The 57,671-nt window shown below is 27.2% G+C and carries 51 protein-coding genes, 1 tRNA gene and 1 riboswitch (2 of these 53 cut by a window edge); of the genes, 8 read left to right on the forward strand and 44 right to left on the reverse strand.

Annotated features, from left to right (window positions below):
* The 4 genes in view from B5D11_RS05405 to B5D11_RS05420 are tightly spaced (at most 13 nt apart) and all read right to left on the reverse strand, a layout consistent with a single transcriptional unit that may run on beyond the window.
* On the reverse strand, positions 1-1,049 hold the 5' portion of the coding sequence (locus B5D11_RS05405) for a site-specific DNA-methyltransferase (protein WP_078682027.1). 910 nt of this gene lie to the left of the window's left edge; the window shows 1,049 of its 1,959 coding nt (coding positions 1-1,049); its start codon is at positions 1,047-1,049; its stop codon lies beyond the left edge, outside the window.
* Positions 1,050-1,062: 13 nt separating this feature from the next.
* Complete coding sequence (locus B5D11_RS05410; protein ID WP_078682028.1) at positions 1,063-1,785, reverse strand: DUF4391 domain-containing protein; 723 nt, start codon at positions 1,783-1,785, stop codon at positions 1,063-1,065.
* Positions 1,786-1,796: 11 nt separating this feature from the next.
* Positions 1,797-4,964, reverse strand: a complete 3,168-nt coding sequence (locus tag B5D11_RS05415; protein WP_078682029.1) for a helicase-related protein — start codon at positions 4,962-4,964, stop codon at positions 1,797-1,799.
* Positions 4,948-5,181, reverse strand: a complete 234-nt coding sequence (locus B5D11_RS05420) for a hypothetical protein (RefSeq protein ID WP_078682030.1) — start codon at positions 5,179-5,181, stop codon at positions 4,948-4,950. The genes B5D11_RS05415 and B5D11_RS05420 overlap by 17 nt, the downstream gene beginning before the upstream one ends.
* A 213-nt stretch (positions 5,182-5,394) precedes the next feature.
* Between B5D11_RS05420 and B5D11_RS13030 the strand changes: the two genes are divergently transcribed.
* Together B5D11_RS13030 and B5D11_RS05425 are read left to right on the forward strand one after the other, a co-directional pair.
* Complete coding sequence (locus B5D11_RS13030) at positions 5,395-5,472, forward strand: hypothetical protein (RefSeq protein WP_347476777.1); 78 nt, start codon at positions 5,395-5,397, stop codon at positions 5,470-5,472.
* A 12-nt stretch (positions 5,473-5,484) separates the two neighbouring features.
* On the forward strand, positions 5,485-6,204 hold the full coding sequence (locus B5D11_RS05425; protein WP_347476750.1) for a site-specific integrase: 720 nt from the start codon (positions 5,485-5,487) through the stop codon (positions 6,202-6,204).
* A gap of 74 nt (positions 6,205-6,278) precedes the next feature.
* On the opposite strand, the gene guaA is transcribed toward B5D11_RS05425, so the two are convergent.
* The 15 genes from guaA to groES all read right to left on the reverse strand — a co-directional run bounded on the left by guaA (position 6,279) and on the right by groES (position 26,240).
* A complete protein-coding gene (gene guaA, locus B5D11_RS05430; RefSeq protein WP_078682031.1) occupies positions 6,279-7,811 on the reverse strand; it encodes a glutamine-hydrolyzing GMP synthase in 1,533 nt (510 codons plus the stop codon).
* A gap of 87 nt (positions 7,812-7,898) precedes the next feature.
* A complete protein-coding gene (guaB, locus tag B5D11_RS05435; RefSeq protein ID WP_078682032.1) occupies positions 7,899-9,347 on the reverse strand; it encodes an IMP dehydrogenase in 1,449 nt (482 codons plus the stop codon).
* Positions 9,348-9,501: 154 nt separating this feature from the next.
* Positions 9,502-9,599: riboswitch (purine riboswitch) on the reverse strand.
* A 33-nt stretch (positions 9,600-9,632) separates the two neighbouring features.
* Positions 9,633-10,394 (reverse strand): prepilin peptidase, encoded by a 762-nt coding sequence (locus tag B5D11_RS05440; protein ID WP_078682033.1) that lies wholly within the window; start codon positions 10,392-10,394, stop codon positions 9,633-9,635.
* 136 nt (positions 10,395-10,530) lie between these two features.
* The gene (locus tag B5D11_RS05445) at positions 10,531-13,497 is read right to left on the reverse strand and encodes a vWA domain-containing protein (protein WP_078682034.1); all 2,967 of its coding nucleotides are present in this window, start codon (positions 13,495-13,497) and stop codon (positions 10,531-10,533) included.
* Between the two features lie 29 nt (positions 13,498-13,526).
* Positions 13,527-14,072 carry a PilW family protein gene (locus B5D11_RS05450; RefSeq protein ID WP_164850181.1) on the reverse strand — a complete coding sequence of 182 codons (546 nt, stop codon included), beginning with the start codon at positions 14,070-14,072 and terminating at the stop codon, positions 13,527-13,529.
* Positions 14,073-14,089: 17 nt separating this feature from the next.
* Complete coding sequence (locus B5D11_RS05455; RefSeq protein WP_078682036.1) at positions 14,090-16,468, reverse strand: hypothetical protein; 2,379 nt, start codon at positions 16,466-16,468, stop codon at positions 14,090-14,092.
* Between the two features lie 23 nt (positions 16,469-16,491).
* Positions 16,492-17,316 carry a prepilin-type N-terminal cleavage/methylation domain-containing protein gene (locus B5D11_RS05460; RefSeq protein ID WP_078682037.1) on the reverse strand — a complete coding sequence of 275 codons (825 nt, stop codon included), beginning with the start codon at positions 17,314-17,316 and terminating at the stop codon, positions 16,492-16,494.
* A 27-nt stretch (positions 17,317-17,343) separates the two neighbouring features.
* Positions 17,344-18,594 (reverse strand): hypothetical protein, encoded by a 1,251-nt coding sequence (locus tag B5D11_RS05465; protein WP_078682038.1) that lies wholly within the window; start codon positions 18,592-18,594, stop codon positions 17,344-17,346.
* On the reverse strand, positions 18,581-19,147 hold the full coding sequence (locus tag B5D11_RS05470; protein WP_078682039.1) for a PilN domain-containing protein: 567 nt from the start codon (positions 19,145-19,147) through the stop codon (positions 18,581-18,583). Before B5D11_RS05470 ends, B5D11_RS05465 begins: the two co-directional genes overlap by 14 nt.
* 15 nt (positions 19,148-19,162) lie before the next feature.
* Positions 19,163-20,356 carry a type IV pilus assembly protein PilM gene (gene pilM, locus B5D11_RS05475; protein ID WP_180376960.1) on the reverse strand — a complete coding sequence of 398 codons (1,194 nt, stop codon included), beginning with the start codon at positions 20,354-20,356 and terminating at the stop codon, positions 19,163-19,165.
* Between the two features lie 244 nt (positions 20,357-20,600).
* Entirely contained in the window at positions 20,601-21,032 is a 432-nt protein-coding gene (locus B5D11_RS05480) for a type II secretion system protein (protein ID WP_078682041.1), read from the reverse strand.
* 30 nt (positions 21,033-21,062) lie between these two features.
* Entirely contained in the window at positions 21,063-22,268 is a 1,206-nt protein-coding gene (locus B5D11_RS05485; protein ID WP_078682042.1) for a type II secretion system F family protein, read from the reverse strand.
* Between the two features lie 20 nt (positions 22,269-22,288).
* On the reverse strand, positions 22,289-23,983 hold the full coding sequence (locus B5D11_RS05490) for a GspE/PulE family protein (RefSeq protein ID WP_078682043.1): 1,695 nt from the start codon (positions 23,981-23,983) through the stop codon (positions 22,289-22,291).
* A 318-nt stretch (positions 23,984-24,301) separates the two neighbouring features.
* Positions 24,302-25,930: a chaperonin GroEL gene (gene groL / locus B5D11_RS05495; RefSeq protein ID WP_078682044.1), complete on the reverse strand. Its 1,629-nt coding sequence runs from the start codon at positions 25,928-25,930 to the stop codon at positions 24,302-24,304.
* Positions 25,931-25,955: 25 nt separating this feature from the next.
* Complete coding sequence (groES, locus tag B5D11_RS05500) at positions 25,956-26,240, reverse strand: co-chaperone GroES (RefSeq protein ID WP_078682045.1); 285 nt, start codon at positions 26,238-26,240, stop codon at positions 25,956-25,958.
* Positions 26,241-26,677: 437 nt separating this feature from the next.
* Here groES and B5D11_RS05505 point away from each other — a divergent pair, with 437 nt between their 5' ends.
* Positions 26,678-27,337 carry a TIGR01906 family membrane protein gene (locus B5D11_RS05505; RefSeq protein WP_078682046.1) on the forward strand — a complete coding sequence of 220 codons (660 nt, stop codon included), beginning with the start codon at positions 26,678-26,680 and terminating at the stop codon, positions 27,335-27,337.
* A 20-nt stretch (positions 27,338-27,357) separates the two neighbouring features.
* Here B5D11_RS05505 and B5D11_RS05510 read toward each other — a convergent pair whose 3' ends face one another.
* From B5D11_RS05510 to B5D11_RS05535, 6 genes are all read right to left on the reverse strand, one after another.
* Positions 27,358-28,074 carry a TVP38/TMEM64 family protein gene (locus tag B5D11_RS05510; RefSeq protein ID WP_078682183.1) on the reverse strand — a complete coding sequence of 239 codons (717 nt, stop codon included), beginning with the start codon at positions 28,072-28,074 and terminating at the stop codon, positions 27,358-27,360.
* Between the two features lie 22 nt (positions 28,075-28,096).
* The gene (locus B5D11_RS05515; protein ID WP_078682047.1) at positions 28,097-28,999 is read right to left on the reverse strand and encodes a DNA-3-methyladenine glycosylase family protein; all 903 of its coding nucleotides are present in this window, start codon (positions 28,997-28,999) and stop codon (positions 28,097-28,099) included.
* A 354-nt stretch (positions 29,000-29,353) separates the two neighbouring features.
* On the reverse strand, positions 29,354-30,742 hold the full coding sequence (gene gltA / locus B5D11_RS05520) for an NADPH-dependent glutamate synthase (protein WP_078682048.1): 1,389 nt from the start codon (positions 30,740-30,742) through the stop codon (positions 29,354-29,356).
* 23 nt (positions 30,743-30,765) lie between these two features.
* Positions 30,766-31,647 carry a sulfide/dihydroorotate dehydrogenase-like FAD/NAD-binding protein gene (locus B5D11_RS05525; RefSeq protein ID WP_078682049.1) on the reverse strand — a complete coding sequence of 294 codons (882 nt, stop codon included), beginning with the start codon at positions 31,645-31,647 and terminating at the stop codon, positions 30,766-30,768.
* Between the two features lie 311 nt (positions 31,648-31,958).
* The gene (locus B5D11_RS05530; protein WP_078682050.1) at positions 31,959-33,125 is read right to left on the reverse strand and encodes an iron-containing alcohol dehydrogenase; all 1,167 of its coding nucleotides are present in this window, start codon (positions 33,123-33,125) and stop codon (positions 31,959-31,961) included.
* A 233-nt stretch (positions 33,126-33,358) separates the two neighbouring features.
* Positions 33,359-34,000 (reverse strand): redox-sensing transcriptional repressor Rex, encoded by a 642-nt coding sequence (locus tag B5D11_RS05535; protein ID WP_078682051.1) that lies wholly within the window; start codon positions 33,998-34,000, stop codon positions 33,359-33,361.
* Between the two features lie 429 nt (positions 34,001-34,429).
* On the opposite strand from B5D11_RS05535, the gene abc-f reads away from it, so the two are divergent.
* The gene (gene abc-f / locus B5D11_RS05540; RefSeq protein WP_078682052.1) at positions 34,430-36,343 is read left to right on the forward strand and encodes a ribosomal protection-like ABC-F family protein; all 1,914 of its coding nucleotides are present in this window, start codon (positions 34,430-34,432) and stop codon (positions 36,341-36,343) included.
* 52 nt (positions 36,344-36,395) lie between these two features.
* On the opposite strand, the gene B5D11_RS05545 is transcribed toward abc-f, so the two are convergent.
* The 3 genes from B5D11_RS05545 to B5D11_RS05555 form a co-directional block, all read right to left on the reverse strand.
* Positions 36,396-37,070, reverse strand: coding sequence for a DUF554 domain-containing protein (locus B5D11_RS05545; RefSeq protein ID WP_078682053.1), 675 nt, complete (start codon positions 37,068-37,070; stop codon positions 36,396-36,398).
* A 73-nt stretch (positions 37,071-37,143) separates the two neighbouring features.
* Positions 37,144-38,253: a Ger(x)C family spore germination protein gene (locus B5D11_RS05550; RefSeq protein WP_180376961.1), complete on the reverse strand. Its 1,110-nt coding sequence runs from the start codon at positions 38,251-38,253 to the stop codon at positions 37,144-37,146.
* The gene (locus B5D11_RS05555) at positions 38,237-39,652 is read right to left on the reverse strand and encodes a spore germination protein (protein WP_078682055.1); all 1,416 of its coding nucleotides are present in this window, start codon (positions 39,650-39,652) and stop codon (positions 38,237-38,239) included. Before B5D11_RS05555 ends, B5D11_RS05550 begins: the two co-directional genes overlap by 17 nt.
* Positions 39,653-39,750: 98 nt before the next feature.
* On the opposite strand from B5D11_RS05555, the gene B5D11_RS05560 reads away from it, so the two are divergent.
* Complete coding sequence (locus B5D11_RS05560; RefSeq protein WP_078682056.1) at positions 39,751-40,827, forward strand: GerAB/ArcD/ProY family transporter; 1,077 nt, start codon at positions 39,751-39,753, stop codon at positions 40,825-40,827.
* A gap of 187 nt (positions 40,828-41,014) precedes the next feature.
* Positions 41,015-41,185, forward strand: coding sequence for a zinc-ribbon domain-containing protein (locus B5D11_RS05565; protein WP_078682057.1), 171 nt, complete (start codon positions 41,015-41,017; stop codon positions 41,183-41,185).
* Positions 41,186-41,219: 34 nt separating this feature from the next.
* Here the strand turns inward: B5D11_RS05565 and B5D11_RS05570 are convergent, their stop codons facing one another.
* Positions 41,220-41,780, reverse strand: a complete 561-nt coding sequence (locus tag B5D11_RS05570; protein ID WP_078682058.1) for an ECF transporter S component — start codon at positions 41,778-41,780, stop codon at positions 41,220-41,222.
* Between the two features lie 336 nt (positions 41,781-42,116).
* On the opposite strand from B5D11_RS05570, the gene B5D11_RS12630 reads away from it, so the two are divergent.
* The gene (locus tag B5D11_RS12630; protein ID WP_180376962.1) at positions 42,117-42,272 is read left to right on the forward strand and encodes a hypothetical protein; all 156 of its coding nucleotides are present in this window, start codon (positions 42,117-42,119) and stop codon (positions 42,270-42,272) included.
* Between the two features lie 402 nt (positions 42,273-42,674).
* Here B5D11_RS12630 and B5D11_RS05575 read toward each other — a convergent pair whose 3' ends face one another.
* Positions 42,675-44,270 (reverse strand): peptide chain release factor 3, encoded by a 1,596-nt coding sequence (locus tag B5D11_RS05575; RefSeq protein WP_078682059.1) that lies wholly within the window; start codon positions 44,268-44,270, stop codon positions 42,675-42,677.
* Positions 44,271-44,546: 276 nt separating this feature from the next.
* Here B5D11_RS05575 and yidA point away from each other — a divergent pair, with 276 nt between their 5' ends.
* Positions 44,547-45,365 carry a sugar-phosphatase gene (yidA, locus tag B5D11_RS05580; protein ID WP_078682060.1) on the forward strand — a complete coding sequence of 273 codons (819 nt, stop codon included), beginning with the start codon at positions 44,547-44,549 and terminating at the stop codon, positions 45,363-45,365.
* 97 nt (positions 45,366-45,462) lie between these two features.
* Here the strand turns inward: yidA and B5D11_RS05585 are convergent.
* From B5D11_RS05585 to trpS, 14 genes are all read right to left on the reverse strand, one after another.
* Positions 45,463-45,537 (reverse strand) — tRNA-Glu (locus B5D11_RS05585).
* Positions 45,538-45,704: 167 nt separating this feature from the next.
* Positions 45,705-45,896 carry an alpha/beta-type small acid-soluble spore protein gene (locus B5D11_RS05590; RefSeq protein WP_078682061.1) on the reverse strand — a complete coding sequence of 64 codons (192 nt, stop codon included), beginning with the start codon at positions 45,894-45,896 and terminating at the stop codon, positions 45,705-45,707.
* A gap of 304 nt (positions 45,897-46,200) precedes the next feature.
* A complete protein-coding gene (gene deoC / locus B5D11_RS05595; RefSeq protein WP_078682062.1) occupies positions 46,201-46,851 on the reverse strand; it encodes a deoxyribose-phosphate aldolase in 651 nt (216 codons plus the stop codon).
* A 98-nt stretch (positions 46,852-46,949) separates the two neighbouring features.
* Positions 46,950-47,870, reverse strand: coding sequence for an ABC transporter permease (locus B5D11_RS05600; protein WP_078682063.1), 921 nt, complete (start codon positions 47,868-47,870; stop codon positions 46,950-46,952).
* Entirely contained in the window at positions 47,860-48,987 is a 1,128-nt protein-coding gene (locus tag B5D11_RS05605; RefSeq protein ID WP_078682064.1) for an ABC transporter permease, read from the reverse strand. Before B5D11_RS05605 ends, B5D11_RS05600 begins: the two co-directional genes overlap by 11 nt.
* Positions 48,971-50,512, reverse strand: a complete 1,542-nt coding sequence (locus B5D11_RS05610; protein ID WP_078682065.1) for an ABC transporter ATP-binding protein — start codon at positions 50,510-50,512, stop codon at positions 48,971-48,973. The genes B5D11_RS05605 and B5D11_RS05610 overlap by 17 nt, the downstream gene beginning before the upstream one ends.
* 116 nt (positions 50,513-50,628) lie before the next feature.
* Positions 50,629-51,678: a BMP family ABC transporter substrate-binding protein gene (locus tag B5D11_RS05615; protein ID WP_078682066.1), complete on the reverse strand. Its 1,050-nt coding sequence runs from the start codon at positions 51,676-51,678 to the stop codon at positions 50,629-50,631.
* Between the two features lie 27 nt (positions 51,679-51,705).
* Positions 51,706-52,416, reverse strand: coding sequence for a purine-nucleoside phosphorylase (gene deoD / locus B5D11_RS05620; protein WP_078682067.1), 711 nt, complete (start codon positions 52,414-52,416; stop codon positions 51,706-51,708).
* A 12-nt stretch (positions 52,417-52,428) separates the two neighbouring features.
* Positions 52,429-53,103: a YczE/YyaS/YitT family protein gene (locus B5D11_RS05625; protein WP_078682068.1), complete on the reverse strand. Its 675-nt coding sequence runs from the start codon at positions 53,101-53,103 to the stop codon at positions 52,429-52,431.
* A gap of 20 nt (positions 53,104-53,123) precedes the next feature.
* Positions 53,124-54,314, reverse strand: a complete 1,191-nt coding sequence (locus B5D11_RS05630; protein WP_078682069.1) for a phosphopentomutase — start codon at positions 54,312-54,314, stop codon at positions 53,124-53,126.
* A gap of 214 nt (positions 54,315-54,528) precedes the next feature.
* Positions 54,529-54,933 (reverse strand): cytidine deaminase, encoded by a 405-nt coding sequence (gene cdd / locus B5D11_RS05635; protein ID WP_078682070.1) that lies wholly within the window; start codon positions 54,931-54,933, stop codon positions 54,529-54,531.
* An 11-nt stretch (positions 54,934-54,944) separates the two neighbouring features.
* Positions 54,945-55,739, reverse strand: a complete 795-nt coding sequence (gene udp / locus B5D11_RS05640) for a uridine phosphorylase (RefSeq protein ID WP_078682071.1) — start codon at positions 55,737-55,739, stop codon at positions 54,945-54,947.
* A gap of 466 nt (positions 55,740-56,205) precedes the next feature.
* Positions 56,206-56,940, reverse strand: a complete 735-nt coding sequence (locus B5D11_RS05645) for a GntR family transcriptional regulator (protein WP_078682072.1) — start codon at positions 56,938-56,940, stop codon at positions 56,206-56,208.
* A 279-nt stretch (positions 56,941-57,219) separates the two neighbouring features.
* A protein-coding gene (trpS, locus tag B5D11_RS05650; RefSeq protein WP_078682073.1) for a tryptophan--tRNA ligase crosses the window boundary here: on the reverse strand, positions 57,220-57,671 show its end. Its footprint extends 553 nt past the window's final position; the window shows 452 of its 1,005 coding nt (coding positions 554-1,005); the start codon falls outside the window, past its right edge; its stop codon occupies positions 57,220-57,222.

A 57,671-nucleotide genomic window follows, 5' to 3' on the forward strand; every position in this document is an offset into this window, starting at 1 on the left:
GGATTCATTGCCTCATTTTTGTATCTCTTAAATATAAAGCCTCTCTCGTTTTCTTTATGATCTTCTTTAAATTTAATTTTCCCTCTTTCAATATAATTTTTTAAAGTACTTTGAGAGAACGCCCAATATCTTCCTTTTGGAGGGTAATCTACTTTATTAGTATAAGGATTTACTATAGGGAAGTAAGTCGTATCCCCGCCACTTTTTGCACTTGGATCACCAGAACACCAGTCCCCATTTGGGTCATTATCAGGGTTTGAATAATTTTCAAATTCTTTTTCTTTTCCTAAGAGGTATACATTCATTTTATTTTTAGCGTATATCATCAAATTCTCATGTTGTAGATTAAAACCATTTCCATTGTCCGCTGTCATAGATTTTGTTTTTCTAATTATTTCACCTACAAAATTTTTTTCATCGAAAATCTCACTACATATTTTTCTTAAATTGTCAACTTCATTATCGTCAATACTTATAAATATTACTCCATCGTCTTTTAATAAATCCTTAGCTATTTTCAAACGTGGATACATCATATTTAGCCAGTTTGAATGAAATCTTCCACTTCCTTCTTGATTCTTAATTAATCTATTACCTTCTTCATCTATGTTACCTTCTATTTTCTCATTTTCAGTAACTCCCATTGCAAAATTATCTTTATAGACGAAGTCGTTACCTGTATTATAAGGCGGATCTATATAAATCATCTTAATTTTTCCATAATAGCTATTTCTAAGTAGCTTTAATACTTCAAGATTATCACCCTCAATGTATAAATTCTCAGTTGTTTCTGGATTTTTGCTGTCCTCTGGTACATATTTTAATGTTTTACCTACTATATCTGTATTTGCAAGCTGTTTTGCCTGTGTTTTTCCTGGCCATGTAAGTTCATACTTTTCTTTTCCTACCTCTTCAAACTGACCAAGTTCCTGCTTTAAAGCTTCAAAATCAACTTGTCCATCCTTTACTACTCCTGGAAAGAGACTTTCAAGCTTTTTTATATTTTCATTTATAGGATTGAATATCTCCCTACTTACTTTATTCTCCATGTTTATCCTCCTGTCATTCTGTAAGTTTATTGATTTTATCAATAGTATTCTTGATCTTCATATTAATCTGAGCCTTCTCAGCTGTAGTATTTGCAATACTTTTTTCTCTCTCAAAACCTTCAATTTCCCTAAAAAGTCTGGTCAATAATTTCATAGTATCAAGGTCATAGAATATGTTTGATGATAAAACGCCTCTGTATCCGAAAAAATATGCCCTGTTACTGATTACTGCAGCTTTGCTAAACATTTCATAATAAAAGAAAAGCTTATTAACCTTGTTTTTAACTTCATCAAAATCTAAATATTTTGATATTAATTCTTTAGTTTCATTCTGCAGAAAAATTGATGATATAGGTGTAAATATAATTTCATCTATAACTATCTGGGTATTATCAAGTTTATTAAGTCTTTTATAGGCAAAACAATATCTTTCCATACCCTTAAAGTCAAAGAATCTTATTACAACTAATGGTTTTACAACTCTTTGAATAATTTCTCCTATAGTTTTTGCACTTTTTAAATCCTTAACTTCAACCTCAAAAAACATTATAGCTTGACAATTATGTTCCTCATCAATAAATGATGCAATATCTTCTCCTGTAATTTGATATTTTAATTCTATTTGAACCACATTATCTTTAAAATACTTCTTCTCCTTTGGAGTAAGCTGGGAGGTTGTAAACATCTTTATATCAAACTTTTTATTAACCTCATAGTCTGGTGGAAGATTAAACATTAATCCACCTCCTACTCTACAACCAGGAAGGATACTAACTCAAAATCGTCACTGCTTACATTTTCAAAGCTATTTTCATATCCTCCAAAATCAAAAATACTCTGCTGTGCCTTTTTATCCTCTTCTCCCAATATTTGTGATATTGCTTTATTAAGTAGTTTTGAATAAAAGCTCATATCTGCTGCATTTTTTGTTCTCTTATTAAATCTTTCAAAAAGTAATCTATTAGGCTCTATCTTACCATAGGCAAGCTTTCTAAACTCTTTTAGTGTTTCCCTGGCACTGCTATTTCCAAAATAAATTTCTCCATTCTCTGATACATACATAAGATAGTATGGATACAATGAACTTTCACTCTTAGGTTTTGATTCATCTTTTAAATGTTTAAAACAGAAGATGCATCCCTTTTTATCTCCCTGTACTACAGAATAAACGCCCCTTGGCACCCTTTTTATGTCAGGGTTTTGCCTTACAAATCCAGCAAGTTCATAAAGATAATCGTTCATATTTAAGTCAGTAAGGGATATATTGTCATTTAAATCTTCTATATCTACAACCTCATTTTTAAGTCTTTCAAGCTGTTTCTTTCTAAAGATAAAATCATTCATTTCAGGTGAAAGTATATCCTCATCCCCTGTTGATGAAAGATTTGCTGCCATCATTTTACCTTTAACTCGTCTCTCAAGCTGCAAATATTCATTAAGCTCCATATTAGGGAAGAAATTTATCATAGCTATCTTGTCATTTTTGCTTCCTATTCTGTCAATTCTTCCAAATCTTTGAATTAATACAACGGGATTCCATTGTATATCATAGTTAATTACGCAGTCTGCATCCTGAAGGTTTTGTCCTTCAGAAATACAGTCTGTTGCCACAACAACATCAATTTGCATTTCCTTTGGAAGTTCTTCACCAATCTTAGACTTAGGTGAAAAGTGTTTGAGCACTGCATTAAATTCCTTTTTTATTCCGCTTAATGTTGTTTTAGGCTCTCCTGAACCTGTAATACATGCAGTATTAATTCCATGTCTTTTAAGCTCATCTGCTATTGATTCATAAATATAGTTTGCTGTGTCTGCAAAGGCTGTAAATATCAATATCTTTCGGTTTCCAGGATTATAAGGAGTAGCTATTATTTTATTAACTATAACATCTTGAAGAGTTCTTAATTTCTCATCCCTATCATTTTCAAGTATTTCCTTAACCTCTTTCATAATATTTTTTAGTATCTCTTTATCATAGAGCAAATCTTCAAGGAAATTTTGGCTCATCAAATGCTTAACATTTATCTCATATTTATAATCAAGTGTAACTTCATCTTCATCATCTATTTCATCTACTTCAAGATTTAATTTCTGTTCTGAATCTTTAGTTATCACATTAATATAATTATCTATTCTCTCCATAAGCCTTCTTATGGTTTCTCCAAAAGAATAAACAGAACTTTCAAGACGCTTGAATAAATTAAAGCGATGTAATGTAGCTGTTATAAGTTCTCTCTGCTCGTGATAAAATATTACCCTATCTCCATAAACCGTTTGGTATTTTTCTCTATAATACTCCTTATATTGGGGTTTAATATATGACATAGGTGAATACACTGCAAGCTTTAACTTTTCAAGAACTTCATTGGTTTCTTTAAATTTTAAAAGCTTTCCTTTGCTATCAATTTCTGGATTATAAGTCTTAGGAAGAAGCTTGTCTGGAAACTTTCCTACATTATCGTTACCATAGTATTGTGTTATATGCTTTCTGCTTCTTGATATTGTAATCATCTCAAGCAATTTAAAAAATTCAGATGGCAGCCTGTCAAGCAGGACATTCTTGCTCCTGCTACTTTCTTTCATCCACTCATTTATCTCTTTTTGAGCTTTTCTTAAAACTCCATCAATACTTGGGATGCCCTCTTCCTTAAAAGCTTTATCATCATCAATATTTATGACACTTAACTGATTTTTTAAGTCTGTAAGTGAATTGTTAACTGGAGTGGCTGATAGCATTAAAACCTTGGTTTTAACACCCTTTTTTACTATTTCGTTAATCAGTTTACCGTACCTTGTCATCTTTTCAGGATTTTCATTCCTGTTTCTAAAGTTATGGGATTCATCAATAACCAGTAAGTCATAATTACCCCAATTTATACGTGACAAGTCAAGACCACTACGTGCCCTTCCTGACTGTCTTGATAAATCAGTATGGCAAACTATGTCAAAAGCAAACCTATCCCTGGCAAATCTATTATCTATATAAGAGTTTCTAAATGATTCCCAGTTGTCATAAAGCTTTGCAGGGGTTAGTACTAATACTCTATGCTGTCTTAATTCATAGTATTTTATAACAGCAAGAGCCTCAAAGGTTTTGCCAAGGCCTACACTGTCTGCTATTATGCAACCATTATATTTTTCAATCTTTCTGATAGCAGAAACAACAGCATCCTTTTGAAACTTAAAAAGACTCTTCCAAATTTCAGTATCTTTAAAACCTATGCGGTCATTTTCAAATTTTTCAACATCCGAATCAAGATTATCCCCAAAGAGTTCATTCAATGTAAAGAAATAGATAAACTCCGGACCATATTCCTTATATATAAAGTTCAAACTTTCAAGCAGCTGCTTTTTAAAATCCTCTGTATACTCTTTACTATTCCAAAGCAATTCAAAGTTCTTTGATAGCTGTTGAACTTGATCCTTATCTGTAAGCTCTACATTAAAATTAATAGTTTTAAATAAGCCTGTCAGAGCTTTCTTAGTTATTTCTAAAGATGAATCTCCAAACACTGCATAGTCATTATCAATAAGCATTAAATTGCTCTTTACAACGGCTTTGTTCCTTACCCTTTTTACATTTACATGCTTTTCTATAAATTCATGCATGCTTCTTGCCTTATTTAAGTGATTTAACTTATTCTTTTCAATAATGTCATAGGAATTAAAGAGCATATCATTGACTGTACGGCTTATTGCAAATTCTCTTGATATCTCTCGTCCTGAAGGGATATAAGAGGAATCTCTTATTATAAGATTAATATCCTTTACTTTGCTCATATTCTCCTTTAACTCTGAAAAGACTGAAAGAGTTAATTTATCATTTATAATATTTACTCGGCTGCTTTTCTTATTAGACAGCACACTATTTACTTTATTTATCAACTGTTCATTTGAATTAATAATGCCGCTCACAGCCAATACCCCCACTTAAAACATTATCATTTTTCTTTCTGGTCGCTTTTTGCCCAGCTCGTCCATCTAAATGTTTCTCTGCATCTTGAGAAATAAGCCAGACTGAAGCTTTTTTAACTGCTCCTTCTATGCGCCCCTGTGAGCACAATAGTTGAACTTGTCTTGCAGCAATTCTCCATTTATCTGCTGCTTCTTGAGTAGTTATATATTCAATCATATTTTATGCACCTCTACTTTTTGGTGTATATAATAATATTTTATTCATTTTGACGAAAACATTCAACATACTACACAAATATTGTAAGTATTTCTAATTATACCTTGTTCACTATATTTAAAATTTATTTAAACCTGGATAGGTTATAATAAATTTGTACTTTCTTAAATGATCGCTTTCTTACATTCTTATCGTATCATTTATAAAAAATATATGATAGAGTTAAAGATCCTTCTTTACTTTAAAAACATGCCTATAAATACAATTAAGGCTACACATATAATAAAGTGACAAAATAAGTTGATGAAGGATGAAAAGGACTATTATGAAACTTACATTAAAGCAATTAACAATCAGTTAGTTGCTATATTTAATTATGCCGTTAAGTACTATGATTTAAAAGAGAACCCTTGCCACAAAGCCAGCAGTATGGGTAAGAAAAATGTTGAAGAGATGATGTTTTGGACAAAGGATGAATATATGAAATTTATAGAGTATGTAGAAGACAAGCCTCAATCAAAAATAGCTTTTGAAACTTTATATTGGACAGGCATGAGAATTGGAGAGTTAATGGCTCTTACTCTAGCTGATATAGACTTTGATAACAAGACTATAACCATTAATAAATCAATACAAAGATTGGGGAAAGAGGATGTAGTAACAGCTCCTAAAACACCAAAGAGCAATAGAGTTATAACGATAACAGATTTCTTATGTGAAGATTTGAGGAGCTATACTAACACACTCTATGATATTAAGCCTAATGATAGGATATTCCCTTTCACTAAGTACTTCTTGCATCACGAAATGGATAGAGGTTGTAAAAAGGACAGCGTCAAAAGAATCAGGCTCCATGATTTAAGACACAGCCATGCCTCCTTATTGGTTGAACTAGGTTCTACACCTTTATTGATAGCTGAACGGTTAGGTCATGAAAAGATAGAAACTACATTAAATACATATTCTCATTTGTATCCTAATAAGCAAAATAAAGTAGTAGATGCCCTTGAAAAATTAAAGTAGAATCAAATTAGAATCACAGCATAAAGGAAAAGTCTGCAAGCCCTTTTTGTATAAGGCTTACAGACCTTTTTTCTTTATTCCCATTCAATAGTAGCCGGTGGCTTACTAGTTATATCATAAACAATTCTGTTTACTCCTTTAACTTCATTAACAATTCTTCTAGAAACTATATCTAAAACTTCATATGGTATTTTTGCCCAATCTGATGTCATACCGTCTGAACTTGTAACAGCTCTTAATGCTACTGTATGGCAATAAGTTCTTTCGTCTCCCATAACTCCTACAGATTGAATATTAGGAAGGCATGCAAAATACTGCCATATTTTACCTTCAAGACCGTTATTAGCAATTTCTTCTCTAAAAATCGCATCTGCTTCTCTTACAATATGAAGTTTTTCTTCTGTTACTTCTCCTAAAACTCTAATTGCAAGTCCTGGTCCTGGGAAAGGCTGTCTCCATACTAAATCATGAGGTATACCAAGTTCTTCTCCTACTTTTCTTACTTCATCTTTAAACAATTCTCTTAAAGGTTCTATAAGAGATAAATTCATATCTTCAGGAAGACCTCCAACATTATGATGGCTTTTTATTACTGCAGAGGTTCCAGTGCCACTTTCTACTACATCTGGATAAATTGTTCCTTGAACTAAAAAATCTATTTTCCCAAGTTTATTAGCTTCTTCTTCAAAAACTCTTATAAATTCTTCTCCAATTATTTTTCTCTTTTTTTCAGGATCACTAACTCCTTTTAGCTTTCCTAAAAATCTTTCCTTTGCATTTACTCTTATTAAATTCATATCAAATTGTTTTCTAAATATATTTTCAACCTGATCTCCTTCATCTTTTCTAAGAAGGCCATGATCTACAAATATACATGTAAGCTGCTTCCCTATTGCTTTATGAACTAAAACTGCTGCTACGGAAGAATCAACTCCTCCTGATAATGCACAAATAACTTTTCTATCTCCAACTAATTCTTTAATAGATTTTATCTTATCTTCTACAAAAGAAGTCATAGACCAGTCGCCTTTAAGCTCACATACATTATAAAGAAAATTTTCAATCATTTTTAATCCAAAAGGAGTATGCTCTACTTCAGGATGAAACTGTACTCCATAAAATTTTGCTTTTCTATTTTCCATAGCTGCTATATCGCATCCATTAGTACTAGCAATTACATTAAATCCTTCTGGGACTTTAGCTACATAATCCGTATGGCTCATCCAGCAACTATTGTTATTATCTATGCCTTTAAAAATAGGAGAAGTTTTATTTAATATTATATTTGTTTTTCCATATTCTCTTGTATTTGCACTTTTAACTTCCCCGCCTAAAGTATAAGTCATAAGCTGATGTCCATAACATATTCCAAGTATAGGTATTTTTAATTCAAAAATTTTTTTATCTATTTTAGGTGCTCCTTCTTCATAAACACTATTAGGACCGCCTGTAAATATTATGCCTTTAGGATCTTTTTCTCTTATTTTATCTATGGAATATGTATAGGGTACAATTTCACAATAAACTCCACATTCTCTTACTCTCCTTGCTATAAGCTGATTATATTGTCCTCCAAAATCAATTATTAAAACTAATTCTCTATCCATTTAACTTGTTACCCTCCTATATTCCTTATGAAATCGCAAAAGCAAATAATTATTGCGTTCTCATATATTCTTTAAAATCTAATTTATTTATATACTATAATTTGGAGCTTCTTTAGTTATTGTTACATCATGTGGATGACTTTCTCTAAGTCCTGAAGCAGTTTGCACCACAAAAGTAGCTGTTTTATATAATGTATTTAAATCTTTAGCTCCTAAATATCCCATGCCCGAACGAAGTCCACCTATTATTTGGAAAATTGTATCTGCAACATAGCCTTTATAAGGAACTCTTCCTTCAATACCTTCTGGAACAAGTTTTTTATTTCCTTCTTGAAAATATCTATCTTTACTTCCTGCTGCCATAGCTGAAAGTGAACCCATACCTCTATAAACTTTATAACTTCTTCCTTGATAAACTTCACTTTCTCCTGGGGATTCTTCACAACCTGCAAAAAGAGAACCTAGCATAACTACCTTTGCTCCAGCTGCAAGTGCTTTTACCACATCTCCTGAATACTTAATGCCTCCATCTGCTATTATAGGAATGCCATACTTTTCAGCTTCTTCAACGCAATCCATAATTGCAGTAAGCTGAGGTACACCTACACCTGCTACAACTCTTGTAGTACAAATAGAACCAGGTCCTATACCAACTTTAACACAATCAGCACCAGCTTCAATAAGATCGTGTGTTGCTTCAGCTGTTGCTACATTACCTGCTATAACTTGAAGTTCTGGATAAACTTTTTTGATATTTTTAACTGCCTCTAATACACCTTTTGAATGCCCATGGGCTGTATCTAAAACTATTACATCTACAGAAGCTTTCACTAAAGCCTCAACTCTATCCATCATGTCATTTGTAACTCCTACAGCTGCACCACAAAGCAATCTTCCTTTTTCATCTTTTGCAGCATTTGGAAATCTTTTGGTTTTTTCAATGTCTTTTATAGTAATTAATCCTCTTAAATTATTTTCTTTATCTACTAAAGGAAGTTTTTCGACTTTATGTTTCTTTAATATTTCTTTAGCTTCATCTACACTAGTGCCTTCAGGAGCAGTAATAAGATTTTCAGATGTCATAACTTCTTTAATAGGTTTTTCATAATTTTTTTCAAATACTATATCTCTATTAGTTATAATCCCCACTAATTTCCCTTTTTCTGTAATTGGAACGCCAGATATTCTATATTTGCTCATAAGATCTAAAGCATCTTGTATAGTATTTTCTGGAGAAAGTGAAAAAGGATCTGTTATTACCCCGTTCTCCTGTCTTTTTACTCTATCAACTTCATAAGCTTGTCTTTCTATGCTCATGTTTTTATGAATTATACCTATACCACCTTCTCTTGCAATTGCTATTGCCATTTTAGATTCCGTTACTGTATCCATACCAGCACTCATAATTGGAATATTTAAAGATATTTTTTTAGTTAGATTTGTAGATAAGTTTACATCTCTTGGAAGTATTTCTGATTTATTTGGTACCAACAAAACATCATCAAAAGTATAAGCCTGTTTAATAATTTTTGCCATAAATGTACTCCTTTCAAATATATAATATAAAATAATTTGATATTTAAAGTTTAATGTAATATCTAAGATGTGAAAATTTTTAAATTAATAAAAAACTGTACAAAAAAAGCATACTAATCGCACAAAACTATAAGTGAAATTAGTATGCCAAAAAAACATATTAATATTCACTCATAGTCGGAAATTTACGGCTTCCGGTAGAAACTCCCTGCCATATTCAGGGGATATATGAGTTAATTCTTCAATATTTGATTTATTCTATTTTAATGAAATATTTAAATTTTGTCAATGAATAAACCCTAAATACCACAAAATAATTTTATCTGCAAAAAGAATAGAAATTATACTACCTAAAACTATATACGGACCAAAAGGAATATAATCTTTTTTTGTTTTTTTCTTACTAATTATTAATAAAATTCCTATAATCCCTCCTAGTATAAATGATACCATAAGCATAACAATGGATTTAGAAAAACCTAAATATAATCCACTCATAATACATATTTCAAAGTCTCCCCACCCCATTCCTTTAGTTAAAATTATAATTAATGCTATTACTAATCCTGCTAAAATTCCTCCATATAAATATGTATAAATCTGTGATTTTGTTAAATATTCTATAAGGATAAATATTATTCCAACTATAATTCCAGTATAAGTAATTATTGAATAAACATCCATAGTATAATAATCAATCATACCTATTATTATTAAAAAGCTGGAAAGTATCATATATTTTGTTGCTTCAATTGTAAATCCATATTTTAAATATATACATAAAAATAATATTCCTGTAAAAAGTTCAATTGCAGCATATCTAATAGAAATTTTTTCATTGCAATATCTGCATTTCCCTTTTAAAAAAATATAACTTAAAACCGGAATTAAATCCATATATCTTAACTTTTCACCACAACTTGTACAATGAGATGGAGGATAAACTATTGATTCACCTCTAGGTATCCTATATATACAAACATTAAAAAAACTTCCAAGCATAAGCCCTATAGTAAATATAAAAATCCCATATATAATATTTAACATTGAAATTCTCCTTATAAATTTATTCTTTCTTATTAATTATAATATAATTATCTCCCAAAAAGTCTTTTTATTAAATATTCCATCCACGCTGAACATATAATATAAATAAAAAGTGCAATATTACTGCACTTTTTACTTAAAATAAATCTGGTAAACCAACAGCATTTAATATTAAAGTATTATTTTTTTGAGTTTCCTCTATTAATGCTGTACAATTAACTTTATATCCTTTTTCAATATCTCCTTTGGCTTTAAAATTGTAATTAATTATATAATAATTATAATTTAAATCAGTACTTTCTGGTATATTAATAATAATCTCATTATAATTATTTCCATAACTTCTTATGTCGCAGATTCCATTTATTTCATTTAAGCTATTGTTTATAGGATTAACCTTATATACTCTACAAGTCAAATTATCTATATTTTTTATATTATTATTTAAATCTTTATTAATAGATATTTTTAGTGTAGTTTTTTGACCTGAAGTTTTTAAATATGCAGCTACTTGAGTTATAAAATTATCTGCAATATTGGTGGCATTTAAATCAGTATTTAAATAACTTTCTCCTATAAGAGTATTATCTGAAGGTCTTATATTAAATAAACCTTGTTTTAATACATAGTCATCTTTTATCTTTAAATTAAAATCTGGGAATTTTTTGTTTATATTATTACCTTCAATATCTTTATATTGAAATACGGCATCATTTGTTAAAATATAATTTCCTAAAGATGTACCTTTTATAGTTAAATCTATACTAAAAGCTTCTGCTGTATATTGTTTTAATAAACTATTGTATACATAAACTATTTTAGGTATATTAATTTGCACATATTTATTAGAATCACTAAATTGAAGTCCCTCTGGCAGACTTTCAGTTAATATGGAATTTCTTATAATAAATTCAGATCTTACTATATCTGCGATATCTTCCATATTATTCAAAAATAAGTTTTTATCATTTGATGCACAATTTATAAAATTACCATTAGATACACTAGAAAGAGTATTTAAAAGATTTACATCAGCTTTATTCCCTAAAGCTATAAAATAAGGCTTAACAACTTGATCAAAGTTATTTTTCATAGTTTCCGCCATAATTTTACTATATTTTTCTCCTTTTGTTGCACCATCAGATTCTGCTTGAATTCCTTCAGCATAAGCTAATTTACCTCCAGACTCTGATTCATTATCTACATTTATATAAAAACTACTACTATCATTTTTATTATATGAATAATAATCAGCATTCCCATCACTAATAACTACTATATATTTAGTTTTATTATTATTAGAAGATAATAACCACAATGCTTTTCTTATTCCATCTCCTATGTTAGAACCATCATTGGAATCGGGAGATAATGTAATGCTATTTATTTTATTTTTAATAATATCTTCATTAGAACTTGGAATTAAATATTGAGAATTACCAAAATCACATACAGATGCTCCTTTATTAAATGTTACTATACCAACATTTACATTTGAGTTCCCTTTTAAATTATCTATAAATAATGAGGCAGTATCTTTCATAATAGAAAGCTTTTTTTCATTAATTAAATTAGTATCTTCTCCATTTAAATTTTGCCCCATACTTTTTGATGTATCCATCACTAATATAACTTCTTTCCCTTTAATTGAAGCACTTGTACTTATTGGTGTTGGTGTTATATTATACTCCATTTTAAATTCTTTATTTATATTTATTAAATTATCATTAACTCCAAGAATTTTCCTATTTAGACTAAATCCTAAATTAATTGAACTTATAGCTATACTTACATTTGGAATTAATTCATTTACAATTGTTCCATTGACACTTTTATAGGTTATATTCCAACCATCACTAGAACCTAAGTTATATGTTCCGCTTTTTAAAGCCTTTAAATTTATTACTATATCAAATGGCTGTGCTTCATAATAAGTTTTAGTACTATTTAATATATAAGTAATATTAGGAAGTTTTTTGGAATAAGATGATCCATTAACAGTTAAATTAAGCTGCGAGCCAGCATAAGTAATATTTCCCGGTAAATTAAAATTAAAATTAACTTGTTCAACCATATAATCTGCTTTAATTTGATCTGCTATATCTGAATATACTTTATCAATTGCAAAAGCATCTTTAGCATCAAGATATATACCTCCAGCACTGGCTGATATCTGAGATAATTTGTTTGAATTACTTTCATTGCTAAAACCTATAAAATAACTTGTATATCCAACTTTTTTTATTTCTTCAGCCATAATTTTGCTATATTTTAAAAACAGCCCAGGGTCTGTATCTGTTGAAGGAATAACTCCATATTTTTGAGAAGAATTACTAAGTGAAGTATAGTAATTCCAAAAATCTGTATTTTCTTGAAATTTACTTGACCACCACCATACATTATTTGAACTATCATGAATTGTTTCTTCAATACTATAATATTTACCCCACATCCAACTCGTCATATAATATCCAGCTTTACCTGTATAAGTTAAAGCAGTAGGTTCACCATCAGACATTACAATAATATATTTTTTCCTATTATTATTTCTATTAAGAATATTTAATGCTGTTCTTATGCCATCTCCAATATTAGTACCACCTTCAGCATCTAACTTATTATCAATTAAATTTTTTATAGTACTTATATTATTTGTACTTGCACTTATAAAACCATCAGAATAACTTGTCTTAGTTATTACTTTAGAATAAGTATCATAATCTACAATTCCTAAATATACTTTATCATTTCCAGCAAATTTATCTACGAAATTTTTAGCTGCTGTTTTTAATGCTGATATTCTAGTATTTTTTGAATCAAGTGAAGAAGCCATACTTCCTGAAGTATCAATTACAAGAACTATTTCTTTTTCCGTCTGTGGGCTTATTTTATCTAGCGGTATTGGCTGGGGTTGCACATGATAAGTTATTGAAAATTCTTCATTTACTCCTGCAGTAATAGTACTTTGACTAGTAGTAATATTTAATATTGGAACTTTTGCCTCATTAGATTTAACTTTATTTGAAAAAATGAATAAACTAGATGTAAATATAAGCAATGTAAAAATAGTAATTTTATAAATAAATTTATTTTTATATATCATTTAACATCCACCCCCTTTTTAATAACTTGCTAGTTAGCATTTCTAAAATATAAATTAGTTGTAACTACATAATCTATAATATCTTTATACGGTCCATTTTTAGCTAAAGTTACAGATAATTTTAGTGAATCACATTCTTTATAAGTAGTTCCTGATTCCCCATTTATAATACTTACTTTAATATTGTGAACATTTTCTATTACATCACTTTTATTAAATTGACCTCCATCATAGCTATAAAATAATTTATGTGTATTTTTATCAAGATTAAAAGTAAAAGTTTCTCCATCATCATTTTTTAAAACAATATTATCTATAATTAAATTTTCAGATGTGGAATTAATAAAATTTACATTATTATTACTTATTGAATATATATATCCTGCCTGCATAGTTCTATTTATACATTCCAATAATTTTTTTGCATTAAGTTGCAATTCTGATTTTATTTCCGTTTTTTTTATATTCTTTTGAGTTGATATAAATATAGAAAAAATAACTGATAATAAGATTGATAAAATAGCTGTAGAAACCATTATTTCTATTAAAGTAAATCCTTTACTTTTAAATTTCATAAAAATGTACCTCTTAATTATTTTATTAATTTCCATGATTTTTTAGTTATTAACTTATCTGTTATAATACTATTACTTCCTAAATTTTTTGCAGTATCAGTCTGTGAAAAAACTTCTATTTTCTGTGAATATATATAATCATTAGTATTAAATATTTTATTAAAGTATTTATCATAATTATATGCTATTAATTTATCAACATAATTAGAATTATAAATTATTCTTTTTTTATATCCATCTCCATATAAAGTTAAATCTCCTGCTGCTATAATTGTACCTGTAAAATTTAATTCACCTTTTATTGTAACATTCCCTCCTGTTATAATAATTCCATTTGCAATTCCAGATGGTATATTTATTATTATTTCATCAGAACTTCCAACATAATTAGGAGAATTTTTCCCAACTATAACTACATTTTTATTTTTACTTAATATTATTTTATCTTCATCATTTTCTAAAGGTATATTTTCATTTATTAAACTAAAATTAACCTGATTAGTTACAGTTTTTTTTACATCACCTTCTAAATATTCATCTAATAATTCATCTTCGTTTATGTTAGAAGGATTGCCCATTTCAAATACTTGTGAAGCATAATTTTTTCTAAATTTTCTAACTTCCTCCTCCTTTTCAGGTGTATAAGATGGGCTTTTAACTATAAATGAATCTCCTTTTTCAGTAATAAACGCCCCTATACTTACTGTATTATCAGGCAGTTTTATTCCTTTTCCCTTTAAATTTAAATTATTATTTTCTTTTGAGTAATATTTAAAATACTTACTCTTTTCTTCTACCGTCATAAATTTTATATTCTCTTTTCCCAAATCTTTTGAATCATTAAAACTATCTACTAATTGCAAAGGATTATAATATTTAAAATATACTTTACTGCTATCTAAATTAAAATCTTTTGCTGTTTTACCATAAAGTTCATTATAGCTATTTATCCCATCAGATTCATATAAAGCGCTATCCCCTGTAAGCTGACTTGCATAAGCTATGTAGTTCCCCTTTACTGCTACAGATTCTCCAGTTTGATAACTATCTGGCTGAGTTTTAATATACGCAGTTCCCATAATATATGCTTCATCATTTATAGTAATTGAAGATCCTTCTCCTATATCATCTGTATTAATAAGTATACTGCTTGATATCATTTCTCTATCATATAATGATCTACTTCCGCTTGTATTGCTAGGTTTAGTTAAATCCCCAATACCATAATAATTATCAATTTCAATTTTACTATTTTTTGCATTTAAAGCTAAATCATTATCAGTATATACATTTCCTTTAACTATTAAGCTGCTATTTATTGTATTACTTTCACTACTTGAACTTTTCCCCACATATACATTACCAGCATAAAGATTAAATTTTTTATTAATATCATTTGGATCTTGTATTTTAACATTATTTGTATCTTTAACGTGAAAGCTTTTAGAAGTTACTATATCTCCTGTTAATATTGTATCTCCTTTGCCTCCATTATTACCTTGAATAATTATACCACCTTTATATTTATCGTATACTTTATCTATTATACTATCATCAGTTCTACCTTTAGCAAAAATATCCCCTGTTATTTCTGTATTCCCATTTAAAATTAAATTTCCATCTATTGAAATGGCTTTTTTCCATACCGGATTTACCTTAATATCAAGCATATTTGTTTCTACATAATAATTATCTTTATAATCTGGAACATGTATTATAAATTTAGCACTAACAATACGTTCAAAAGGTTTTTGAGTTAAACTTCCAAAAATATCTTTTAAAGTTGAAAATTTCGATTGAACTTCCAGTTCTAAATTATCGCCGTTAAAAGCTACTATTTTACCATTACTTTCATTTTTATCAATGTTTATTACTGATATTGCTGGCTTTTGTGAATTATAAAAATTTATTATATTACCAGAATTATCATAATATATACTGTTTTCTATTGCATATATTATCTTTGAAGTATTATTAGTATATAAAGACGCCTCAGTTAACCATTTTTTAAACATATCTTTAAATATTATATTTTTTTCTTTATTTATATTTTCTTCATTTAAGCTCCCATCTAAATTAACATATTTTAAATCGTCATTTTTACCATTTTTTATCATATTTATTTCTTTTTCAATTTGGGAATTTAAGTTTTGCATAAAATCATCAACAGAATTGTTACTTTTAGTAATTGACGTTTCTATCATCTTTTCTATAACTCCATAAGTTATATCCAATCCTGATTCTGAATAATATAAATTTTTAATACGATTGCCTTCTGCAATTCTAGATTGATAGTCTGTTGCTGTTAAGCTTAAAGCTGCTGTTCCAAAAGTAATTAATATAGAAAATATTACAACTACAGTGATTAAAGAAGATCCCCTTTTTTTCTTGCTCATACCTTTCCCCCTTTATGAACAATTTAATATATTACCTTATTAGCTATTGCTTTATAAATTTGCTTATTATTTTTAGATATAGAAACTTCGATATCATAAATTTTATTTGCAAAAGAAGATTTTTCTGAATTTACGATATTAAAATACTTTCTGATTTTTCCTAAGTTATTATCCATTGAATAGTTTACATGTGCATTTGAATCAACTTCAATATAAATTTCAAATGGTTCTAAATTATAATTTGAAGCTTTAAAAATAAAATTATTATTTATATTTGTATTTGCTCCAAAGCTTACCCTTACTTTTCCAAAAGAATTATTATTTTTTTCAAATGTATTAGTTCCATTGATACCATAGGTTATTTTTATATTTGAAATATTATTATCAATTATAAGTTCACCTGATTTAATAGCATAATTTACATTTACGTCATTTACCTTCTTTATTCTTATATCGTTATCTGTACCTTCAATAAATATATCTACATCATAAACTACATTTGAATCTATTTTATTATAAAAAGACAAATCATTTATTGGTTTAATATGTATATCTACAATATATCCTTCATCTAAAACTTTATTTCCATAAAATTCATCTTTACCTTGAGCTACTTTATTTAAAGTAATCCCATAAGTTGAAAATGAATTAAAATCAGGTATACCCTTAATTTCTTCAATTATTTGCTGAGCAATTGTAACAGCTTGTTGCTTTTCTTCTCCACTTTTACTCATTTTAGTTGAAGATATTATAAGATTACTTAAAGGAATAATTATAATGAAAAGTATTGAAATGCTTATCAATATTTCAATTAGTGTAAAACCTTTTTTTATTATATATTTTTTCAATTAATTATCCCCTCTCAAATTAATTACCTAATTTTTTTTAACATTTATGCTGCTGCCTTCACCAGATATATTAATTCTAGGATTTAATGTATCATCACTTTCTATTTCAACATTTATTATTTTATCAGTTTTATTTATTATTTTTATATTTGCTCCAGCATTATCATCATTATTAAGCCTTTTATTTGAATATATTTTAAGTGAAATATATTCATTTAGAGGTTGAAATTTTACTCCATTACCATTATATTGAATAGGGAAACTTCCTCTGCTTGTCTTATATTTATAATAGTAATTATTATTTTCTTTTGTAATAACAATTTCAACATTTTCTTTTGAATTACTATCTGCATATACATATGTATTTTTAGAATTATCATTTGCTTTACCAAGCATTATTGTTGGTAGATCTGAATTCATACTTCTAACACTCATAACAAAATCATAAGAATTTTTTTTAATAATACTAGATTCTTCAATTGTATTACTAATATTTATAGAATTACCACCATCAAACGGATTGGCTTTCCCATAATTTTCATTATAATTCCATTTTATATATTCTTCATCCTCTACATAATTATCAATTTTAGGTATAGCATAAAACTCCAATTGACATGATCCACTGATTTCATTTTTATCACTTTGATTTAAATTTATATTTGTAATAAATATTTTTTTAGAATTGCTTTCTATATTTTTTATAAAATTAATAATACTATTGTAATTTCCTCTAAAAGAAAGAGTTGCCTGCATTTGTTCTATATTTAAATCATTATTTAAATTATTATTTGAATATGTTTTATTTTCATTTTCATTCTTGTTGTTTTCTGTATTTTTTTGATTATCTGTTATATTATTGTATTCATCTACAGTAGGCTGCAAAAAACTTTCCTTTGTTTTTTTATCTTCTTCTTTATTGTTATTTTTTATTGGCTGAACTGAAACTTCTGAAAAATTAAAAGCACCAATAATATTAGAGTTAGTTATAATTTTATCTAATTCTGTAATTATTTTTTCTTGGGAAATATATGGATATAAAATTTTTGATGTATCTTGAATTTTAGAATTTAATATTTTAAAATCACTTTCATTTTTATCTAAATCTGCTATCATATTGTTTAAAAAATTTAATTTGTTTTCTAGTGTAACCTTTTGTGTTTTAAGCTCATTAATTTTTGAAATTTGATTTTTATAAATATACTCATAATAACCATATACAATAATCAATAAAGCTAAAATAATTATCAATACTTTTTCTCTTTTACTCATTTTCATTTTGCTCAACATCCTTTAACACACATTTTAATGTAAATGAATATCCCCCATCACTTCCGTCTGTAATACTGCTTATTTGAACATCTGAAATAAATTTAAGCTGTTTTAAATTATATTGAAGTTCTGCTATAGAAACTCTTTTTTGGGATATACCTTGTATATGTATAAATTGTTCATCAAATACAATAGATTTAAAAGAAACATCTTTAGGTAAAGTTGAAGCTATATCTATAAGCAATTCACTTTTTACTAAATCTTTTTTGTTTATTTCTTTAACTATCAATTTAACTCCATCGTAATATTTATTTAAAATTTTTTCTTTATTAGAAATATCTTCTGCTTTTTTTAATTTTTCAGCTTTTTCAGGATTTTTTAATTGAGCATTTATTTCGTTTATGTCTTTATTTAATTTTATTATACTTATACTATTCCATAAAAAAGTACCACCTACAAAAAACATTAATATTATTGCTGAAACTATAATATATAAATTTGTGTCTTTATTGCTTTTATTTTTGTTTAAATATGGCAGAAAAAAATTAAAATCATTCATTATAAATTCACCAACCTAAAATCTTATAATTGCACCAATAGCATTTATATATAAATTTAAATCATTTTTTTCAATATTATTGTCTAAAACTATATTATTAAAAGTTGTTACTTTTTCTACTGGTATGTTTAACTTTGAATTTAAATATATATCTATACCGTTTAAATTTGAACTTCCTCCATAAATATATATCTTGTCTATTTTGTTCCCTACTTTTTTGTTTTTATAAAATTGTATAATTCTATTTAATTCATCAATCCATTCATCAATTATTTCTTTTATTATTTTATCTATTAAAAATTCTTCTGTATTTTCTTTAAATAACCCATTTAAATTACAATATTTTATTTTCTTTTCTTCTCCTTCTTTTAAGCTGACTCCAGTATTTTTACTAATTTCATTATCAATAAAATTACCTCCTGATTTTACTATTCTAGTAAAATCCATTTGTCCATTAGTATATATATTAATGTTAAGAGTATTAGCTCCCATATCTATAAAAGCAACAGTGTCTTTAATATTATACTCGCTTTCATTAATCATAGTTGTATTATACAATAATTTTTTTAAAGAATTAAAAGTAATATCTAAAGCATTAGGAATAAGTTTAGCATTTAATAAAGCTTCATAATACTGTTTTGCTAATTTATCAGGATAAGTAACTACCAATACTTTAAATTTGTTAATTTCATCTTGTTTAATTTCTTCAATTAAATTATATTGTAATATATAATCTTCTAAATTTATTGGAAGATACTGGGCTATTTCATATTTTACTAATGTATCTAATTCATCTTCTTCAGCAGCTGGAATTAATATCTCTCTGTTTATTATAGAAGTACTATTAATAATACAATTAACATTTTTGGTTTTTGTTTTTATTCTGCATAAATCATATATATTTTGTAACGTTTCAGACATAAGAATATTATTTAATATATTTCCATCATTAATTATTCCCTTTGGAGTATTTACCAAAAAAATATCTTTTATAATAATTTTATTTTTTGAGTATTTGCCTACCACTACTTTTATTTTATTAGTTCCTATATCTAAAGATATTACATATTTTGTATTTTTAGGTTTAATTTTCGAATCAATTTGTACTGTTTTTGATTTTTTATTTATATTTTTTAAAGAAGATATATCAGAATTTAGAATTTTTTTTAAATTGTTAAAATCTAAGGTTTTAATTTTTTTTAAATCCAAAAAGCTCACCTCTTATTTAATTAAAAAGTATGATTAAATCACAGTAAACTGTAAATAAATTTCTATGTATGGTATATATAGTTATATTTTATTAGTTATTAATTTGTTATAAATATTAGTAATCAATTATAGTAAATATTTTTATTAATTCGATATACATTTAATATATATTAAAGTGTAAAGTTTTAATAAACTTTACACTTTTTCCTTATTTAAATTATTGTCATTTTTAATAGATTAATTTTTATGGTGTAACTGTTGCAGCTTCTCCAGTAGCAGTTCTAGATGCAGTGTATTCTATATTATTTATTTTTTCTTTAAATGTAAATGATCCATTTTCACCAATTGTTAATTCAGTTATTCTAACTTTTGTATCCCCTGATTTAGCAATACCTGCAAGCTGAACTGCTTTATTAGCTATTATATTTGCAGCAGTTTTCTCTTCTGTAGCTTTGACGTCATCAGGTACTTTTCCATCTGCTGTTTCAGCTATAATTGAGTCAATAGCTGTAGCTAATTGTCTTGCATCATTTACAACCTGAGTTTTTCTCGCTTTGTCTTGAAATCCTGTAAGCCTTGGAACCATAATTGCTGCTAATATTCCTATTATTGCAATAACAACAATAAGTTCAATAAGAGTGAATCCTTTCTTTTTTGTGTTTCTTCTTTTTTCCATTGTTAAATCCTCCTTAGATTCTAATTAATTTTATTGTATGGTACTATACATACCAAACATAGGCTGAATAATAGATATTATTAAAAATCCTACTATCACTCCCATTACTACTATCATTATTGGTTCAAGCATGGAAGTAAAAGTGGTTATTGCAGTATCTAATTCTTCGTCATAAAAATCTGCTGTTTTATTTAAGATTTCATCAAGAGCACCTGATTCTTCACCTATACCTATCATTGATGATAGCATTGGAGGAAATAGTCCCGTTTCTTTAATAGGCAAAGCTAATCCTTCCCCTTTTATTACCTTTTCTCTTACAGTATTTAATGCATCTTCAACTAATTTATTTCCTATTACTTGTCCAACTATTTGCAAACTTTGAATTAAAGGGAGTCCACTACTAAGCATAGTAGATAGTGTTCTTGTAAATCTTGAAACAATTATTTTTTGATTTAATTCTTTTATTATAGGTAATGAAAGTTTCATTTTATTAATCCACAGTAATCCATTATCAGTTTTTAAATAATATCTTACTAAAGTAATAATAATTGATATTAATAAAAATATTATTATTATATTTTCCCTTATACCATTACTTATTCCAAGAAGTATTTTAGTTGTTAACGGAAGCTCTACTCCACTATTTGTAAACATATCTACAAAAACAGGCATTACAAAAATAAGAATTACAGATATAACAGTTATTGATATTATAGATAATATAATTGGATATATCATAGCATTTTTAACTTTATTATTAATTTTATTTTCTTTTTCATAATGATTAGACATTCTAAGCATAATTTGGTCTAAATTACCACTTAATTCTCCTGTTTCTATCATATTTATAAGTAAATCAGGGAATATATTATTATGTAATTTCATAGCTTCCGATAATGTAGAACCTTTTCTTACTTCTTCTTCTATATTACTAATTGTTTCTTTAAATTTTTTATTAGTAAGCTGCTCTGATAATATATGAAGTGCATTATTTATAGAAAGTCCCGCATCAAGCATAGTATAAAATTGTCTGCAAAAAACAGCTATATCTTTTATTGTTACTCTATTAAAAATTTCAAAATTGATTTTCCCTCTTTCATTTATTTCTTCTATTTTAAGGGGATAATAATTATTAGTACTTATCATAGAAATAACGTCATCTTTAGATGTACCATTATAAGTTCCTTCAATTTTTTCTCCTTTTTCATTCACTGCTTTATATTTATAAAGAGGCATAATTATTAATCACCTCATTTCTATTCTTTTAAAAATGTAATTTTAACTAATTCTTCAACTGTAGTAATACCTTTTAAGACTAAGTCTCTGCAATACGTTTTTAAAGTTTTCATACCTTTTTTTATTGATAGCTCCCTTAATGCTTCAGAGTTTATATTTTTCATTATATAATCTTTATGTTCTTTATCTATTTTCATTATTTCATAGACTCCGGTTCTTCCTAAATATCCAGAGTTATTACAAAAAGCACATCCTTTTCCTTTACTTAAAATTATATGCTCATTTTCATTACATGAAAGAATAGATTTTTCATATGAATTAGCTTCATATGATGTTTTACATCTAGGACATATTTTTCTTACAAGCCTTTGAGCTATAATTCCTTCAATAGAACTTGCTAATAAATAAGGTTCTATTCCCATATCTATTAGTCTTGCTATAGAAGAAGGTGCATCATTTGTATGAAGGGTGCTTAATACCAAGTGCCCTGTTATAGCTGCTCTAACAGCTATTTGAGCTGTTTCTTCATCTCTTATTTCTCCTATCATAATTATATCAGGATCCTGCCTTAAAATAGACCTTAGTCCATTAGCAAAAGTAAGACCTGATTTAACATTAACATTAACTTGATTTATTCCTTCAAGCATATATTCAACTGGATCTTCTATAGTAATTATATTTTTATCTTCATTATTTAATTCATTTAATATAGTATATAGTGTAGTAGACTTTCCAGAGCCTGTAGGTCCTGTTACAAGTATTATTCCATGAGGGCTTTTTATAATATTTTTAATTTTTTTAATATCTTCATCTTCCATTCCAAGTTTATCTATCCCAACTTGATAATTATCTCTATCGAGAATTCTTATAACTACTTTTTCTCCAAAAACAGTTGGAAGTATTGATACTCTTAGATCAACTTCTTTTTCTCCAACTTTTGTAATAATTCGTCCATCTTGTGGAATTCTTTTTTCTGCTATATTTAAATTAGCAAGTATTTTTAACCTTGTAACTAAAGCAGCTTGAGAATCAATTCCTACCGTTGAAACCTGAACAAGTTGTCCATCTATTCTATATCTTATTCTTACATACTTTTCAAAAGGTTCAATATGTATATCGCTAGCTCTAGTTTCTAATGCATTTTTTATAAGATAATCTACCATTTTAACAACAGGAGCATTTTTTATATTATTAAATTCTTCTTCTTCAATTTGATTTTGAAGCTTACTTACTCCCAACTTTTCTTTTGATAGTTCCTCTGCAGCTTTAAGTACTTGCTGATCAGAATAATATCTTTCTATGTATTTTTTTATTTCACTTTTAAGTGCTATATAAGTTTCAACTTCAAATCCTGACGCTATAGAAACATCATCAATTGCAAATATATTTAAAGGATCCCACATAGCTATTTTTATTTTGTTTTCATTAAATCCAAATGGAATTAGATCATGTTTTAAACATATGCTTTCTGGAACTGATTTTATTGCTTTTTTGTCTATTGTTATACTATCTATATTTATCCTTTGAATTCCAGTCTGTTTTTCTAGTACCTCTATAATATCTTCTTCTGTAACTAATCCATCATCTATTAAAATTTCTCCAAGCTTTTTCCCTAAAGTTCTTTGTTTCATTAATGATTCTCTAAGCTGGAGCATTGAGATTTTACCTTCTTGAACTAATAAATCTCCTAGCCTTCTTTTAACCTTAAATTCCATAGGATAATACTCCTTAAATGAATTTTTTAATATAATTAATGCAATATTTTATATACTTTGTTAATTTTTTAATTATTGTAATTATTTTAATTTTATATAAATTATATTTAAAATTATATAATATTTTATGTAATTTAATAATTTTTATTTATGTTATTATTATACATTTAATCATAAGTATACACAATATATAAAATAGTATAAATTTACATATTTTTATTTATTTTTTTATATTTTATCATAATTGTGGTTTTATCAATATTCTTTTTTCAAAAAATAAAAAATTCCCCAATATAGGGGAATTCTTTATTTTTTATTTTAATACATTCCGTCCATTCCCATTCCGCCAGCAGGCATTGCTGGTGCTGGGTTCTTTTCTGGTATATCAGCAACTACACTTTCAGTTGTTAAGAAAGTAGCTGCTACTGAAGCTGCATTTTGAAGTGCGCTTCTTGTAACTTTAGTTGGGTCAACTATACCAGCTTTGATCATATTTACATAAGTTTCATGTAAAGCGTCAAATCCTGTTCCTGGTTCGCTGTTTCTAATTTTTTCTATTATTACAGAACCTTCAAGTCCAGCATTGAATGCTATTTGTCTTACTGGCTCTTCTAATGCTCTCTTTATAATGTTTATACCAACTTGAACATCTGGTTCATCTGAAGTAAGTTTAGCAACTTCATTTATTACATTAATATATGCAGTTCCACCACCTGGGACTATACCTTCTTCAACAGCTGCTTTTGTAGCTGCTAGTGCATCTTCTATTCTAAGTTTTCTTTCTTTAAGCTCTGTTTCAGTAGCTGCACCAACTTTTATAACTGCAACTCCTCCAGCAAGTTTAGCTAATCTTTCTTGTAATTTTTCTCTATCAAAATCTGAAGTAGTTTCTTCTATTTGAGCTTTTATTTGGTTAACTCTATTATGAATTTCGTTTGCGTCGCCTTTTCCGTTAACTATTGTAGTATTTTCTTTAGAAACTTTTACGCTTTCAGCTCTTCCAAGCATATCAATAGTAACTTCTTTTAAATCTCTTCCTAATTCTTCAGATATAACTTCTCCACCAGTAAGTATTGCTATATCTTGAAGCATTTCTTTTCTTCTATCTCCAAATCCTGGTGCTTTAACTCCTACGCAAGTGAATGTTCCTCTTAATTTATTAACAACTAATGTAGCTAATGCTTCTCCTTCTATATCATCAGCTATTATTAAAAGTTTCTTTCCTTGTTGAACTATTTGTTCAAGTATTGGAAGGATTTCTTGTATGTTAGAAATCTTTTTATCAGTTATAAGTATATATGGATCGTCTAGAACAGCTTCCATTTTTTCAGTATCAGTAACCATATATGGGCTTACATATCCTCTATCAAACTGCATTCCTTCAACAACATCTAATTCAGTGCCCATAGATTTTGATTCTTCAACTGTTATAACACCTTCATTACCTACTTTTTCCATAGCATCAGCTATAAGCTTTCCTATTTCTTCGTCAGCAGCTGATATTGAAGCAACTCTAGCTATGTCTTCTTTTCCATCAACTGGTCTTGAAATCTTTTTGATTTCTTCAACAGCTTTTTCTACGGCTTTATTGATACCAGTTCTTATAAGCATTGGATTAGCTCCAGCTGTAACATTTTTTAATCCTTCTCTTATTATTGCTTGAGCAAGAAGTGTTGCTGTAGTAGTTCCATCTCCTGCTACATCATTAGTTTTTGTAGCAACTTCTTTAACAAGTTGTGCTCCCATATTTTCAAAAGGATCTTCTAATTCAATTTCTCTTGCTATTGTAACTCCATCATTAGTTATAAGAGGAGCACCAAATTTTTTATCTAAAACTACATTTCTTCCTTTTGGTCCAAGTGTTATTTTTACAGTGTCAGCTAAAGCATCTACACCTCTTTGCATTGCTCTTCTAGCTTCTTCACCATATAATATCTTTTTAGCCATTTTACATCCCTCCAAACTTAATTAATTATTCAACAATTGCTAAAATATCATCTTGTTTTATAATAGTATATTCTTCGCCGTCAACTTTAACTTCAGTACCGGCATACTTAGAAAATAATACTTTATCTCCTACTTTAACTTCCATCTTTACTTCTTTTCCATCAACTAATCCACCAGGTCCTACTGCTACAACCTCAGCTTCTTGTGGTTTTTCTTTAGCAGTACCTGTTAATACTATACCGCTTTTTGTTTTTTCCTCAGCTTCCAATCTTTTAATAACAACTCTGTCACCAAGTGGTCTAATTCTCATTTAAACCCCTCCTTAAACTTTTTTATAATTTATGATTAATAATATTATAAACTTAAATTCATTATTGTTAGCACTCAACATTAATGAGTGCTAACACAATTATTATAATAATTAATACTTAGAATAATAGCAAATGTCATATTTTAACTTATTTGCTCATTTAACCTTGAAAATATAATTTTATTATAAAATATTTTAATAATTTGCCTTTTTACTCTTTTTTTTATTATATTTCTAAATTTATAATGAATTAATTAATTTTGATTAAAATTTCAATTTGATAATTTTATCCAAAATAAAACTCAAACAATAAATATTATTATCTTATAAATTTAAATTTATACATGAAAAAATCTAATTAAAATATAATAGTTGACTAAATATATACTGTTTTATAAAATAAATAGTATATTTTATAATCGGAGGATTTTTTTTTAATGAATAAATCAAATAATTTTTTTTATAAATTTACAAATTTTTTATTATCTATAACTATTGCATTATTTTTAATATCTTTATCTGTTAATATTACTTTATCATTTAAAAAATTATATTATTTAGATATTGATTATTTAAATATATCTAAAAATTATGGAATGCAAAAGGAAGAAATTATTAAAAATTATGATATATTAATAGATTATCTTAAAAATAAAAATATAACTAAACTTAATATGCCTTCTTTTAAAACTTCTAAAGAAGGTGAAATACATTTTGCTGAAGTAAAAAATATATTTATTAAATTTAATACTATTATGTATATTACTTTCTTTTTAAGTTTATTTGGAATATTTTATAAAATAAAAAAAAGAAATTTTAAATTTTTAAAACTAAGTTCTATATTTCTTATATCTATTCCTATATTGCTTTCTGTACCTTTTGCTATAAACTTTGATAAAAGTTTCACTATTTTCCATAAAATATTTTTTAATAACGATTATTGGGAATTTGATCCTGAACTTGATCCTATTATAAATGTTCTTCCTGAAGAATTTTTCTTTCATTGTGCAATTTTTATTTTAGCTATATTATCAATATTCAGCATAATTTTATATTTATCTTACATAAAAATAAAAAGACATCATAATGAAATATAAAATTCATTATGATGTCTTTTTTATTCCTTTCTAATTAAAGATTTTATAATTTTTTCACCTTTAAAAATTCCAACTATAAATAAAATAGATGCAGTTATTGCAATAATAATAAGCATATTTTTATTGCCTGAATACATTTTAAAACCAAAAAATGCTGATAAAAATATACCTGGAATTCTGCCTGCTGTAGAATAAATCATAAAATTTTTAAATTTTATATTTGAAATACCACATATATAAGCTAAAACATCTTTAGGTATGCCAGGAATTAAATATAATAAAAAAATTGCAAAATTAATATTTCCAAGTTTTAAAATTTTATCAAAAAATTTTATATGTTTCTTTGATATTATTTTTTCTATAAAAGGCTTACCATAAAATCTAGATATAGAATATACAATAGCACTTCCTATAGTTATGCCTAATAACGAAAGAAATCCTCCCTCAAAAGTTGTATATATATATCCTCCTGCAATTTGTATAACTTCACCAGGTATAAAAAATGCTATTACTTGTATAATTTGTAATGCTAAAAAGGCAAAAATACTATAATCACCATAAGATAATATAATATTTTTTATCTTTTGTGGATTTCTAAATATATTAAAATAATGACCATAATATTCATATGCCATGATAAATATAAAAAGTGCAATTAATATTATCATAATATATGCTCTATTATCATACATTGATTTAAATAAGTTTTTACAAAATGCTTTAATTTTTATTAACATAGTTTCACCTTTAAAATTTATATTAAACATGTATATTGTTTTCTCTTGCATAATAAAAAAGATATTGCTGAGCAAATCCAGAAAATCCTCCAAATTTATTTCTTGCAAATTCTCTTATTTTTTTTAAAGATACATCTGGTGCAAGATAAAAATGCTGCATAGCTCTCTTTACCCATACATCTACAGGAAAAGCTGAAAGCTTATTCATAGAAAAAAGCATAATACAGTCTGCAACTTTAGGACCTATTCCGCTGAAATTTTGGAGCATACTATGGCATATATCATCTTCTTGATTTTTTATAAAATCTAAATCGTAATTTTTATTATATTCATATTTTTGACTTTTGTATATTTTATCTACTGTATCATATATATATTTAGCTCTAAAACCTGCACCACAAGCTTCTATGTCCTCCATAGAAGCTTTATGAAGTTCTTCTATAGATGGAAAAGTATAATAAGTTTTTCCTTTATAATCTATTGCATTCCCTAAGTTTTTGCTAATATTTTCGATTGTCTTTTTTATCATTGGTATTCTGTTATTGGCAGAAATTATAAAAGATACTACAATCTCAAAAGGATCTTGTTTAAGAATTCTTATACCATACCCATACTCTACTGCAATTTTTAGTAATGGATCTTTACTTAAAATTTTTTTTATTTTACCATAGTCTCTATTAAGATCAAAATACTCTACCCAAATTTTATTAAATTCATCTTCATTTGTATTATATATAATTATATCATTATCTTTTTTTTCTATTTCTAATACTTTATTAAAAGCTACTCCAATATAGTTTCCATTTTCTTCTTTATGCCATCTAAAACATTGTCCACAATCAAAAATATGATTGAGTTCAAAATTTTTGACATTTTTAATTATTATACCTTTATCAAATTCTTTTACACTGTCAAAATCAGCCATTATTTTTCTCCTCTAGACATATTATAGTTTAATTTTTATCTTTTGTTTTTAATATATACCATAAATTTAGCATTTTCAATATAAATTAAATTATTTTGTTTAACATATAATTAATAAAAATTTTATATTACAATTCACTTTACATAATGATAATATAGTTTTTATGTTAAATGTATAACATATACTTAACATAAATATTTATGTAATTATAAACCTATAATCTAGTACTGTAGAGATATTAAATTACTTAATATGAATTTATTATTTATGTGTTTATGTGATTACATTTACTTAATAAAAATATACCGATACATAAATTTTTAAACTTATATATCGGTATATTTTATATAATTATTAATTGTTATTTGATAAAAATTCATTTATAGCTTTTGCAGCTTTTTTACCTGCTCCCATAGCAAGTATTACTGTAGCTGCACCAGTTACTGCATCTCCACCTGCATATACTCTTTCTCTTGTAGTAAGTCCTGTTTCCTCTTGAGCTATTATGCATTTTCTATTGTTTATTTTTAATCCTTTAGTCGTTGAAGCTATAAGTGGATTTGGAGAAGTACCAAGTGACATTATTACAGTATCTACATCCATAATAAATTCTGATCCTTTTACCTCTACAGGTTTTCTTCTTCCTGAAGCATCTGGTTCACCTAGCTCCATTTTGATGCATTTCATACCTTTAACCCAGCCTTTTTCATCTGATAATATTTCTACTGGATTAGTAAGAAGATCAAATATAACTCCTTCTTCTTTAGCATGATGTACTTCTTCAACTCTTGCTGGAAGTTCTGATTCTGAACGTCTATATACTATATGAACCTCAGCCCCTAATCTTAAAGCCGTTCTTGCTGCATCCATAGCAACATTTCCTCCGCCTACTACGGCTACTTTTTTACCAATTTTTATTGGTGTATCATAATCTTCTCTAAAAGCTTTCATAAGGTTTGTTCTTGTTAAAAACTCATTAGCTGAAAACACTCCATTAGAATTTTCTCCTGGTATTCCCATAAACTTTGGAAGCCCTGCTCCAGAACCTATAAATACAGCATCAAATCCTTCTTCTTCCAAAAGTTCGTCTATAGTAATTGTTTTTCCTACAATTACATTTGTCTCTATTTTTACTCCAAGCTTTTTAACATTATCTATTTCATGTTTAACCACAGTATCCTTTGGAAGCCTAAACTCTGGTATTCCATAAACTAAAACTCCTCCTGGTTCATGAAGTGCTTCAAATATAGTTACATCATAACCCATTTTTGCTAAATCCCCTGCACATGTAAGTCCTGCAGGTCCACTTCCTATGACTGCAACTTTTTTGCCTTTCTTAGGTTCAGTTTCAGTTAAATCTATATTGTTTTCTCTTGACCAATCAGCTACAAATCTTTCAAGTTTTCCTATTGCAACAGGTTCTCCTTTAATTCCAAGTATACACTTTCCTTCGCATTGAGTTTCCTGAGGACATACTCTCCCACATACTGCAGGAAGAGAACTTTGTCTTGCTATAACTTTAGCCGCTTCTTCAAATTCTCCATTTTTAACATGTTGTATAAATTTAGGTATTTCTATAGTTACAGGGCACTGTGTTACACACATAGGATTTTTACAATTTAAACATCTTGCTGCTTCTTCCATAGCTTCTTCTTTAGTATATCCTAAACAAACTTCTTCAAAATTTTTAACTCTAACCTTTGGGTCTTGTTCTTTAATTGGTACTCTTTTCATTCTGTTCATTTATACTTCCCCCTCTAAGTCTGTTAATCACAGCATCCACAGCCAGCATTTCCATTTTTATGATGCTCTTTTTTAAATTCTACCTGTAATTCTTCATTTTTATACATAGTCTGTCTTCTAATAGCTTCATCAAAATCTATAAGATGACCATCAAATTCTGGTCCATCAACACATGCAAATTTAGTTTCACCACCAACAGTAACCCTGCAAGCTCCACACATTCCAGTTCCATCTACCATTATTGTGTTTAAACTTACAACAGTTTTTATTCCTAATTCTTTTGTAAGTTTAGCTACAAACTTCATCATTATCATAGGTCCTATAGCTACAACTAAATCATAATGTTTTCCTTCATTTTGTATTAAATTTTTAAGAAGATCTGTAACCATACCTTTAAAACCGTAAGAACCATCATCAGTTGCTACATAAACATTTCCTGCCACATTTTTCATTTCATCTTCTAATATTAAAAATTCTTTAGATTTACATCCTATAATAACATCTGCTTTTATTCCTCTTTCATTAAGCCACTTAACCTGAGGATATACTGGAGCCGTTCCAACTCCACCAGCAATAAATATAATATTTTTATTTTTTAAAGTATCCAAGTCTTCATGCACTAATTCTGAAGGCTGTCCAAGAGGACCAACAACATCTGAAAAACTATCTCCTACTTCATACTTAGCCATTTCTTTAGTAGATTTCCCAATGCTTTGAAAAACTATAGTTACTGTCCCTTTTCTATCATCATAATCACATATTGTAAGAGGAATTCTTTCTCCCTTTTCGGTCATTTTAACTATTAAAAATTGTCCTGGTTTAGCAGATTTAGCTAATCTTTCAGCTTCTACATCCATAAGATATATATTGGGCGCTAATATTCTTTTGTTTACAATTTTGTACATTATTAATCCTCCTGTATATAATTTTTAAAAAATTTTTTGAATAAATGTAGTATTTAATTTTTAAAAAATTTTAATAAATAATATAAACAAATTCTCAAATTTCATTTAGTTACTCTATTAAATATATAACAAAATTTAATTATTAATTATTATATCATATTATCAAAATATTTCATTAATAATTATAAAAAAAGTATAAAAATTAATAATTTTGTATAATTATTAATTTTTATATCATTATATTTATATAAGTTTTTAAAATTAAAACTCTCAAGCATTACTATGCAAGAGAGCTTTTTATTAAAATTATTTTAAAAATTTACTTTTTTCCCTTCAAATGTACAAATAAAAAGTTCTTTCATTTCTTCATTTGATATTTCTCTTGGATTTGATCCTGTACATGCGTCCTTAACAGCATTTTCAGCTATTCTATCTACATTTGCATAAAAATCTTTTTCACTTATTCCATATTCTTTTAAAGTTTGAGGAATGCTCATTTCTTTATTCATTTCTCTAATCATATTAGTTAAAGAATCTACTAATTCATCTTCTGTGTTACCAGAAAGTCCAATATTTTTAGCTATTTGTGCATATCTATCTTTACAAACTTTTTTATTAAAGTCTATAACATAAGGAAGATATATAGCATTTGCACATCCATGAGGAATATGAAATACAGCTCCACTTTTATGTGCCATACTATGAGTTATTCCAAGTAATGCATTAGAAAAAGCCATACCAGCTAAGCATTGAGCAATATGCATTTCTTCTCTAGATTTTTTATCACCATAAAATGATTTTATTAAATTTTCCTTAATCATAGTAATAGCCTGCATTGCAAGTGGATCTGAAAAGGCAGATTTTAATGAAGCAACATAAGCTTCAATAGCATGAGTTAATGCGTCCATTCCAGTATGTGCTGTAAGCTTTGCTGGCATTGTTTCTGCCAAAGATGGATCTACTATAGCTACATCTGGGGTTAAATTAAAATCAGCCAACGGATATTTTATTTCAGTTTTATAATCGGTTATAACTGAAAAAGCTGTAACTTCTGTTGCTGTACCACTTGTAGATGGTATAGCAGCAAATTTTGCTTTTTGTCTTAATTCTGGAATTCCAAAAGGAACTACTGCTTGTTCAAAAGTAAAATCTGGATATTCATAAAATATCCACATAGCTTTAGCTGCATCTATTGGAGAACCTCCACCTATTGCTACTATCCAATCAGGCTCAAATTCTCTCATAATCTTTGCACCTTTCATAACTGTTTCAACAGACGGATCAGGTTCAACTCCCTCTATAAGTTTAATTTCAAATCCACCTTCTTTTAAATAAGATATGGTTTTATCTAAAAAACCAAATTTTCTCATAGAACTTCCGCCGGTAACTACAACTGCCTTTTTACCTTTTAATGTTTTTAAAGCTTCTAGAGAATTTTTCCCAAAATAAATATCTCTTGGTAAAGTAAATCTATTCATCTAGCATTCCTCCTGTTTTTTATATTTGATTGATATTTTTTTAACAATTTTATTCTAACACATTTTACTTTCTTATAAAAGTACTATTTATGAAATATTTGTTAAAAGTATAAAAAAATCAAAAGCCATAGATAAAATTAGAAAAAATCTTTTTATATATATATGGCTTTTGATTTATTAAATTATACAAATATTGGTTTTAAACAATTAATTAAATGACATTATATTAACAATTATTTATCACTTTTATCTTTTAATAAATAAGTAAGAGTCATAAGATGTTCGCTTAAATGAACATTTTCAACTACAACATTTTCTGGAACTACTAAATCAGTTGGTGCAAAATTCCAAATTCCTTTAACTCCACCTTCTACAAGAGTATCACATATTTTTTGTGCACTTGCTTTAGGTACACATATTATTCCTATATCTATTTTGTTATTTTTAAGAAAATCAGGTAAATTATCTATATCATCAATTTCTACGTCTCTTATTTTAATACCTATTAATTTTGGATTTGCATCAAAAATTCCTTTTAAAGAAAATCCTAATTTTTCAAATCTTGTATAATTTGCAATAGCTTGACCTATATTACCTGCACCTATAATAACTGTGTTGTAAGATCTAGTAAGTCCTAATATATCACTTATTTCATTATATAAATCTTTTACATTATATCCATATCCCTGCTGGCCAAAATCTCCAAAACAATTTAGATCTTGTCTTATTTGGGACGCTGTAAATCCTATTTTTTCACCAAGTTCTTTAGATGATATTCTATCAACATCATTTTTCATCAATTCTTGCAAATATCTATGATATTTTGGCAACCTTTTAATAACTGCCATTGATATATTGCTTTTTTTCTTTTCCATAACCGCACCTCTCTTTTTATCTATACATTAATAGTATGACTTAAATTATATTTACTGTCAATATTTTAACATATTTCTAAAGTTTAAAACATCTTTGTTATAATTAATACTACAAAAAAATTTACATTCATAGTAGAATATAAATTATGTATATTATGTATACATACAAATTTGTTATTAAATATTATTTTTAAATATAAAATATATTTAAAATACATTTTGATTATATTCTTTTACATTATCACAATATTCAAATTCATTTTTAATATTTATTAATGCTTGGTTTCACAAATCAAGTATTTTATCATTTAATATTATACTTATTTTTTAAAGATATAAATATCAAAGCCTTTAAATTTTATGAAAATATATTTTTTAGAAACAAAATATAACATTAAATTTAACAAAACATTTTAGGAAGGTGAAAAAATGATAGTTTTAAGTTGTAAAGATATTCATAAAAGTTATGGTATAAATGTAATTATAGATAAAGTTACTTTTAATATAAATGAAGGAGAAAAAGTAGGTTTAATAGGAGCTAACGGTGCAGGTAAAACTACTCTTTTTAAAATTTTAGCAGGTGAACTTGAAGCAGATAGCGGAGAAATTTTTATAGATAAAAATAAAAAAATTGGCTACCTTTCTCAACACCTTTCTCTTGAAAATAACAATACTATATATGAAGAATTATTAAAAGTATTTAAAGATTTGATAGAATTGGAAAATAGAATTAAAGAACTTGAGATAAAACTAAATGAACCTTACGATAGGTCTAAAGAAGAATATCATAAAAAAATAATAGAACAATATACAACATTATCTGATATTTATAATAATCGTGGAGGTTACACATATAAGGGAGAAATTAGCAAAATATTAAAAGGTTTGGGGTTTAATGAAGAAGATTTTAATAAAAACATAAATATATTAAGTGGAGGTCAAAAGACAAGAGTTGCTCTTTGCAAACTTCTTCTTGAGAGTCCTGATATACTTTTTCTTGATGAACCTACTAATCATCTTGATTTAGATGCTATTGAATGGCTAGAAGAATATCTAAAATCTTATAAAGGTACAATTATAATAATATCTCATGATAGATTTTTCTTAGACTCTATAACTACAAAAACTCTGGAAATGATAAATGGACATATAAATACTTATAATGGTAATTATACTTTCTTTGTAGAACAGAAAAAGAAAAATTATGAAATTCAGTTAAAGGCATATTCTCTGCAGCAAGCTGAAATTAAAAGGCAAGAAGAAATAATAGAAAAATATCGTTCATTCAACAGAGAAAAAAGCATAAAAGCGGCTGAAAGCAGAGAAAAAGCTTTAGAAAAAATGGAAAAAATAGCTCCTCCTGATGCTATTTTAAAAGCCTCTAAAATTAAATTTGAAACTCAGATTAAATCTGGTAATGATGTTCTTCATATTGAAAATTTGAGCAAAAGTTATGGTGATAAAAAACTTTTTTATAATTTAAATATGGATATAAAAAGAGGAGAAAAGACAGCTCTTATTGGTGAAAACGGTCGTGGAAAAACTACTCTTTTTAAAATAATAATGGATAAAGTTTCACAAGATAATGGTGTAAAAGTTCTTGGTAAAAATGTAAATATAGGTTATTACGATCAGGAACAATCAGATTTACATGAAGAAAAATCTATTTTAGATGAAGTATGGGATGAATTTCCAGAAATGACTACAACACAAATTAGAAATGCTTTAGCTGCTTTTTTATTTACTGGAGATGATGTATTTAAAACAATCTCTACTTTAAGCGGCGGAGAAAAATGTAGAATAAATCTTTTAAAGCTTATGCTTTCAAAATCAAATTTTCTTCTTTTAGATGAACCTACAAATCATCTTGATATAATATCGCGTGAAGCTTTAGAGGATGCTATTTTAAATTATGATGGAACAGTTCTTGTAATATCTCATGACAGATATTTCTTAAATAAAGTTGTGAATAAAATATATGAACTTAAGGAAGATGGTATTAAAGAATATCTTGGTAATTATAACTATTTTATAGAGAAAAAGAAAAATCCATTAAGATATGAAGAAGAATCTATTAATGAAGGAAAAACTAAAACTCAAATTCAAGAAGAGAGGAAAAAGAAAAGAGAACTAGAAAAAAAGCTTAAAGAAAAGCAGCTTAAAATAAAAGAAATTGAAATTTCTATTGAAAATAATGAAAATAAACTTTTAAAGCTTCAAGAAAAACTTTGTCTTGAAGAAGTATATTCTAATCCTAAAAAAAGTGAAGAAATAAATAAGGAAATACTTTCTATAGAAAATTCGTTAAAAATACTTTATTCAAAATGGGAAGAATTAATATAAGTTTAGAAAGGCCTTTGTAAACTATTTTATATTTTACAAAGGCCTTTTATTTTTAAAAAATTATATAATATAATAGAGGTATAAATATAGCTGGGAGCATGTTTGCTACCTTTATCTTATATGTTCCAAGCATATTAAGTCCAAGACCCATAATTAAAATACTTCCTACTGCGGAAACTTCTACTATAATGTACTCTAGAAGCCACCCTTGAAGAAAAGATGCTGTTAAAGTTATAATCCCTTGATATATAAATACAGTAATTGCTGAAAAAACTACTCCTATTCCTAAAGTAGATGTAAACATTATTGATGATATTCCATCTAATATAGCCTTTGTAAAAAGAATACTATAATCTCCTTTAAGTCCACTATTTAATGAACCAACTATAGACATAGCACCTACACAAAACACCAAGCTTGCAGTTACAAATCCTTCTGAAATCTTTCCCCCTTTTCCTTTAAATTTAGCTTCTATATTATCTCCTAAATTTTTAAGAGCTTTATCTATATCTATAAATTCTCCAATAAGTGTACCTAAGATTAATGAACATATTATTAAAATCATGTTTTTAGACTTAATTGCTCCATTAATTCCAATTACTAAAACACATAAAGCTAAAGCTTTCATTATACTCTCATTAATTTTTTTAGGTATTCCCCCTTTTAATAAAAAGCCTATTAAACTCCCTATAATAATAGCTAATGTGTTAACTACTGTCCCTAACAAATTTATGCCTCCTTTCACAATTAACTATTATTATAACTTGCATATCATTATTTTTAAATACATATTTATAAAATTAATTCCAAAAATCTTGAGTATCTGGTGAACCTTCAAGATTTTCGTTAACTATAATTTCAAGTTCTGTAATACCTATAACATTATCAATTTTTACTTTAGGATACTTTCTTTCAAACATTTCTTGTACTTGAAATATATCTAAATTTTCATCTTTATATTTTTTAAACACTCTCATACAAGCTTTTTTTATATTATCTTCAGATTTTTTCTTAAGTTCAATTATAGTTTTATCATTTAAAAATGCATTCTTTTGAATTTCTTCTATATTAGTTTTTACTTCTATATCTTTTATTAATTTTACTCTTTTCCCATCATATTCTATGTAGGTTTTAGTATTATTTTTTAATATATTAAGGGATATAAATTTATCCTTATTATTAGGATTACTTACCTCAAGGCTTCCTGTTTTTAAAGTATTCATTAAAAAATTATAGCCTTCACCATCTACTCTAGGAAGAACTGTTTCAAATTTGTCATTTTTAATTATTGCTCCACCTAATATCTCCATTCTTTGATCTAATTGATCTTTTTTTATTCCAATAAGAGTAACAACTTCTGTTTTACTCCCAATAAGTCTCAAATTTAAATAGTCGTTAAGAGAAAGTCTTACAGATCTAGTAGAAGCTCCTTCATTACTAATAAGATCTTTTAAAAGAATGCCTAAATATTCTTCTTCTGAAACACCTAAATTCAATAAATTTTCAGGACTTTCTTCTGTCATTACTAAATATGGTCTTATTATAAACTCTTGATTTCTATCAAAAATATCAATCCAATTATCTATACCTTCTTTTGCTGCCCTAATTGTAAACATAACTATTTTATTTTGAGTATAATTAAGCTTATAGCTTGTTGCTAAATTTATATCTCTAAGAGCTTCATAAGCTGTTTTTCCAGTACCTTGAATTAATACTCTCTGCCCTTTTTCAGATCCTGAGCTTGAACTTCTAAAAGGCTTAAATGCCTCAACATAAATTATAGGTCTTTTATCTTTGTCTATATCTATTATAACTGAAGTTACAAACAAAATTTTATTTATATCACTATAACTAAAACAACCAGAAAAAAATAGGCTCATTATAATTATTAAGCTAACTATTTTTTTCATCTTTTTCACCTTCATCAAAAATATTATTACTCATATTTCTTAAATAATTGGTAGTTATAATATCTTTATGTTTATATTTTCTAAGTGTTCCAAGGGGGAATAAATAAGGATATCCGCAAGTATTTAATCCTGCAAGATGTGATACAAAAATACAAAAACCTATATAAAAACCTGGAAGTCCTAAAATTGAAGAAAATAATATTATTACAAGATTCCAAATAGCTATAGCTGTATATACTTTAGGAACTAAAAAAGAACAAATAGAACTTACTGCTACTATTATAAGTGTTGTTTGAGATGCAAGTCCAGAACCTACAGTAGCATCACCTAATATAAGAGCTCCAACTAAACTCATAGTCAATCCAATAGGTTGAGGTAGTCTAATACCTGCCTCTCTTGAAAGCTGAAAAAAGAAATTCATAAGAAGAACTTCTATTACAGTTGGAAACGGTACTCCTGCTCTTGAAATTGCAAGCCTGAAAGTAAACATATAAGGTATTAAAGAAAAATGATGCGTTACAACTGCAATATAAAATCCTGTAAGAAAAGTTGCAAGCCAAAAGGCTATCCATCTAAGTATTCTTGTAAAATTTGAAAAGAAAATATTTGAATAATAATCGTCTCCTGTTTGAAAATTTTCAATAAAAAAATATGGAGCTACAGCAACAAAAGGGGTTCCATCAAGCAATATAGCTATTCTTCCTTCACATAACTTAGAAGCTATTACATCAGGCTTTTCTGTATATCCTATAGTATCAAAAGCAGTATTTTTACATTTTAATTTTTCTTCTATATAGTTAATATCTAATACAGCCTCAGTTTTAATACTTTTAATCTGATTTCTTACATATTCAATAAGTTTTTCAGGTGCTGATTTTTCTATATACGCTATAACGACCAATGTATTTGTTTTATCTCCAACTATCATATTTTCAAATTTTAAATTTGAGTCTTTTATTCTTCTTCTAATAAGTGATAAATTATCATTTAATACTTCATTAAATCCTTCTCTAGAACCTTTTATCTGAGTCTCCGTTGGTGGTGTTGTTATAGCTCTTTTAGTAAATCCTTTTGCATCACAATATAAAATTTCTTTAATAAAGCTAAATATTAAAATAACATCACCTGAAAGCAAATGAAGCAAAAGATCATCCTTAGTTTTTACAACTTCTAATGAACTTATAGATAAGATCCCTTTTTTTATATCAAGTATATTACCTATATTGTTTCTATACTTTGAAAGCGGAAATATAATAAATTCACTTATAAACTTTGAATCACACATACTATCTATATATATTACATTTATAATGCCTCTATCTGTAATTATTTCTCTATATTTTATATCAAAACTATTTTTAAATATATCTTTTATATATAAAAGTACATTTTCATTCATTACACTCACCCAATTTATTATTTGCTTTTTTATAGATTAATATCCCTAATTTTAGTCAAAAATAAAAATATAATTTTTTATTAAGGAGTGTTTGTTTTTTGGATAAATTTACATCAAAACATTTAATATTTTTAATTTTAGGAACCACTATAGTGTCTTTAAAAACTTATCCCACTGTTTTTATGAAAAATGGTGGAAGAGATAGCTGGATTGCAATAATAATATCTTCAATACTAATTCTTATATATTTTATTTATATAATTAAAATCTGCCAAAAGACTAATACATATAGTCTTTATAAAATATACTGCAGTGCTTTAGGAAAAATTTTAGGTACTATTTTTATTTTTTTATTTATAATATCACTTTTTATAACTTTAATAGAATGCTCTTCTATTGAAGCTAATTCTATGCATACAAATATGCTTTTAAATACACCTCAATGGTTTTTGCTTATTTTTTTTATAGTTCCAGCTATATATACTGTAAAAAAAGGGAAAATAGCCGTAATTACTGTATCTTGTATAGGATTAATTTTTATAATGATAGCAGGAATAAATTTAGCTATTCTTTCAGCAAAATATAAAAATTATAGATATCTGTTTCCAATTTTTAAAGATGGAATAACAACTAACTTTATTATTTCAATATTAAAGTCTTTAGGATTGTACGGTTCTATTTCTATAACTCTTCCTTATCTTTGTGAAATTAAAAATAAAAAAACTATTATAAAAGACAGTTTAATAGGACTTTTTATAGTTATTCAAATGCAAATTGTATCAGTTACAGGAGTTATTATGACTTTTGGAATAAATAGATCAAATTTAATATCTTATCCTAAATTAATTCAAACTCAGCGTATAAGTATTTTGGATTTTCTTGAAATGGGAGAACTTTTTGTAATGCTTCAAATGGTAGGAGGATGGTTTATAAAATACATTATTACTTTTTTTGCTATATTTTTACTTTTAAAAGAACTAAATATAAATAATAAATATATACACTATTTTATAAGTATATTAGTTTTTATATTTGCATATTGGGTTTCCTCTAATTTATTCAGGCTATTTAGACTTTTAGAATATTATTCATATTTTTCTTTAATAAGCCTTATTATAATTCCTTTTATAATATTTACAATTCATTATTTAAAAAACAAAAATTCTTTAACATAAATTAAAAATAATTTTATGTATAATTTAAAATACTATTGTTTTTTTTTTTATATATGCTATAATAATAATCGAGAAGTATCTCAATTATATATTCGGGTCAATTTTTCAAGGAACTCTTATCCCCTTTAATCATAAAAGGGAAGTTACCAAGAACAATTAGTCCCTATGATTAAGGAGGATTTTTATAATGTCAGACAAGAACATCGTATGCAAAGATTGCGGAAAAGAATTTATATTTACTGAAGGTGAACAAGCTTTCTATAAAGAAAAAGGATTTGAAAATGATCCAGTTAGATGCCCAGAATGCAGAAAAGCTAGAAAAGTTCAAAAGAACAGCCAAAGAGAAAGAAGATATTAAAAAAAAGAGAGGATAATCCTCTCTTTTTTTTATTTTAAATTTTATCTTTTATTCCTGATTTAGAAAGTGCTATATAAAGAGGAAGTGCAATGACTATTCCTATTATTGCTTGTGCTATATTAGTTGGAACATCTTTTAATGATATTATTAAACTTTCAGTAAACGCTTTTTTTTCTGGATTTAAAAAAGTTAATATAATAGCTCCTGAAAAATAATAAGCTGCTATCATCCAAATGCCGCCTGTAATAAAGGCTAAAATATTATTCCATATATTTTCTCCTTTGTAATTACCTCTATAAGCAATTTTTGCAGTAATATAAGCCATTAATGCTTTAATTACAAAAGTAAAAGGTGCCCAAGTTATATATCCTAAAGTAATATCAAAAAGAGACATCCCTATAGCTGAAGCTGCCGCTGCTTTTTTCTTTCCTAATAATAGTGCAGCTAAAAATACCATACTATCTCCTGCATGCATTACTCCCATAAAAGTTTTTATTGGAACAATATAAGCTGCTACAAAAATTACAGCTGCCATTAATCCAACTTTGACAATAGCATTAACACTAAAACTATTATTCATTTCATTTCTTTCCATTTAATTCTCCTCACTTCTATTGATAAATAATACCTATAATTTAAATATGAAAATTTTTAAATTTAAAATATATATTTTAAATTTTATTTTTAAATAACAAGCTTGCTTATTTATAAATTAGTGCACTAATATTTATATTATAATTATATTACTGTGAGTATAATATTAAAAGTGTATGGATACTCTATGTGAATATATAAATTGATATTTTTATAATAATTTATAAAAAAATAGTCAATAATAAACATTGCTAAATTATTTTTATATACTTTAAAATTTTTATTGTTGAAATACAGTTTATTTAAAATATAAAATAAATTAGAGGAGGAAGCCTATATGACATTTTTACGTTGGATTGGCGGATTTATAGTTTTATTTTGGCTTATTATCCTTATATTTAAAATTGGAGGAAATCTAATAAATATACTTATTATAGCATCTGCTGCAGTTTTTATTTTAGATATACTTTTTACAAAGAAAAAAGCACTATAATCTTTTTAAGTAAATATATTATAAATAATAAATATATTTACATTGCTAAATTTATATATAATTTTAAAAACATTATTATTAAAATAAATAAAAAATCATACATAAAAAATTCTTTTTATGTATGATTTTTTTATTTAATAATATGATTATCTCACAAAAAATCTTTTTATTAAGTATTGATCTCTGTATATAGATTTAATAAATTTAGAAGTACTATAAATTAAATTGTATAGTAAAAATTAATTTACAGCTTCTATAGAAAGTGCTGTAAAAAGTTATTTATTACAATTTGCAATAGATAAAAATTTATATTTTTATTTTATATTTTGATATTGTAGGTTAATCATAATATATGTTTTTATTTACTTTATAATATAATATTTTCATTTACAACAAATTTTATTATTCATTGTTTTTACCGATGTCAGATAAAACTAATCCTTTATTATGCTCTAATGCCCAGCTTATAGCCCAGTCACTTTGGAATATCAAAAGATTCCTATCTTTTAAGTCTTTAACTTTTTTTGTATCACTGGTTAAGTTTAGTTCATTTACATCAGTTTGTGTACTTTCAATCCATCTAATATATTTAAATGGAAGTCTATCCATTTTAATATCTACACCATATTCATGTTTAAGTCTGTATTCAAGTACTTCAAATTGAAGTACTCCAACAACACCAACTATTATTTCTTCAATTCCTATATTAAATTCTTTAAAAATTTGTATAGCTCCTTCTTGAGCAATTTGTGTAATACCCTTTATAAACTGTTTTCTTTTCATAGTATCTACAGTTCTTACTTTTGCAAAATATTCTGGAGCAAATGTAGGAATACCTTCAAATTTAAATTTTTTAGTACTTTCACATAATGTATCTCCTATGCTGAATATTCCTGGATCAAAAACTCCAATTATATCTCCAGCATAAGCCTCTTCAACAATCTCTCTATCTTGTGCTAAAAATTGCTGTGGTTGAGAAAGTTTTATTTTATTTCCAGTTTGAACATGATAAACTTCCATACCTTTTTTAAACTTTCCAGAACAAATTCTCATAAAAGCTATTCTATCTCTATGTGCTGGATTCATATTGGCTTGTATTTTAAATACAAAAGCAGAAAATTCTGGGCTAAAAACATCTATCTCTCCAATATCTGATTGCCTTGGAAGCGGAGCTGTTGTAAGATCTAAAAAAGCTTTTAAAAAAGGTTCTACACCAAAATTTGTAAGAGCACTTCCGAAAAAAACTGGAGTAAGCTCTCCACGCCTTACCTTTTCTATATCAAATTTATCACCGGCTATGTCTAAAAGTTCTATATCTTCCATAAGTTTTTTATGGAGACTTTCTCCAATTAAATCTTCAAATACTTTATCTTTAATATTACCTTCAATAGACTGAACTAAAGTTTGACCATGATTTCCACCATTAAAAGCCTGTATAACATTTTTATTTCTATCATATACTCCTTTAAAATCGACTCCTGATCCAATTGGCCAATTCATAGGATAAGATTTTATGCCAAGTTCTTGTTCTATATCTTCTAAAAGCTCAAAGGGATCTTTAGTTTCTCTATCCATTTTATTTATAAAAGTAAATATTGGAATTCCTCTTATGCTACATACATGAAAAAGCTTTCTAGTCTGTTCCTCAACCCCTTTGGCTCCATCTATTACCATAACTGCACTATCAGCAGCCATAAGTGTTCTATAAGTATCTTCACTAAAATCCTGATGACCAGGAGTATCCAAAATATTTATGCAATAACCTTCATAATTAAATTGCATAACAGAAGATGTAACAGAAATTCCTCTTTGTTTTTCTATTTCCATCCAATCTGAAACTGCATGTTTAGAAGCTTTTCTTGCTTTTACTGAACCTGCAAGCCTTATCGCTCCTCCATATAAAAGAAGTTTTTCAGTTAAAGTAGTTTTACCTGCATCTGGGTGAGATATTATAGCAAAAGTTCTTCTTTTTTCTATCTCATTTATTAAATTTTCCAAAATTGTTTTCTCCTTTCAATAATTTATATCTATAAAAGCATTATTATCTACATTGGATTATACCTCTTTTTAATTTTAACATTTATATTAAATTTTTATATATAATTTAAAAACTCTATAGATTATAACAATTTACATAAATTTTTTCAATTATTTTTTTAAAACGCATTTGATAACATTTACATACTATTTGCTGCTATTCATTTTATTTTTTATTTTGTTATAATAATATTATGATAAAAATCTTTCTGAAATATTTATTTAGGGGGGAATTCTATGTATAAATTAATAGCAGTTGATATGGACGGTACACTTTTAAAGGAAGATAGGTCTATATCAAAAGAGACCTATAAAGCTATTCAAAATGCAAAAGCTAAAGGTGTAAAAGTTGTTTTAACTACTGGAAGACCTATGGATGGAATAACATCATATCTTAATAAATTAAATTTAATAAGTGAAAATGATTATGCAATAGCATACAATGGTGCTCTTATACAAAATACTAAAACAAAAGAGGTTATAGCTAAAACCACTATGTCAATAGATGATATTAATTACTTATATAAATTAAGTCAAGATTTACAAGTTAATATACATGCATTAACTGATAAAATTTGCATAACACCTAAATGGAATAAATACAGCCAATTAGAATCTGATATGAATGATATTCCATTAAATATTATAGATTTTAATAACATTGATAAAGATACAACTATAGTAAAAATAATGTTCATAGATGAACCTGAAATTCTTGAAAAAGCTATAAATAATCTTCCAAAAGAAGTATATGATAAATATACAGTACTTAGGAGTGCTCCTTATTTCTTAGAATTTTTGGATAAAAATGTAAACAAAGGACAAGGAGTCAAAACTCTTTCTGAAATTTTAGGTATAAAACAAGAAGAAGTTATTTGTATAGGAGATGCAGGAAATGATCTTCATATGATACAATTTGCTGGATTAGGAGTAGCAATGGGCAATGCATTTCCAGAAGTAAAAGAAATAGCTGATTATATAACTTTAAGCAATGAAGATGATGGTGTAGCTCATGTTATAAATAAATTCATACTTAACGATGAAAAGGCAAGTTAATGAGAGTCATTTGACTCTCATATTTTTCTCTCATATTTTTATAAATAATTATAAAATAATACCAGAATTTTTAATTAAAAATTCTGGTATTAAAATTTGGTGACTCCTAGGGGAATCGAACCCCTGTTTTCACCGTGAGAGGGTGACGTCTTAACCGCTTGACCAAGGAGCCATATAATAAGTAAACTGACAAATTATATTTTAACTCCATAATAGCATATTGTCAATGGAAATTAAAAATAAAGTGCAGCCTCATCAATAAATTATTTTAATTGAGAGGCTGCATATTTTTATATTTAATAAATTTAATTAGTTTTTAAAATTTATAATTAGAAGTAATTATAAATTTTTTTCATAAGCTTCAATCATTTTTTTAACCATTTGGCCACCTACTGACCCTACTTCTCTAGAAGTTAAATCTCCATTATAACCTTCTTTAAGATTAACTCCTACTTCTCTTGCTGCTTCCATTTTAAATCTATCTAAACCTGCTTTTGCTTGTGGTACTAAAACTTTATTGCTTCTAGCCATGATAAAATCCTCCTTTTAATTTAAATTTTAAATTAAATTTTAAATTTATATTGGTGTTGCTTTGTACTATTAATTTGCTCAAATTTTAGATTAATATCCTATAAAAATAAATACAATTTAGCCTAATTTATCCATAGTAAAAAATAAAATAAAGATAATTTAATTTAAAAAACGGATGGTTAAGCACCATCCGTTTTTATATTTAAAATAATAAAATATTTAAAATTTTTATAAAACTAAGTAAAAATATAGAAAACTCTATATGCTGTTTATATAATAATTTTAATTTATATAAAAATCAAAATTATCTGCTTTGGTTAACAATAGCAATACTATTACTACATCCAATCCTGCTTGCTCCTGCATTTATCATGTCCATAGCAGTTTTATAATCTCTAATTCCGCCTGAAGCTTTTACTCCTAAATCTTCACCTACAACTTTTCTCATTAACGCAATATCTTCTACAGTAGCTCCACCTGTTGAAAACCCTGTTGAAGTTTTAACGAAATCAGCTTTAGCTTCTTTAGCTATTTCACAAGCTTTTATTTTTTCTTCTTCTGTTAATAAACAAGTTTCTATAATAACCTTTACTATAGCCTTTCCTTTTGCTGCATTAACTACTTCTTCTATATCTTCTTTTACTAAAGTATAATTTTTATCTTTTAATGCTCCAATATTTATAACCATATCTATTTCATTTGCACCATTTTTTATAGCATCAATTGTTTCAAATGCTTTAGCTTCTTTACTCATTGCACCTAATGGGAATCCAACTACTGTACAAGTCTTTACACCACTTCCAAAAAGTTCAGTACTTACTAATTTAGTATAACATCCATTTACACAAACAGATGCAAAATTATATTCTAAAGCTTCTTTGCAAAGTTTCTTTACATCTTCTGCTGTCGCTTCAGGTTTTAGTAGAGTATGATCTATATACTTAGCTATATCCATATTAATCTCTCCTTAAATTTAACTTTATTTTAAATTTTATTAAGTCTGTTCTAATATATATGCTTGTATATTATATATATTTTAACTTTTATATATAATTAACGTGATCCCTTTTCATAAGGTACTCCATCTGCCTTAGGTGCTACTGATCTTCCAACAAAAAGAATTAATACTATAATTGTTAAAATATATGGAAGCATTGCAAGAATTTCTGAAGGTATAGCAAAACGTCCTCCACCCAATATAACAGTTAAAGCTTGTGAAAATCCAAATAGTAAGCAGGCTCCATAAGCTCCATGAGGCGTCCATTTACCAAATATAACTGCAGCTAAAGCTATAAATCCTTGCCCACTAATAGCTGTTTGACTAAATTGAGGAATAATAGCTAGTGTCATTGCTGCACCACCAAAACCTGCTAAAATTCCTGAAATTATAACACATACATATCTAACCTTAGTTACACTAATTCCCATAGTATCTGCTGCTGCTGGGTTTTCTCCAACTGAACGGATATGAAGTCCCCATTTCGTCCTATAAAGTATAAACCATAAAAGTACTGTTAAAATTAAAGCTATAAGAACTGTACTATCTACATTTAAACTTTTAAGTATATTATTCGATACATTTTCTCCGAATATTTTAGGTAATTTTTTTGGTACTGGTGGTGTCATAGTTGCTCCAGCAAAAAATAATCTACATAAAAATAATGCAAACCCTGGTCCGATCAAATTTATTGCAATACCAGAAATTGTTTGGTCTGCTTTAAAACTAACAGCTGCTACTGCATGCATTAAAGCAATTAATCCTCCTGAAATACCTGCTAAAAAAAATCCAAGCCAAGGGTTCCCTGAATAATATCCAACTGCTGCACCTGTAAAAGCACCCATTACCATCATGCCTTCAATGCCGATATTTACAACTCCAGCACGTTCAGAAAGTACACCTCCAAGTGCTCCAAAAATTAATGGTGCTGAATACATTAAGGTAATTCCTATTAATAGTAGAATGCTATTTAACATTTATCTCACCTCTTTTTAAAAGTTTATCGGCTAAAACAGGCACGATTTTTGTTAAAGCTACAAAGAATACAATAGTACCCATCATAATATTAATTATTTCAGATGGAGCTCCTATAGCAGATTGTATAGCTTGACCTCCATAAATTAATCCTCCAAAAAGTAATCCTGAAAAGATACATCCTATAGGCGAACTACCTGCAATTAATGCAACTGACATACCATTAAACCCATTATTTTCAAAAGCTGCCATAGTTGATATTTTATGTGGTGCAACTCCAGTAATAGATAAAGCTCCTGCTAATCCTGAAAGTGCTCCAGCAATAAGCATTGCCTGAATTATATTCTTGTTAACATTTATACCTGCAAATTCTGCTGCATATTTATTTGATCCAACTGCACGAAGCTCATAACCTTTAGAAGATTTATATAATAATAGCCATATTACAATAGCTGCTATTATTGCAACTATAATTCCAATATTCATATCAGTTTTTAACAACATATCAGAAAGCCATTTATGCTTTGATAACGTTTCTATTCCTGCGTCTGAATTTTTCCAATTTTCAAGAATTGTCGTAAATCCAGATTTATTTATCATATAAGTTGCAGTTGAACTTGGTTGGTGAAATTCTTTAAGTCCTACAACAAAATTTGATAAATAAAGAGCAATCCAGTTTAGCATTATGCTTGTTATAACTTCATGTATTCCAAACTTAGCTTTTAATAATCCTACAATTCCTCCATATAAAGCTCCTGCTATTACACCTGCAAGAATTATTATAGGAATTTGTAAAACTGGTGGTAAATCTAATTTTATACCAACTATTGTAGTTACAATTGTTCCTACAATATATTGCCCTTCAGCACCAATATTGAACAATCCAGTTTTAAAAGCAAAAGCAACACTTAACCCTGTTAATATAATTGGTGTGGATTTAATAATAGTATTTGATATATATTTAGGCTTTGAAAAAATTCCTTTAAAAAGTGCACTAAAGGCTTCAAAAGGATTATAACCTGCAGCACTAAGTACTATAGCAGCTACTATAAATCCAAAAAAGATTGCAATAAATGTTGAAGTAATCGGCTTTTTAAGTATATTAACTACTTTTTTCATTTAGTTTACCTCCTGCCATTAGTAACCCAATCGTATTTTCATCTACTTCTCCTTGTTTAAATGTTTCCACAATAGTTCCATCGTAAATAACAGCTATTGTATCCGATACATTCATGACTTCATCAAGCTCTAAAGAAATTAAAAGAACTGCCTTTCCTTTATCCCTTTCATTTATTAAAGTCTTATGCACATATTCAATTGCTCCTACATCCATACCACGAGTTGGTTGTACTGCAATTAATAAATCAGGGTTATTAGCTACTTCTCTTGCTATTATAAGCTTTTGCTGATTTCCTCCTGATAAACCTCTAACTGGCATCAATTCACAGTTTTCAGGTCTAACATCATAATCTTTTATAAGCTTTTTTGTATGCTCAACAATTTTTTCTTTATCTAAAAATCCTTTTTTACAAAATGGTTCTTTATTGTATTTTTCAATTATTGCATTTTCAGAAACAGTAAAATCTAATACTAATCCACGTTTTTGTCTATCTTCATGAATTGTTGAAATTTTATGTTTAATTACATTTTGTGGAGTTGTATTTTGTATTTCTTCCCCATTTATTTTAATAGTACCACTTTCAACTTTTGTAAGACATGTTATAGCTTCTACTAATTCTTTTTGTCCATTGCCATCAATACCAGCGATACCAACAATTTCTCCCCTATGAACTTTAAGTGATAAATTTTTAACAGCATCTAACTTTCTTTCATTTTTTACAGTTAAGTTATTTATTTCAAATACAACTTCTTTAGGTTTTGCAGGTGTTTTATTAACAACTAAGTTAACCTCATGCCCTACCATCATAGTTGCAAGTTCTTCTTTACTAACCTCATTAACCTTAACTGTATCTACATACTTTCCTCTACGTATAATTGTACAAACATCAGATGATTCCTTTATTTCTTTTAATTTATGTGTAATTATAATAATTGTCTTTCCATCTTCTATAAGATTATGCATAATTTTAATTAGCTCTCGTATTTCCTGTGGAGTTAACACTGCTGTAGGCTCATCAAGTATTAATAAATCTGCTCCACGATACAATGCTTTTAATATTTCAACACGTTGCTGCATACCAACAGAAATGTTTTCAATCTTTGCATCAGGATCTACTTCAAGCCCATATTTCTTAACAATATTCAATATTTCATTACGTGCCTTTTTCATATTTGTTACGCCAAATTTATTAGTAATTTCGCTTCCTAGAACAATATTTTCTGTAACAGTAAAATTATCAACTAACATAAAATGCTGATGAACCATTCCAATACCATTTTTAATTGCTATTCCAGGATTTTTAATATTTACTTTCTTACCATTAAGATATATTTCCCCTTTATCAGCTTTATATAATCCATAAAGAACATTCATAAGTGTACTTTTCCCCGCCCCATTTTCTCCCAATAATGCATGAATAGTTCCCTTTTTGACATCTAAATTGATATCATCTAATGCACAAAATGTACCAAACATCTTTGTAATCCCACGCATTTGAACTGCATATTGTTCACTGATTTCCATCCTAATTCCTCCTTTCGTCATATGCTTTGCCAGCAATACATTTTTATACTGCTGGCAAAGATCTGACTTTAAATATAAGTTACTAAATTTTTAGACTCATAAGTTTAAGTTGAATTTTATAATTTATTTTTAAATTCGTTATAAGTTTTTTCATCAAATGGAACAACTATTGAACCGTCTTTAATTTTTTCTTCTAATTTTATTGTTGCTTCATAAACTTCTGGTTTTACATTTTTATTTTCCTTAGGAATACCAACAGCACCTTCTTTTAATCCATAAGTATAAGTTTTTCCGCCAATTTTGTTACCATTCATAGCTTCTTCAGAAACTTTTGCAACTGCTACATTTACTAACTTTAATGCAGAAGTTAAGACATTATCAGGAGCTAAATAGGACTGATCACGGTCAACACCTATTGCAAACTTACCAGCTTCTTTAGCTGCATCAATTACTCCTACTCCTGTACCGCCAGCTGCATGGAAAACAATGTCACATCCAGCAGAGAACATTTTATTTGCTATAGCTTTACCTTTTGAAGCATCTGAAAAGCTTTCAGCATATTGAACATCTACATTAATAGGCTTTCCTAATTCTTTTGATGCATAAAGTACACCAGCTTGATATCCATATTGGAATTGATCTATTACAGGGCTTTTTATACCTCCTACAAATCCTACTCTACCTGTCTTTGTAGTTTTTCCTGCTATATATCCAACAAGGAATGAAGGTTCTTCTGCTCTAAATGTAACTCCTGTAACATTTTCTGGTGTATTATCTCCATAGGAATTATCTACAATAGCATAATTTACATCCTTATTTATTTTTGCAGCATTTAATATTGCATCTGCCATAGCAAATCCAATACCCCAAATTAAGTTGTTTCCTGAATCAACAAGTTTGTCCAAGTTGGTACTGTAATCTGTTTCTTGCTTTGATTCTAGATAACTTACTTTTGCTCCAGTTTTTCTTGAAAATTCTTGTAAGCCTTCCCAAGAAGATTGATTGAAAGATTGGTCGCTAACACCGCCAGTATCTGTTACCATTGCAACACTAAAATTTTTAGTTTCCTTTTTTTCTTCATTTGTCTTAGGCTGGCTGCTTCCACATCCTGCCAATGTACCCATAATAACTGTAGCTGACATTACTAATGCAATAATTTTTTTCATAAGTTTTTCCTCCTTAAAATTAATATATTATTTTGCTATTTCAAGTGCAATTTCCATCATGTCAGTAAAACTAAGCTGTCTTTCTTCTGCTGAAAGCGACTCTCCAGTCAGCAGACTGTCTGAAATTGTAAGTAGACATAGTGCATTTTTTCTAGCTTGAGCAGCATTCATATAAAGTGCCGCTGCTTCCATTTCTACTGCTAAAATACCCATACTTCTCCATTTTTCTGTTGCAGTTTTATCTGCACAGTAAAAAGTATCAGAAGATAAAATATTCCCTACAACGGTATTTATATTTTTTTCTTTAGCTGCTTTAACTGCAGCACTTACTAACTCATAACTTGCAATTGGTGCAAATGTTCCTGGAAGACAGTACTGTGCTGCATAATTTGAATTAGTAGATGCTCCTAATGCTATTACTACATCTCTTACCTTAACATTTTCATTCATACTTCCTGCAGTTCCAATACGTATTATATTATCTACATTGTAAAAATTAAATAGTTCATAAGAATAAATCCCTATAGATGGCATTCCCATACCTCCGCCCATAACAGAGACACGTTTACCTTTATAAGTTCCTGTATATCCAAACATATTTCTAATTGAGTTAAACTGAAAAACATCTTCTAAAAAATTATCTGCAATAAATTTTGCTCTTAATGGATCTCCAGGCATTAATACTGTTTTTGCAATCTCTCCTAATTTTGCTCCAATATGCGGTGTTGGTGTTTGCATAACAATTCCTCCTTAGTTACTATAATTATTTAAATTCATTTTTTTAAGAATTTTTTTATCAAAAGTTTCTGATATTTTCTGAATAACAGGTCCAGCTATAAAGGCTGTAATAATTGTAACAACGCCTGCTTTCCCTCCAAGAGAAAATCCTATTATAAGTGAAGTTAAATCACAAATTATTTTAGCTGTCTTATATTGAAGTTTTGTTTTATCTTTTACTAACATATTTACACCAGTAACAGGGTCAACTCCAATATTTATTGCTATGAATATTCCTATTCCTATAAAAAGCATCGAACATCCTAAAAAAGAAGTTAATATTCTTCCTCCTATAGTAGTCCTAATATTAAGTATTTCATGTATTTTAAAACCAATACTTATTAAGCTTCCTAGAGGCAATGCATAAATAAAAGTCCCTATATTTATATACTTACGATCAAATAACAATACTATTGTTAGAAAAACTATATTTACTAAATTTGTAACTAACCCAAGCTTTTCTATAGGAAGACCAAATGCATTCCTAATTCCATCATATAAAACTGCAACAGAATCATTTCCCAACATACCTGCTGAATTAAAAGCTAATCCAAATCCTACTAATGAAACTCCTATTAATGCTATTATAAACTTTTTTAAAAATATTTTATATGATTTATTATTACTATTACTAATTGCACTGTCCATTAATTCATACCTTTCTTTTATTAAACTAATTTTTCTAATACAGATTCACCAATTGTATTTTCTGGCATTTCTACTTCAAAATTATCTGCTATAGTAGCTCCGACGGCTGCAAAACTATTACTTGTTTCCATTAAACCATTTTTAACCATAGATGGTGAATATGCAAGGAAAGGAACAAATTCTCTAGTATGGTCAGTACCTTTATACGTAGGATCATTACCATGATCTGCAGTAATTATTAAAAGATCATCTTCTTTTAATTTTTCAAGCACTTTACCTAAATTAACATCAAACTTCTCTAATTCTTCAGCATAACCTATAGGATTTCTTCTATGTCCCCATAATGCATCAAAATCTACTAAATTAACAAAGCATAATCCTTTAAAGTCTTTATTCATTAATTCTAAAGTCTGCTCCATACCATGAACAGAACTTTTTGATTTATATGCTTCTGTTATACCCTCTCCATCATATATATCTCTTATTTTTCCAACAGATATTACATCAAAACCATTATCTTTTAATGCATTTAAAACTGTTCTTCCATATGGCTTTAAAGCATAATCATGTCTATTACTTGTACGCTTAAATTCTCCTTTTTTATTGCCAATATATGGTCTTGCAATAACTCTTCCAACCTTCCACTCATCTTTAAGTGTTAATTCTCTTGCAATTTCACAGCAGCGATAAAGTTCTTCAAGTCCAAAAGTTTCTTCATGACCGCAAATTTGAAGCACAGAATCAGCTGAAGTATAAACAATCATATCTCCTGTTTTCATCTGATGTTCTCCAAATTCATCTAAAATTTCAGTACCGCTTGCACTCTTATTTCCTACTATATGATGTCCTGTTCTTTTTTCTAGTTCATTAATAAGTTCTTTTGGAAAACCTGTTTCCGTAAAAGTTTTAAATGGAGTTTCAATTTTTAAACCCATCATCTCCCAATGTCCTGTCATTGTGTCTTTACCTACACTTGCTTCTTTCATTTTCATAAAATGAGCTAAAGGTTTATCTACTGGCTTTACATGATTTATTGAATGCAGATTTGCAATTCCTAATTTTTGAAGATTAGGAATTTTAAAACTTTCTACTGACTCTGATATATGTCTAAGAGTATCTACTCCTATATCTCCATATTCTTTTGAATCATCCATTTCTCCAATTCCAAGAGAATCTATTACTATTGTAAAAATTCTTTTATATTTTTTCATATTTACTCCTTTCATTGTTACTGTTTAAAAGTATTAATACTTAAATAAATTTAATTTATATATAAAAAGAAGCTTTAGTTATAAATAATCTTCTTTATCAAATATAAAATGTATTTTACATTAAATTATTATTTTATTAAACTATATTTTTTATATATAAAAATAATATTTCCTTTATAATTAATCTTTTATACATTAAAAATATATATTTAAATTATACATCTAAATCTTCTTTAGTAAATGACATAGGTAAAAGTTCTTCTATATTAGTAACCTTCTCTATTTCTCCATTAGATAAAACTATTGGTGTATCTTTATTAATAAGCTCTACTAAAACTTGTCTGCAAGCCCCGCAAGGAGTTGCTAAAGTTTTTCCTTTGCTTACAATTGCTATTGCTTTAATATCTTCTTTTCTATATCCATTTGAATAAGCTTGAAATATTGCATTTCTTTCAGCACAATTTGTTAAGCCATAAGAAGCATTTTCAATATTTGCTCCTATAAAATATTTATTATCTTTTGTTAAAACACAAGCTCCAACATTATAATTTGAGTATGGTGCGTATGCATTTTCGCAAGCTTTAAATGCTCTATCTATAATATCTTGATAATTAATCATTTTACCTCTCCTTATAAAGTTTTATTATCTAATTTTTTTCTATCTGCTTTAATTAAATCTTTAATTGCTTGTATTGCAACTTCTATTGCTATTTCTGTATCATGTACTTGTATATTTTCTAACCCTGCTTTTTCACGTTCTTGATTTGCAATTACTAAAAATACTGAGCCTACTCTTACTCTTAAATAACTTCCTACTACAAATAAAGCAGCAGACTCCATCTCAGAGGCAAGAGTTCCACATTTTAACCATGCATCCCATTTATTTATTAATTCATAACCAACTGGTTTTGTCTCTGGAGCGTGCTGACCATAAAATGAATCTTTACATTGTACTACCCCAACATGATAGTTTTTATTTAAAGTTTTACAAGCTTCAACTAATGAGTTTACTACTTCAAAATTTGCAACAGCAGGAAATTCAATTGGTGCATATTCTTTACTTGTACCTTCCATCCTAATAGCACCAGTAGCTACAACCACATCTCCACCTTTAACATTTATATCCATTCCACCGCATGTTCCTACTCTAATAAAAGTATCAGCCCCACATTGTACTAATTCTTCTAATGCTATAGCAGCTGATGGACCACCTATACCTGTTGATGTAACACTTACTTTAACTCCGTCTAAATATCCAGTGTAAGTAACATACTCTCTGCTGTCTGCAACTAACTTTGGATTATCAAAATGTGCTGCTATTTTTGCACATCTCTTTGGGTCTCCAGGAAGTATAACGTACTTTCCAACTTCCCCTTCTCCAACATTAATATGATATTGCTTTCCTGAACCTTGTGAGTAAATCATATTACTACCTCCATTTATTTTTTACATAAATTATCTATACGTTTACAAATTAAAATTAAAATAAAAACATTTTATATACTTGTCTACTAACTTGTATCTTTTGTCTTTATACAAAGTGTATCATGTCTGTTTTCCTATGTCAAGTATTTTTATTGTTCATTTTTAGAATTTTATATAAAGATTTTATAAAAAATTTATCTTCTTGATATTACTTGTTATACATCGTATTACTTGTTATACATCATGTTTATACGTTAAATTTATATTTATTTAAATACGCTCAAAAACGTCAAACTAATATATCAAAAGTCATTTATATATTTTCTACTTATAATAGTTATATAAGATAATGCAACCCATTATATACAATTTGAAAAATAAACATCATAACAAATAAATATTTTTAAAATTAATTTGTTATAAAAAAAACAACATGTCTAAAATTAATTGAAAAATATAATTATTTTTACTTTTTTTGGTGAAGCTTTATAGAACTTGATTTTATTGGCAGATAATGCTTGTTATGAACTATAGGAAATTCTGAATTTTCATATACTGCTTCTTGTATAAGATAAAAATGATTTTCTTTTGAAATAGGAGAAACTTTTGCAGAAAAATTTCCAGCAGTAGAATATTTTATATCAATTAATGCATTAGTACATAATTCATAAATTTTTTTCTCTAAAAATTCCAAAATTTCATTCTGATTATTTAAATCCACATTAAATTTTGAAATAGTTTCAATTGGAATTAAAGTAAAAGAATAAGCTGCAGTATTTCCTTGAGATTTATACCATCTATCTATAACTACTACTACAGGAGTTTTCTTTCCTAAAGTTTTATTAATATAATCTGTAGCAGCCTCTAGATGCATCTTCATTTTGACATCATCTATTGTATCAGTTAAACATTTATATACTGGATGGCCTATGGTTTCTAACCCAAAAGGTTTATCAAAATTAGATTTTATTATAAAATTTCCTTTCCCTCTAATATTTTTAACTATTCCATCATCTTGTAAAAGTGAAAGTGCCTGTCTTAAAGTAGTTCTACTAACTCCCATTAATTTTGCTAGTTCAGGTTCAGAAGGCAATCTGCTTCCTTCTGGGAATTCACCTTCATTTATCATTTTAAAGAGCTTATTATAAACAGTTAAAAATTTGAATTCCTTTCCATTTTCAGCAATATTATATTTATCCATTGAAGTAACACCTTTCTTATTAATATTATTTTTTTAAACAAGTTTATTGAGTTTTTAAACAAGATTAATAAACTTGTTTAAAATTTATTGTTAATATTAATTATAACTATAATTCCTCAATTAGACAATAATATACCGTTAATTTAAAAATTTTTTATAACTGTTTTTTATAGTACTTGTTTATTTTAAAATAACTAAAGCCATACAGTTAATTAATATAATTTGCCTAACTTAACTGTATGGCTTATAAAAAATTTATTTTAACTTAAAAATATTCTTTTATTTAGATAGTGGGATAAAGCCAATCTTTTTTTGCATTTTTCTAAGAGTTTTTAATGCTACATAATTAGCTTTTTCTGCTCCAGCTTTATATATACTTTCAAGATATGTTTTATCAGATAATAATTCTTTTATCTTTTTTTGAATAGGTTCAATTTCATATATTATAGCCTCTGCTACATCTTTTTTAAATTGAGCATAACCTTGACCTTCATATTTTTTTTCTATTTCATCAATAGACATACCTGTTAATGTACTTAATATAGTTATTAAATTTTTTACTCCAGGTTGTTCATCTCTATATTTAACAATACCAATACTATCTGTTACTGCTCTTGATATTTTTTTCCTTATTACTTCTGGAGGATCCATAATTAAAATATAACTATTAGGATTATCATCTGATTTAGACATTTTCTTTGTAGGTTCTTGAAGACTCATTATTTTTGCTC

The organism is Clostridium sp. USBA 49 (assembly GCF_900167505.1).
Lineage (GTDB): Bacteria > Bacillota > Clostridia > Clostridiales > Clostridiaceae > Clostridium_AT > Clostridium_AT prolinivorans.

What these genes read in the sequence shown, in the direction of transcription:
- abc-f (WP_078682052.1), top strand. Translation starts at nt 34,430, where the DNA reads ATGATAGTTTTAAGTTGTAAAGATATTCATAAAAGTTATGGTATAAAT.
- B5D11_RS13030 (WP_347476777.1), top strand. Translation starts at nt 5,395, where the DNA reads ATGATAGAGTTAAAGATCCTTCTTTACTTTAAAAACATGCCTATAAAT.
- B5D11_RS05420 (WP_078682030.1), bottom strand. Translation starts at nt 5,181, where the DNA reads ATGATTGAATATATAACTACTCAAGAAGCAGCAGATAAATGGAGAATT.
- B5D11_RS05425 (WP_347476750.1), top strand. Translation starts at nt 5,485, where the DNA reads ATGAAGGATGAAAAGGACTATTATGAAACTTACATTAAAGCAATTAAC.
- deoD (WP_078682067.1), bottom strand. Translation starts at nt 52,416, where the DNA reads ATGCAAACACCAACACCGCATATTGGAGCAAAATTAGGAGAGATTGCA.
- B5D11_RS05550 (WP_180376961.1), bottom strand. Translation starts at nt 38,253, where the DNA reads ATGAAAAAAATAGTTAGCTTAATAATTATAATGAGCCTATTTTTTTCT.
- B5D11_RS05510 (WP_078682183.1), bottom strand. Translation starts at nt 28,074, where the DNA reads ATGTTAATAAAAATTAAAGCATTTTGTAAAAACTTATTTAAATCAATG.
- groES (WP_078682045.1), bottom strand. Translation starts at nt 26,240, where the DNA reads ATGAGAATTAGACCACTTGGTGACAGAGTTGTTATTAAAAGATTGGAA.
- yidA (WP_078682060.1), top strand. Translation starts at nt 44,547, where the DNA reads ATGTATAAATTAATAGCAGTTGATATGGACGGTACACTTTTAAAGGAA.
- deoC (WP_078682062.1), bottom strand. Translation starts at nt 46,851, where the DNA reads ATGGATATAGCTAAGTATATAGATCATACTCTACTAAAACCTGAAGCG.
- B5D11_RS05450 (WP_164850181.1), bottom strand. Translation starts at nt 14,072, where the DNA reads ATGAAATTTAAAAGTAAAGGATTTACTTTAATAGAAATAATGGTTTCT.
- B5D11_RS05505 (WP_078682046.1), top strand. Translation starts at nt 26,678, where the DNA reads ATGAATAAATCAAATAATTTTTTTTATAAATTTACAAATTTTTTATTA.
- B5D11_RS05440 (WP_078682033.1), bottom strand. Translation starts at nt 10,394, where the DNA reads ATGTTAAATATTATATATGGGATTTTTATATTTACTATAGGGCTTATG.
- B5D11_RS05555 (WP_078682055.1), bottom strand. Translation starts at nt 39,652, where the DNA reads ATGAATGAAAATGTACTTTTATATATAAAAGATATATTTAAAAATAGT.
- B5D11_RS05570 (WP_078682058.1), bottom strand. Translation starts at nt 41,780, where the DNA reads ATGGAAAGAAATGAAATGAATAATAGTTTTAGTGTTAATGCTATTGTC.
- B5D11_RS05525 (WP_078682049.1), bottom strand. Translation starts at nt 31,647, where the DNA reads ATGTACAAAATTGTAAACAAAAGAATATTAGCGCCCAATATATATCTT.
- guaB (WP_078682032.1), bottom strand. Translation starts at nt 9,347, where the DNA reads ATGGCAAAAATTATTAAACAGGCTTATACTTTTGATGATGTTTTGTTG.
- gltA (WP_078682048.1), bottom strand. Translation starts at nt 30,742, where the DNA reads ATGAACAGAATGAAAAGAGTACCAATTAAAGAACAAGACCCAAAGGTT.
- B5D11_RS05600 (WP_078682063.1), bottom strand. Translation starts at nt 47,870, where the DNA reads ATGTTAAATAGCATTCTACTATTAATAGGAATTACCTTAATGTATTCA.
- B5D11_RS05480 (WP_078682041.1), bottom strand. Translation starts at nt 21,032, where the DNA reads ATGGAAAAAAGAAGAAACACAAAAAAGAAAGGATTCACTCTTATTGAA.
- udp (WP_078682071.1), bottom strand. Translation starts at nt 55,739, where the DNA reads ATGATTTACTCACAAGGTTCAGGAAAGCAATATCATATTAATGTTGGA.
- groL (WP_078682044.1), bottom strand. Translation starts at nt 25,930, where the DNA reads ATGGCTAAAAAGATATTATATGGTGAAGAAGCTAGAAGAGCAATGCAA.
- B5D11_RS05490 (WP_078682043.1), bottom strand. Translation starts at nt 23,983, where the DNA reads ATGGAATTTAAGGTTAAAAGAAGGCTAGGAGATTTATTAGTTCAAGAA.
- B5D11_RS05515 (WP_078682047.1), bottom strand. Translation starts at nt 28,999, where the DNA reads ATGGCTGATTTTGACAGTGTAAAAGAATTTGATAAAGGTATAATAATT.
- B5D11_RS05565 (WP_078682057.1), top strand. Translation starts at nt 41,015, where the DNA reads ATGTCAGACAAGAACATCGTATGCAAAGATTGCGGAAAAGAATTTATA.
- B5D11_RS05615 (WP_078682066.1), bottom strand. Translation starts at nt 51,678, where the DNA reads ATGAAAAAAATTATTGCATTAGTAATGTCAGCTACAGTTATTATGGGT.
- B5D11_RS05445 (WP_078682034.1), bottom strand. Translation starts at nt 13,497, where the DNA reads ATGATATATAAAAATAAATTTATTTATAAAATTACTATTTTTACATTG.
- B5D11_RS05590 (WP_078682061.1), bottom strand. Translation starts at nt 45,896, where the DNA reads ATGGCTAGAAGCAATAAAGTTTTAGTACCACAAGCAAAAGCAGGTTTA.
- B5D11_RS05645 (WP_078682072.1), bottom strand. Translation starts at nt 56,940, where the DNA reads ATGGATAAATATAATATTGCTGAAAATGGAAAGGAATTCAAATTTTTA.
- B5D11_RS05530 (WP_078682050.1), bottom strand. Translation starts at nt 33,125, where the DNA reads ATGAATAGATTTACTTTACCAAGAGATATTTATTTTGGGAAAAATTCT.
- B5D11_RS05625 (WP_078682068.1), bottom strand. Translation starts at nt 53,103, where the DNA reads ATGGACAGTGCAATTAGTAATAGTAATAATAAATCATATAAAATATTT.
- cdd (WP_078682070.1), bottom strand. Translation starts at nt 54,933, where the DNA reads ATGATTAATTATCAAGATATTATAGATAGAGCATTTAAAGCTTGCGAA.
- B5D11_RS05455 (WP_078682036.1), bottom strand. Translation starts at nt 16,468, where the DNA reads ATGAGCAAGAAAAAAAGGGGATCTTCTTTAATCACTGTAGTTGTAATA.
- B5D11_RS05485 (WP_078682042.1), bottom strand. Translation starts at nt 22,268, where the DNA reads ATGCCTCTTTATAAATATAAAGCAGTGAATGAAAAAGGAGAAAAAATT.
- B5D11_RS12630 (WP_180376962.1), top strand. Translation starts at nt 42,117, where the DNA reads ATGACATTTTTACGTTGGATTGGCGGATTTATAGTTTTATTTTGGCTT.
- guaA (WP_078682031.1), bottom strand. Translation starts at nt 7,811, where the DNA reads ATGGATAGAGAATTAGTTTTAATAATTGATTTTGGAGGACAATATAAT.
- B5D11_RS05410 (WP_078682028.1), bottom strand. Translation starts at nt 1,785, where the DNA reads ATGTTTAATCTTCCACCAGACTATGAGGTTAATAAAAAGTTTGATATA.
- B5D11_RS05535 (WP_078682051.1), bottom strand. Translation starts at nt 34,000, where the DNA reads ATGGAAAAGAAAAAAAGCAATATATCAATGGCAGTTATTAAAAGGTTG.
- B5D11_RS05605 (WP_078682064.1), bottom strand. Translation starts at nt 48,987, where the DNA reads ATGAAAAAAGTAGTTAATATACTTAAAAAGCCGATTACTTCAACATTT.
- B5D11_RS05630 (WP_078682069.1), bottom strand. Translation starts at nt 54,314, where the DNA reads ATGAAAAAATATAAAAGAATTTTTACAATAGTAATAGATTCTCTTGGA.
- B5D11_RS05610 (WP_078682065.1), bottom strand. Translation starts at nt 50,512, where the DNA reads ATGGAAATCAGTGAACAATATGCAGTTCAAATGCGTGGGATTACAAAG.
- B5D11_RS05465 (WP_078682038.1), bottom strand. Translation starts at nt 18,594, where the DNA reads ATGAAAATGAGTAAAAGAGAAAAAGTATTGATAATTATTTTAGCTTTA.
- B5D11_RS05470 (WP_078682039.1), bottom strand. Translation starts at nt 19,147, where the DNA reads ATGAATGATTTTAATTTTTTTCTGCCATATTTAAACAAAAATAAAAGC.